This window comes from Bacillus sp. S2(2019), assembly GCF_005144805.1.
GTDB classification, from domain to species: domain Bacteria; phylum Bacillota; class Bacilli; order Bacillales; family Bacillaceae; genus Bacillus; species Bacillus altitudinis.
This window is the reverse complement of the sequence record NZ_SWFL01000002.1, coordinates 920,129-976,729: the sequence shown is the minus strand read 5'-3', so window position 1 is coordinate 976,729 and position 56,601 is coordinate 920,129. Positions and strand designations below refer to the sequence as shown.

55 protein-coding genes and 1 rRNA gene (1 of these 56 running past the window's edge) are annotated in these 56,601 nt (G+C 40.8%); 35 read left to right on the top strand and 21 right to left on the bottom strand.

What is annotated here, in order from left to right; genetic code table 11:
* The 8 genes from FBF75_RS10070 to dnaA form a co-directional block, all read right to left on the bottom strand.
* A 16S ribosomal RNA gene (locus FBF75_RS10070) occupies positions 1–130 on the bottom strand; the annotation flags it as partial.
* Positions 131–494: 364 nt separating this feature from the next.
* On the bottom strand, positions 495–2,990 hold the full coding sequence (gyrA, locus tag FBF75_RS10065; RefSeq protein ID WP_058214360.1) for a DNA gyrase subunit A: 2,496 nt from the start codon (positions 2,988–2,990) through the stop codon (positions 495–497).
* Positions 2,991–3,224: 234 nt separating this feature from the next.
* On the bottom strand, positions 3,225–5,141 hold the full coding sequence (gene gyrB / locus FBF75_RS10060; RefSeq protein ID WP_025206585.1) for a DNA topoisomerase (ATP-hydrolyzing) subunit B: 1,917 nt from the start codon (positions 5,139–5,141) through the stop codon (positions 3,225–3,227).
* A gap of 57 nt (positions 5,142–5,198) precedes the next feature.
* Positions 5,199–5,444 (bottom strand): extracellular matrix regulator RemB, encoded by a 246-nt coding sequence (remB, locus tag FBF75_RS10055; RefSeq protein ID WP_008360920.1) that lies wholly within the window; start codon positions 5,442–5,444, stop codon positions 5,199–5,201.
* Between the two features lie 17 nt (positions 5,445–5,461).
* A complete protein-coding gene (recF, locus tag FBF75_RS10050) occupies positions 5,462–6,574 on the bottom strand; it encodes a DNA replication/repair protein RecF (protein WP_007497487.1) in 1,113 nt (370 codons plus the stop codon).
* A 16-nt stretch (positions 6,575–6,590) separates the two neighbouring features.
* Positions 6,591–6,806, bottom strand: coding sequence for a S4 domain-containing protein YaaA (yaaA, locus tag FBF75_RS10045; RefSeq protein ID WP_008347598.1), 216 nt, complete (start codon positions 6,804–6,806; stop codon positions 6,591–6,593).
* Between the two features lie 150 nt (positions 6,807–6,956).
* The gene (gene dnaN / locus FBF75_RS10040; protein WP_136944700.1) at positions 6,957–8,093 is read right to left on the bottom strand and encodes a DNA polymerase III subunit beta; all 1,137 of its coding nucleotides are present in this window, start codon (positions 8,091–8,093) and stop codon (positions 6,957–6,959) included.
* 196 nt (positions 8,094–8,289) lie between these two features.
* On the bottom strand, positions 8,290–9,630 hold the full coding sequence (gene dnaA / locus FBF75_RS10035) for a chromosomal replication initiator protein DnaA (protein ID WP_008347594.1): 1,341 nt from the start codon (positions 9,628–9,630) through the stop codon (positions 8,290–8,292).
* Between the two features lie 620 nt (positions 9,631–10,250).
* Between dnaA and rpmH the strand changes: the two genes are divergently transcribed.
* From rpmH to FBF75_RS09980, 11 genes are all read left to right on the top strand, one after another.
* Positions 10,251–10,385 carry a 50S ribosomal protein L34 gene (gene rpmH, locus FBF75_RS10030; RefSeq protein WP_008360908.1) on the top strand — a complete coding sequence of 45 codons (135 nt, stop codon included), beginning with the start codon at positions 10,251–10,253 and terminating at the stop codon, positions 10,383–10,385.
* 78 nt (positions 10,386–10,463) lie between these two features.
* Positions 10,464–10,823, top strand: a complete 360-nt coding sequence (gene rnpA, locus FBF75_RS10025) for a ribonuclease P protein component (RefSeq protein WP_008347592.1) — start codon at positions 10,464–10,466, stop codon at positions 10,821–10,823.
* Between the two features lie 158 nt (positions 10,824–10,981).
* Complete coding sequence (gene spoIIIJ, locus FBF75_RS10020; RefSeq protein WP_089374159.1) at positions 10,982–11,764, top strand: YidC family membrane integrase SpoIIIJ; 783 nt, start codon at positions 10,982–10,984, stop codon at positions 11,762–11,764.
* Positions 11,761–12,384, top strand: coding sequence for an RNA-binding cell elongation regulator Jag/EloR (gene jag / locus FBF75_RS10015; protein ID WP_035390148.1), 624 nt, complete (start codon positions 11,761–11,763; stop codon positions 12,382–12,384). The genes spoIIIJ and jag overlap by 4 nt, the downstream gene beginning before the upstream one ends.
* A 402-nt stretch (positions 12,385–12,786) precedes the next feature.
* Positions 12,787–14,166, top strand: coding sequence for a tRNA uridine-5-carboxymethylaminomethyl(34) synthesis GTPase MnmE (gene mnmE, locus FBF75_RS10010; RefSeq protein ID WP_136944699.1), 1,380 nt, complete (start codon positions 12,787–12,789; stop codon positions 14,164–14,166).
* Positions 14,167–14,183: 17 nt separating this feature from the next.
* Entirely contained in the window at positions 14,184–16,070 is a 1,887-nt protein-coding gene (gene mnmG / locus FBF75_RS10005) for a tRNA uridine-5-carboxymethylaminomethyl(34) synthesis enzyme MnmG (protein ID WP_046344926.1), read from the top strand.
* A gap of 13 nt (positions 16,071–16,083) precedes the next feature.
* Positions 16,084–16,803 (top strand): 16S rRNA (guanine(527)-N(7))-methyltransferase RsmG, encoded by a 720-nt coding sequence (rsmG, locus tag FBF75_RS10000; RefSeq protein WP_007497477.1) that lies wholly within the window; start codon positions 16,084–16,086, stop codon positions 16,801–16,803.
* Between the two features lie 105 nt (positions 16,804–16,908).
* Positions 16,909–17,784, top strand: a complete 876-nt coding sequence (noc, locus tag FBF75_RS09995; protein WP_024718432.1) for a nucleoid occlusion protein — start codon at positions 16,909–16,911, stop codon at positions 17,782–17,784.
* A gap of 128 nt (positions 17,785–17,912) precedes the next feature.
* Positions 17,913–18,746: a YiiX/YebB-like N1pC/P60 family cysteine hydrolase gene (locus tag FBF75_RS09990; protein ID WP_136944698.1), complete on the top strand. Its 834-nt coding sequence runs from the start codon at positions 17,913–17,915 to the stop codon at positions 18,744–18,746.
* 235 nt (positions 18,747–18,981) lie between these two features.
* A complete protein-coding gene (soj, locus tag FBF75_RS09985) occupies positions 18,982–19,743 on the top strand; it encodes a sporulation initiation inhibitor protein Soj (RefSeq protein ID WP_008360890.1) in 762 nt (253 codons plus the stop codon).
* Positions 19,736–20,590 (top strand): ParB/RepB/Spo0J family partition protein, encoded by an 855-nt coding sequence (locus FBF75_RS09980; protein WP_035704116.1) that lies wholly within the window; start codon positions 19,736–19,738, stop codon positions 20,588–20,590. Before soj ends, FBF75_RS09980 begins: the two co-directional genes overlap by 8 nt.
* Before the next feature lie 25 nt (positions 20,591–20,615).
* Here FBF75_RS09980 and yyaC read toward each other — a convergent pair whose 3' ends face one another.
* A complete protein-coding gene (gene yyaC, locus FBF75_RS09975) occupies positions 20,616–21,242 on the bottom strand; it encodes a spore protease YyaC (protein ID WP_025208343.1) in 627 nt (208 codons plus the stop codon).
* Positions 21,243–21,314: 72 nt separating this feature from the next.
* On the opposite strand from yyaC, the gene FBF75_RS09970 reads away from it, so the two are divergent.
* The gene (locus FBF75_RS09970) at positions 21,315–22,370 is read left to right on the top strand and encodes a YkvI family membrane protein (protein ID WP_080589171.1); all 1,056 of its coding nucleotides are present in this window, start codon (positions 21,315–21,317) and stop codon (positions 22,368–22,370) included.
* 25 nt (positions 22,371–22,395) lie between these two features.
* Here the strand turns inward: FBF75_RS09970 and FBF75_RS09965 are convergent, their stop codons facing one another.
* Together FBF75_RS09965 and FBF75_RS09960 are read right to left on the bottom strand one after the other, a co-directional pair.
* On the bottom strand, positions 22,396–22,806 hold the full coding sequence (locus tag FBF75_RS09965) for a hypothetical protein (protein ID WP_136944697.1): 411 nt from the start codon (positions 22,804–22,806) through the stop codon (positions 22,396–22,398).
* 15 nt (positions 22,807–22,821) lie between these two features.
* The gene (locus FBF75_RS09960; protein ID WP_046526895.1) at positions 22,822–24,141 is read right to left on the bottom strand and encodes a phage hydrolase; all 1,320 of its coding nucleotides are present in this window, start codon (positions 24,139–24,141) and stop codon (positions 22,822–22,824) included.
* A 294-nt stretch (positions 24,142–24,435) separates the two neighbouring features.
* On the opposite strand from FBF75_RS09960, the gene FBF75_RS09955 reads away from it, so the two are divergent.
* The 10 genes from FBF75_RS09955 to wrbA all read left to right on the top strand — a co-directional run bounded on the left by FBF75_RS09955 (position 24,436) and on the right by wrbA (position 32,342).
* Positions 24,436–24,642, top strand: coding sequence for a DUF951 domain-containing protein (locus FBF75_RS09955; protein ID WP_008347561.1), 207 nt, complete (start codon positions 24,436–24,438; stop codon positions 24,640–24,642).
* 215 nt (positions 24,643–24,857) lie between these two features.
* Positions 24,858–25,958 (top strand): redox-regulated ATPase YchF, encoded by a 1,101-nt coding sequence (gene ychF / locus FBF75_RS09950; RefSeq protein ID WP_007497458.1) that lies wholly within the window; start codon positions 24,858–24,860, stop codon positions 25,956–25,958.
* 108 nt (positions 25,959–26,066) lie between these two features.
* Positions 26,067–26,354, top strand: a complete 288-nt coding sequence (gene rpsF, locus FBF75_RS09945) for a 30S ribosomal protein S6 (protein WP_008347557.1) — start codon at positions 26,067–26,069, stop codon at positions 26,352–26,354.
* Between the two features lie 36 nt (positions 26,355–26,390).
* On the top strand, positions 26,391–26,933 hold the full coding sequence (ssbA, locus tag FBF75_RS09940; protein ID WP_007497456.1) for a single-stranded DNA-binding protein SsbA: 543 nt from the start codon (positions 26,391–26,393) through the stop codon (positions 26,931–26,933).
* A gap of 41 nt (positions 26,934–26,974) precedes the next feature.
* On the top strand, positions 26,975–27,214 hold the full coding sequence (gene rpsR / locus FBF75_RS09935; protein WP_008347556.1) for a 30S ribosomal protein S18: 240 nt from the start codon (positions 26,975–26,977) through the stop codon (positions 27,212–27,214).
* 199 nt (positions 27,215–27,413) lie between these two features.
* Positions 27,414–28,379, top strand: a complete 966-nt coding sequence (locus FBF75_RS09930) for an ABC transporter ATP-binding protein (protein ID WP_136944696.1) — start codon at positions 27,414–27,416, stop codon at positions 28,377–28,379.
* Complete coding sequence (locus FBF75_RS09925) at positions 28,372–29,889, top strand: ABC transporter permease/substrate-binding protein (protein WP_008347552.1); 1,518 nt, start codon at positions 28,372–28,374, stop codon at positions 29,887–29,889. Before FBF75_RS09930 ends, FBF75_RS09925 begins: the two co-directional genes overlap by 8 nt.
* A 190-nt stretch (positions 29,890–30,079) precedes the next feature.
* Entirely contained in the window at positions 30,080–31,051 is a 972-nt protein-coding gene (locus tag FBF75_RS09920) for a ring-cleaving dioxygenase (RefSeq protein WP_169476084.1), read from the top strand.
* Positions 31,048–31,659 (top strand): alpha/beta hydrolase, encoded by a 612-nt coding sequence (locus tag FBF75_RS09915; RefSeq protein WP_058214363.1) that lies wholly within the window; start codon positions 31,048–31,050, stop codon positions 31,657–31,659. Before FBF75_RS09920 ends, FBF75_RS09915 begins: the two co-directional genes overlap by 4 nt.
* Positions 31,660–31,718: 59 nt before the next feature.
* On the top strand, positions 31,719–32,342 hold the full coding sequence (gene wrbA, locus FBF75_RS09910; RefSeq protein WP_045034926.1) for an NAD(P)H:quinone oxidoreductase: 624 nt from the start codon (positions 31,719–31,721) through the stop codon (positions 32,340–32,342).
* A gap of 48 nt (positions 32,343–32,390) precedes the next feature.
* On the opposite strand, the gene katX is transcribed toward wrbA, so the two are convergent.
* Complete coding sequence (katX, locus tag FBF75_RS09905; protein ID WP_230677060.1) at positions 32,391–33,890, bottom strand: catalase KatX; 1,500 nt, start codon at positions 33,888–33,890, stop codon at positions 32,391–32,393.
* Positions 33,891–34,086: 196 nt separating this feature from the next.
* Here katX and FBF75_RS09900 point away from each other — a divergent pair, with 196 nt between their 5' ends.
* The 3 genes from FBF75_RS09900 (at position 34,087) to rsiV (ending at position 36,248) form a co-directional block, all read left to right on the top strand.
* Positions 34,087–34,746, top strand: a complete 660-nt coding sequence (locus FBF75_RS09900; protein ID WP_050826814.1) for a hypothetical protein — start codon at positions 34,087–34,089, stop codon at positions 34,744–34,746.
* Positions 34,747–34,895: 149 nt separating this feature from the next.
* Positions 34,896–35,390, top strand: a complete 495-nt coding sequence (locus FBF75_RS09895) for an RNA polymerase sigma factor (RefSeq protein ID WP_007497431.1) — start codon at positions 34,896–34,898, stop codon at positions 35,388–35,390.
* On the top strand, positions 35,391–36,248 hold the full coding sequence (rsiV, locus tag FBF75_RS09890) for an anti-sigma-V factor RsiV (protein ID WP_035390133.1): 858 nt from the start codon (positions 35,391–35,393) through the stop codon (positions 36,246–36,248).
* A gap of 44 nt (positions 36,249–36,292) precedes the next feature.
* Here rsiV and FBF75_RS09885 read toward each other — a convergent pair whose 3' ends face one another.
* The gene (locus tag FBF75_RS09885; protein WP_024718447.1) at positions 36,293–37,222 is read right to left on the bottom strand and encodes a manganese-dependent inorganic pyrophosphatase; all 930 of its coding nucleotides are present in this window, start codon (positions 37,220–37,222) and stop codon (positions 36,293–36,295) included.
* Between the two features lie 303 nt (positions 37,223–37,525).
* Here FBF75_RS09885 and FBF75_RS09880 point away from each other — a divergent pair, with 303 nt between their 5' ends.
* Genes FBF75_RS09880 through rplI form a run of 3 tightly spaced genes read left to right on the top strand, consistent with a single transcriptional unit; the run spans position 37,526 to position 40,919 of the window.
* The gene (locus FBF75_RS09880; protein WP_136944694.1) at positions 37,526–38,473 is read left to right on the top strand and encodes a YybS family protein; all 948 of its coding nucleotides are present in this window, start codon (positions 37,526–37,528) and stop codon (positions 38,471–38,473) included.
* A 20-nt stretch (positions 38,474–38,493) separates the two neighbouring features.
* Positions 38,494–40,473, top strand: a complete 1,980-nt coding sequence (locus FBF75_RS09875) for a DHH family phosphoesterase (protein ID WP_017359884.1) — start codon at positions 38,494–38,496, stop codon at positions 40,471–40,473.
* The gene (gene rplI, locus FBF75_RS09870) at positions 40,470–40,919 is read left to right on the top strand and encodes a 50S ribosomal protein L9 (RefSeq protein WP_007497423.1); all 450 of its coding nucleotides are present in this window, start codon (positions 40,470–40,472) and stop codon (positions 40,917–40,919) included. The genes FBF75_RS09875 and rplI overlap by 4 nt, the downstream gene beginning before the upstream one ends.
* 201 nt (positions 40,920–41,120) lie before the next feature.
* On the opposite strand, the gene FBF75_RS09865 is transcribed toward rplI, so the two are convergent.
* The 7 genes from FBF75_RS09865 to FBF75_RS09835 form a co-directional block, all read right to left on the bottom strand.
* Positions 41,121–42,335 (bottom strand): CynX/NimT family MFS transporter, encoded by a 1,215-nt coding sequence (locus FBF75_RS09865; RefSeq protein WP_017368453.1) that lies wholly within the window; start codon positions 42,333–42,335, stop codon positions 41,121–41,123.
* A 22-nt stretch (positions 42,336–42,357) separates the two neighbouring features.
* Positions 42,358–42,501, bottom strand: a complete 144-nt coding sequence (locus tag FBF75_RS09860) for a YycC family protein (protein ID WP_074041764.1) — start codon at positions 42,499–42,501, stop codon at positions 42,358–42,360.
* Positions 42,502–42,573: 72 nt separating this feature from the next.
* Positions 42,574–43,308 carry an alpha/beta hydrolase gene (locus FBF75_RS09855; protein ID WP_099496998.1) on the bottom strand — a complete coding sequence of 245 codons (735 nt, stop codon included), beginning with the start codon at positions 43,306–43,308 and terminating at the stop codon, positions 42,574–42,576.
* Between the two features lie 89 nt (positions 43,309–43,397).
* Positions 43,398–44,363 carry an iron-hydroxamate ABC transporter substrate-binding protein gene (locus FBF75_RS09850; RefSeq protein WP_136944693.1) on the bottom strand — a complete coding sequence of 322 codons (966 nt, stop codon included), beginning with the start codon at positions 44,361–44,363 and terminating at the stop codon, positions 43,398–43,400.
* 98 nt (positions 44,364–44,461) lie between these two features.
* On the bottom strand, positions 44,462–46,087 hold the full coding sequence (locus FBF75_RS09845; RefSeq protein WP_136944692.1) for an ABC transporter substrate-binding protein: 1,626 nt from the start codon (positions 46,085–46,087) through the stop codon (positions 44,462–44,464).
* Positions 46,088–46,296: 209 nt separating this feature from the next.
* The gene (locus tag FBF75_RS09840; RefSeq protein ID WP_136944691.1) at positions 46,297–47,178 is read right to left on the bottom strand and encodes an alpha/beta hydrolase; all 882 of its coding nucleotides are present in this window, start codon (positions 47,176–47,178) and stop codon (positions 46,297–46,299) included.
* Between the two features lie 498 nt (positions 47,179–47,676).
* Positions 47,677–48,534 (bottom strand): hypothetical protein, encoded by an 858-nt coding sequence (locus FBF75_RS09835; RefSeq protein ID WP_008347513.1) that lies wholly within the window; start codon positions 48,532–48,534, stop codon positions 47,677–47,679.
* 109 nt (positions 48,535–48,643) lie between these two features.
* On the opposite strand from FBF75_RS09835, the gene FBF75_RS09830 reads away from it, so the two are divergent.
* From FBF75_RS09830 to FBF75_RS09815, 4 genes are all read left to right on the top strand, one after another.
* Positions 48,644–49,591 carry a DUF4885 family protein gene (locus tag FBF75_RS09830; protein WP_136944690.1) on the top strand — a complete coding sequence of 316 codons (948 nt, stop codon included), beginning with the start codon at positions 48,644–48,646 and terminating at the stop codon, positions 49,589–49,591.
* Positions 49,588–50,544, top strand: a complete 957-nt coding sequence (locus FBF75_RS09825) for a DUF4885 family protein (protein ID WP_136944689.1) — start codon at positions 49,588–49,590, stop codon at positions 50,542–50,544. Before FBF75_RS09830 ends, FBF75_RS09825 begins: the two co-directional genes overlap by 4 nt.
* Before the next feature lie 282 nt (positions 50,545–50,826).
* Positions 50,827–52,191 carry a replicative DNA helicase gene (gene dnaB / locus FBF75_RS09820; protein ID WP_003214779.1) on the top strand — a complete coding sequence of 455 codons (1,365 nt, stop codon included), beginning with the start codon at positions 50,827–50,829 and terminating at the stop codon, positions 52,189–52,191.
* A 130-nt stretch (positions 52,192–52,321) separates the two neighbouring features.
* Positions 52,322–52,735 carry a VOC family protein gene (locus FBF75_RS09815; protein WP_017359894.1) on the top strand — a complete coding sequence of 138 codons (414 nt, stop codon included), beginning with the start codon at positions 52,322–52,324 and terminating at the stop codon, positions 52,733–52,735.
* Positions 52,736–52,768: 33 nt separating this feature from the next.
* Here FBF75_RS09815 and FBF75_RS09810 read toward each other — a convergent pair whose 3' ends face one another.
* On the bottom strand, positions 52,769–53,974 hold the full coding sequence (locus tag FBF75_RS09810; protein ID WP_056703851.1) for a cytochrome P450: 1,206 nt from the start codon (positions 53,972–53,974) through the stop codon (positions 52,769–52,771).
* 116 nt (positions 53,975–54,090) lie between these two features.
* Between FBF75_RS09810 and FBF75_RS09805 the strand changes: the two genes are divergently transcribed.
* From FBF75_RS09805 to FBF75_RS09795, 3 genes are all read left to right on the top strand, one after another.
* On the top strand, positions 54,091–54,693 hold the full coding sequence (locus tag FBF75_RS09805) for a TetR/AcrR family transcriptional regulator (protein WP_282706817.1): 603 nt from the start codon (positions 54,091–54,093) through the stop codon (positions 54,691–54,693).
* Between the two features lie 216 nt (positions 54,694–54,909).
* On the top strand, positions 54,910–56,205 hold the full coding sequence (locus FBF75_RS09800; protein ID WP_007497400.1) for an adenylosuccinate synthase: 1,296 nt from the start codon (positions 54,910–54,912) through the stop codon (positions 56,203–56,205).
* A 131-nt stretch (positions 56,206–56,336) separates the two neighbouring features.
* A protein-coding gene (locus FBF75_RS09795; protein ID WP_136944688.1) for a DUF418 domain-containing protein crosses the window boundary here: on the top strand, positions 56,337–56,601 show its beginning. The gene runs 869 nt beyond the window's last position; only the first 265 of its 1,134 coding nucleotides appear in the window; its start codon is at positions 56,337–56,339; the stop codon falls past the right edge of the window.

The following is a 56,601-nucleotide window of genomic DNA, read 5'->3' as shown; positions in this document are numbered from 1 at the left end:
AGGTTACCCACGTGTTACTCACCCGTCCGCCGCTAACATCCGGGAGCAAGCTCCCTTCTGTCCGCTCGACTTGCATGTATTAGGCACGCCGCCAGCGTTCGTCCTGAGCCAGGATCAAACTCTCCGAAAAAGTTCAAAACCGAAGTTTTGTTTTTCGCCAGTTTGACTGACTACCTATGAAATATCATAGGATTTTTTTATAAAAACTCGAATTAACAGGTACGTTTTGTCTTGTTTAGTTTTCAAAGAACTTGTTTGTCACTCTCTCAAAGCGACCACTTAAATATATCATATATCTCTATCAATAGTCAACATTTTTCTTGAAAAACATTTTATTTTTTTAAGAAGTTTTTGTTATGAAAGAGATAAAAAATAGAGCCTCTTTTTGCTCCTTTGAAAGATTAACACATATCTATGAAAAAAGCATTATAAACTTCAAAAAAAATCATGTTTTTTCAAAAAAAAATAAAGCCGGTGAAAAACCGGCTTTATCTTTACTCAGATTGCTCTTGATCTGACTCTACGTTTTCTTCACTATTCTCTTCATCGTCTTCTGGTGATTGTTCTACTAATGCCACTGTAGCGACATGTTCATCATCACCTAGACGGATCAGGCGGACACCTTGAGTGACTCGGCCTGTTGTGGAAATATCTGAAACGGCCATACGGATGATGACACCACTACCTGTAATAATCATCAAGTCTTCTTCAGCTTCAGCGTTAGTCGCCTTCACTGCAACAAGCGGACCGTTGTTGTCAGTGATCTTGCACGTTTTCAGACCTTTACCACCACGGCTTTGGACACGATATTCTTTTTCAGGCGTTAATTTACCATAACCTTTTTCAGTTACGATCAATACGTTTGCATCTGGCTCAAGGATTTCCATTCCAACGACGATGTCATCCTCAGAAAGTGTGATCCCTTTAACTCCAGCTGCTGTACGTCCCATTTCACGAACATCTGTCTCGTCGAAACGAATGAGCATTCCTTTTTTCGTTCCGATGATGATTTGTTTTTCACCATTGGTTAAACGAACAGCCATCAATTCATCTTCATCACGCAGGCTGAGTGCAATCAAACCGTTGTTTCGGATGTTTGCAAATTGAGACAATGACGTTCGTTTCGATACACCGTGTCTTGTTGTAAAGAAGAGATACGAATCTTCATCAAATTCGCTGACTGGAATAATGGCGTTTATCCACTCTCCCTTTTCTACTTCAAGAAGGTTAATAATCGGAATCCCTTTCGCTGTTCGTCCGAATTCAGGGATCTCATAGCCCTTCGCTCGATAAACCTTCCCTTTATTAGAGAAGAAGAGAATCGTATCGTGCGTAGATGTTGAGATCAGCTGTTCAACGAAATCATCTTCGTTGGTTCCCATTCCTTGTACACCTTTACCGCCTCTTTTTTGACTGCGGTATGTTGATGCAGGCAGGCGCTTAATATAACCATTATGAGTCAGTGTGATCACAATATTTTCAACAGGAATCAAATCTTCGTCTTCGATTGTTTCTATACCCGCTGTCACAATTTCTGTGCGGCGCGTATCATTGAAGCGTTCTTTGATTTCTGTTAATTCTTCTCTAATGATTTCTAGAACTTTCTCATTGTCTGCTAGAATGGCTTTCAATTCAGCAATCAATTCAACAAGCCCTTTGTATTCATCTTCTATTTTCTCTCTTTCTAAACCAGTCAAACGCTGGAGTCGCATATCGAGAATGGCCTGTGCTTGTTTTTCAGACAAGCTATAGTTTTCCATCAAACCATTTCTTGCAATTTCAGCAGTTTGAGAGCCTCTAATTAAGGCAATGACCTCATCTAAGTGATCAAGCGCAATTCTTAAGCCTTCTAAAATATGAGCTCTTGCTTCCGCTTTACGCAATTCATACGCCGTTCTTCGACGAATAATCACTTTCTGATGCTCAAGGTAATATTCAAGACATTGTTTGAGAGATAACACTTTCGGCTGTCCATCAACAAGTGCAAGCAAGTTAATACCGAAGGACGTTTGAAGTGTCGTTTGTTTATAAAGATTGTTTAATAGAACATGGACGTTTGCGTCTCTTCGTAGTTCAATGACAATTCTCATTCCATTACGGTCAGATTCATCACGAAGATCTGTAATGCCATCAATCTTTTTATCACGGACAAGATCTGCGATTTTTTCGATCAAACGAGCTTTGTTAACCTGATAAGGAATCTCGTTGATAACAATGCGCTGCTTACCACTAGATGTTTCTTCGATGTTTGACTTTGCACGTAATGTAATAGAGCCGCGTCCTGTTTCATACGCTTTACGAATACCGCTTCGCCCAATGATTTGTCCCGCAGTTGGGAAGTCTGGACCTGGAATGATGTCCATTAGTTCCTGTGTCGTCATTTCAGGATTTTGACTAATTGCCAATACCCCATCAATCACTTCACCTAGTTGGTGAGGCGGGATATTCGTTGCCATCCCTACAGCGATTCCTGTTGCCCCGTTCACTAATAAGTTCGGGAACCTAGCAGGCATAACGACTGGCTCTCTTTCGCTGCCATCGTAGTTATCTTGATAATCAATGGTGTCCTTTGTGATATCACGCAGGATCTCCATCGAAATTTTAGAAAGACGTGCCTCGGTATAACGCATGGCTGCTGCGCCGTCTCCATCGACAGAACCAAAGTTCCCGTGCCCTTCAACCAGCATATTACGATAGTTGAAATCTTGCGCCATCCGAACCATCGCTTCATATACAGCGCTATCACCGTGAGGGTGGTACTTACCGATAACTTCCCCAACGATACGTGCCGATTTCTTAAATGGTTTATCACTTGTCATACCTAGGTCATTCATCGCATACAAAATTCTTCGATGCACGGGCTTCAATCCGTCTCGCACATCTGGTAATGCACGCGAAACAATAACACTCATTGCATAATCTAAAAAGGACGTACGCATTTCATGGCTAATATTCACTTCGCGTACATTTGGTGTATGTTGTTCACTCACTATAAGAACCTCCCTTTACGTATCACATGAAATAAATTATGTGGGAGTAAAATATGTATTTATCTTCACAAGACTATTCTCCATTATATCAATAATCTTGCCTTTATACACATTTATTTACTAGAAAATCGACGAATCGCAGAAAACCAGGACATTCGTTTCACGCCCCTGTTTCTTGAAAAACAACCTTATTCCAAACAAGAAATAAGGTTGCTCTCAAGGGGGGATACCTATCTAAATATCAAGATTTTTTACGTATTGTGCATTTTCTTCGATAAAGTTACGTCTCGGCTCTACTTTATCTCCCATTAGCATTTCAAAAGTCTCATCAGCATCGATTGCATCCTCAAGTGTCACTTGAAGAAGTGTTCTCGCATCAGGATCCATTGTTGTTTCCCAAAGCTGAGTAGCATTCATCTCTCCAAGACCTTTATAACGCTGAAGTCCAGGTTTCGGTGTTTGAGGTAGTGTTTTTAACAGTTCATCTAGCTGTTTATCGTTATACACGTATTCAACACGCTTTCCTTGCTGCACTTTATATAAAGGCGGCTGTGCAATATACACATAACCGTTTTCAATGATTTCACGCATGTAGCGATAGAAGAATGTTAGGAGTAGCGTCCGTATATGCGCTCCATCAACATCAGCATCAGTCATGATCACAATTTTGTGATAACGTGCTTTCTCTAAAGTGAAGTCTTCTCCGATTCCAGTCCCTAGCGCTGTAATCATTGAACGAACCTCGTTGTTAGATAAAATTTTATCTAGTCGGGCTTTTTCAACGTTTAGGATCTTCCCTCTTAACGGTAAGATCGCTTGGAAATGTCGATCACGACCTTGCTTAGCAGATCCGCCCGCAGAATCTCCCTCTACGATATAAAGCTCAGAGATGGAAGGATCTTTAGAAGAACAGTCTGCCAGTTTCCCAGGCAAGCTAGAGACTTCCAGTGCACTTTTACGTCTTGTCAGCTCACGTGCCTTTTTGGCAGCCATTCTTGCACGAGCTGCCATCACACCTTTCTCCACAATTTTCTTTGCAGCATCAGGGTTCTCTAAGAGGAATTTCTCAAGTGCTTCGGAGAAGAGGGAGTCGGTAATGGTTCTTGCTTCTGAGTTACCGAGCTTTGTCTTCGTTTGTCCTTCAAATTGAGGGTCTGGATGTTTGATAGAGATAATGGCTGTTAAGCCTTCTCGTACATCTTCTCCGCTCAAATTCGAGTCACCATCTTTGAATACGCCATTTTTACGAGCATAATCATTGATGACACGCGTCAGACCGGTTTTAAAGCCAGCTTCGTGTGATCCACCTTCATATGTGTTGATGTTATTGGCGAAAGAATAAATATTGCTTGTATAGGAATCGTTGTATTGCAGTGCAACTTCAACGGTGATTCCGTCTTTTTCACCCTCGATGTAAACTGGTTCTTCATGAACGACTTCCTTCGAGCGATTCAAATGTTCTACATAGCTCTTAATACCGCCTTCATAGCAGTATTCGTTTCTTCGTTCTTTGCCTTCACGTAAGTCTTCAATGATGATGTTGACGCCTTTTGTTAAGAAAGCTAACTCACGTACACGGTTAGCAAGTGTGTCGTAATCAAATTCAATGGTTTCAGTGAAAATTTCTGGATCTGGCACAAAATGAGTGGTTGTCCCTGTTACATCTGTTTCACCGATGATCTCTAAATCTCCAACTGGAACACCGCGTTTGAATTGTTGATAATGAATTTTTCCATCACGGTATACAGTCACGTCTAAGGTCGTAGATAACGCATTAACAACAGATGCCCCTACACCATGCAGACCGCCAGATACTTTATAACCGCTGCCGTCAAATTTACCACCAGCGTGAAGAACCGTCATAATGACTTCTACAGCAGGACGTCCCATTTTTTCGTGAATCCCAACAGGAATTCCGCGGCCGTTATCTTTCACTGTGATGCTATTATCTTTTTCAATTTGCACTGTAATGTCTGTACAATAACCAGCTAAAGCCTCATCAATACTGTTGTCGACAATTTCCCATACAAGATGGTGAAGTCCTTTTGCACTGGTTGACCCAATGTACATTCCTGGACGTTTTCTAACCGCTTCTAGTCCTTCGAGCACCTGTATCTGATTTTCATCATAACTATTATGTTGCTGTTCCATTGCCACGTACATTCACCTACACTTTTCTTAAACGATATATTTATATGAATTGAGCTTTTAGACTTCAATTTCAATCACAAATGAAGCACGTTTTTTGAGCGTGCTTGAGGAAAGAGGAGAGTAATACACGGATTCAGTTGTGACGACGATGGATTTGGGTGTCCCTTGTGACAACGAAATGATTTGTTCTTCTTGTTTTTGAAGAAATTCCTCTACAACAGAAGATGACCTCATTTTGTAATCAACAATTGCGACAATCTCTCGTGTAGAAACAACACAATCATCACCTAAATGAATATACAAGACTCACACCTCATTTATCAGTCAATTACTTTTCCACTGGCTACTCTGAAAATTTCCGCTTCTTTCAGGGTGGCGTGATCGATGCCTTCAACACTCGTAGTGGTGACAAAGGTCTGTACACGTCCCTGAATGGTATGGAGCAAATGAGACTGTCTGTAATCATCAAGTTCAGATAAAACATCATCGAGTAGAAGAATTGGGTATTCACCGATTTCTTCATGAATCAGATCAATTTCTGCCAGCTTTAGTGAAAGAGCTGTTGTTCTTTGCTGCCCTTGAGAGCCATATGTCTGAACATCCCGACCATTCACAAAGAAAAGAAGATCATCTCTGTGAGGCCCCCATAGCGTCACCCCTCGGTCTATTTCTCTGTCTCTTAGTTTCTGAAACGATTCTTCATAGCTATTTTTTATTTTCGACAAGTCTGACGCTTCTGATACCTCTATGGCCGTCTGGTATTGGAGCGTGAGCGTTTCCAGCTCTCTTGAAATCCCAAAATGCAGCGGCTGCGCCCATTTTTCGAGCTGTTTCGTAAAAGTCAGTCGTCTTTTGACAACCTTCGCTGCCGCATCAATCAACTGCTCTGTTAAAATCTCCAGCATCGCTTGATCCGTTTGCTTTCTTGTTTGCAATTGTTTCAAGTAATGATTTCGCTGAGTGAGGATTTTTTGATAGAGCGATAAATCATGCAAGTAGACAGCAGACACTTGTCCAATCTCCATGTCGAGGAATCTTCTGCGGATTTGCGGGCTACCTTTCACAAGGCTGAGATCCTCTGGTGCAAACATGATGGTGTTCAAGGCACCAACATAATGACTGAGTTTCTGTTGTTCAATGTGATTGACCTTGCCCTTTTTTCCTTTTTTTGAGATCACGAGCTGCATGGGGAGTGGACCATTTTTTTTGATGACTCTACCTTCTATTTTAGCATAGTCTTCGTCCCATCGGATAAGTTCTTTATCATTTGACGTACGATGAGACTTTGCCATCGACAATACATAGATCGCTTCCATCAGGTTCGTTTTACCTTGGGCGTTCTCACCAATCATCACATTCACCTTATTGTCGAATTGAAGCTCGGTGTGTTCATAGTTTCGGTATGAAGTTAACGCCAGACTTTGAATGTACATGTATTGTCACCCGTTTCTAATTCACAACTTGAAATGTGCCGTGACCTTCTATCTCGACAACATCACCTGGGTATAATTTGCGTCCCCGTCTATTATCTGGCTCTTGATTGATGAACACCTCATGTTCACTTAAAAACCACTTCGCCATTCCACCAGATTGAATGACTTCGGCTAATTTCAAAAACTGCCCTAATGTAATCATTTCTGTTTCAATCGTTATCAGATTAGGCATTGTATCGACCTCTTTCAATATCACTAATATCTAATTGTACTAAAAAACAAGACAAGAAGGAAAGGGGGAAAGCGAACTGGGATGAAAGAAAGCTGAGGAAACGAGGAAAAAAGCTGCTGTGCGCTCACACAGCAGCCATTTTAGACCAAATTAATACGTTCTAACTGGAAGAATCAATTGCAAAATGGAATCATCATTTGGCGTTCGTAATAGGAATGGTCTCATTGCGCCAGTGAAACTGACATGAATCTCTGTTCCCTCTAATACTTTTAAAGCATCAAGCATATATTTCGGACTGAAAGAGATTTTGAGATCCTCCCCTTTAATGTCATCTGCTTGCACCGTTTCAACTACTTTACCGATTTCAGGCGAATTAGAAGAAATTTCAAGGCTTTGCGCAGGATCAGCAGAAAGCTTCACAACGTTGTTACGCCCTTCTCTTGCTAAAAGTGACGCGCGATCAATCGCTTGAAGGAATTCTTTCGTATTCACCACTACATCCGTTTTACTTTCTTGCGGAATGAGGCGAGCTGTATCTGGGTAATTACCATCCAGCAATCTTGAGAAGAACAGCACGTTCTGTGCTTTAAAGAGAACCTGTGTCTCCGTAATGACGATGCTCACAAGATCTTGTCCATCATCAAGAATTTTACTTAGCTCTGTTAAACTCTTTCCAGGAATGACCACATTGTACGAGCTTTCCTCGTTAATATCCAACTTCGCTTTTCTTAAAGCAAGACGATGACTATCCGTTGCTGTGCATATTAATTCACCTTTTTCAACCTTCCAGTTTACACCTGTCAAGATAGGTCGTGTTTCTGAGGTGGACACTGCGAAAACCGTTTGACGGATAAGGTTTTTAAGCAAATCTGTTGGAATTTGAAAAGCATGATGCTCTTCAATTTGTGGCAGATGCGGATATTCTTCAGCATCTAAGCCGTTTAAATTAAATTCTGCTGAACCAGAGCGGATGATGGTCAGATGATTTTGTTCTACCTCAATTTCGACAGTAGACATAGGCAGTTTCTTAACGATTTCGCTAAAGAAGCGGGCTTGCAGCACAATACTTCCTGGTCGATCAAGTGTAATGACTTCTAAATCTCCATCTCTTTGAGGAATAAAAGATTCGATTGAGATATCAGAATCGCTCCCTGTGAGAGAAACCCCTTCGTCAGATGCAACAATTTTAATCCCTGTCAAAATAGGAATCGTTGTTCTAGAGGATACGGCCTTTAATACATCTTGGACACTTTCAACAAGACGATCTTTTTGAATCGTGAATTTCATAGTGGTCCTCCTAATTTTTCTTAATGACATGTATATATATTTATTTAATAAAAATCGTAGAAGTACTAGTAGGGCTTGTGAATATGTGGATAAGTCAGTAGAAAGAAAGGAAAGACAGCCTATCCACATGTGGACAGACTGTGTATGACTATGCTCTAGTTATTCACATTTTCCCGTACTTATCTTATCAGCTTGATTATTTTAGTTGTTCTTTGATCTCTTTGACATGCTGCTGAAGCTGTTCATCTTCAACGATTAATTTTGAAATTTTCTCATGAGCATGAATGACGGTCGTATGATCTCGTCCACCAAATTCTTCTCCGATTTTAGGTAGAGAGGAATCGGTCATTTCTCTAGAGAGATACATCGCAATTTGTCTTGGATAAGCAACTGATTTCGTACGTTTCTTCGCTTTGAAATCTTCTAATCGAATATTAAATTGCTGCCCTACAATTCTTTGAATATCTTTAATTGTAATCACCTTAGGTTTCGATGAAGGAATGATGTCCTTTAGGGCTTCAGCTGCTAGATCAGCATTGATGTCTTTATTGATTAAAGAAGAGTAAGCAACAACACGAATCAAAGCACCTTCCAGTTCCCGAATGTTGCTGTCGATTTGATTGGCAATATAAAGCATGACTTCATTCGGAATGTCTAAACCTTCTGCTTTTGCTTTTTTACGTAAGATCGCAATACGCGTTTCTAGATCTGGCGGGGTAATGTCTGTAATTAAGCCCCATTCGAATCGAGAGCGTAATCTGTCTTCAAGTGTCGGAATTTCCTTTGGCGGACGGTCACTAGAAATGACGATTTGCTTACTTTCTTCGTGAAGTGTGTTGAATGTATGGAAAAACTCTTCTTGTGTTTGTTCTTTTCCTGCTAAAAATTGAATATCATCTATCAAAAGCACATCTACATTCCGATAGCGATTACGGAAATCGACTGCTTTGTTGTCCCGGATTGAGTTGATAAATTCATTTGTAAATTTTTCAGATGATAGATAGACCACTTTGGCTGATGGATTATGGTCGATGACGTAATGACCGATCGCATGCATTAAGTGAGTCTTTCCTAAACCAACGCCCCCATAAATAAAAAGCGGGTTATATGCTTTTGCTGGTGCTTCTGCGACTGCAAGTGAAGCGGCATGAGCAAAACGGTTGCCTGAACCAATAACAAAAGTATCAAATGTATATTTTGGATTCAGCATATTTTGTGGAATTTCAACGGGTTCTTCTTTCGACATTTTTTTGATTGGAGATTTTGGCATGGCTTCCTCTTCGTCCTGATTTTGAGGAATGATAAATTTGATGCTGAGCTCTTCGCCTGTCAGTTCATAGATGGTATCTGCAATTAAGTGAAGGTATCTTGACTCGAGCCAGTCTCTTGCAAATTCATTAGGTGCAGTAATAGTCAGCGTATCTCCTTGAAGAGAATGGGCTTTAGTGGACTTCATCCATGTTTCAAAACTAGGTTTGCTCAATTTTGTCTCTATTTTTTGAAGTGCTTTATTCCACAGATCCAAAATATTTTCCATAAGGCTTCTCCCCCCTCCTTTTCTTTTTAAAATGACCAGTATCAAACTGTTATAGAACACGAAAAAGAGCAAATGGTCATCACCATTCGTGCACATACTTTGTTGAAAACAATTAATATAGTAGAAAAACGTCTTTTCGACAAATTACACAGGTTGTGGATAAACAATTCAACAAGCTGTGTAATAACTTTCCACAGGTTATCCACAAATTGTGGATAAGATAAATAGGCCAGATAAGTAATTAAGAGTTAAAACACAAATATAATATCAAAATAAACAAGATGGTGCAATGGGTGTCACAAACTTATCCACACACTTTACATGCTGTTGAAAAATAATTATCCACATAGGTTATTTGTGTGAAAAAAATGTCGATAATGGATGTGGATAGTCAAAATATGCCGGGAAAATATCCACAACCTTGTTTTGAAGGTTTTTTTGAAGGAAAAAAAGAATAAAATGCTGGAAACTAAAAAAGAAGGTTTCTTCACTTGATAACTTGTGTTATGCTTATAAGGTTGATAATAAGAGTTTTATCATTGATATTGACAATCGATGGGTTACACAAATATAATGAGTTAGACTGTCTTAAACAGCTATTCCTCAGGGAGGTGTCATAAATGAAAAGAACGTTTCAACCAAATAACCGTAAGCGTAGTAAAGTTCATGGCTTCCGCAGCCGTATGAGTTCTAAAAACGGACGTCTAGTTTTAAAGCGACGCCGCAGCAAAGGTAGAAAAAAATTATCAGCTTAGGCCACTGAATAATGTCAGTGGTCTTTTTTACATAAAATCGTAAATGAACTGTCAGTTTTTATCGGAGTGGAAGAAAACATGAAGAAGCGAAACAGGCTAAAAAAAAATGAAGAGTTTCAAACAGTGTTCAAAAAAGGTCAATCAATGGCTAATCGCCAATTCGTCATTTATCAGCTGGACCAACCAAATCAAGAAGAACTGCGTTTAGGATTGTCTGTCAGTAAGAAGATAGGTAATGCAGTGATAAGAAACCGGATTAAACGACTAATCCGTCAGGTGTTCTTAGAGGAAGGTCATAAGCTAAAGCAAGAAAAAGACTACATTGTTATCGCACGAAAGCCAGCAAGCGAATTGACCTTTGAAGAAACAAAGAAGTCTCTCCAGCATTTATTTAGAAAATCCGCTGTTTATCAACAACAACCGAAAAAGTCTTCGTAATAGAAACTTTCGTTGAATCAATTTTTAAAAGCGCTTCCTTCATCTAGTGAATTAAAATGAAACCACCACTTTGTAATGAAAAAATGTTACCATACTGATTAGGTGAGTCACTTTCGTAATCAATTCCAACTTAAATAAAGTTTGAAGTAATGGGAGGAATCTTGTTGAAAAGGCGATTATTACTAATATTTAGCTTGATTGGCGTGTTGGTTCTATTGGCAGGATGTACACAAATCAATGAACCAATCACATCAGATAGTAAGGGATTCTGGAATTCTTACATTGTATACCCGCTATCTCAATTAATCACTTACATGGCAAACTTAACTGGTGAAAACTATGGTGTAGCGATTATTATTGTAACTCTTTTGATTCGTTTGCTCATTTTACCATTAATGATTAAACAATTAAGAAGTACAAAAGCAATGCAAGCACTTCAGCCAGAATTAAAGAAGCTTCGTGAAAAATATAGTTCAAAAGATCAAAAAACACAGCAGCAGCTTCAACAGGAAACAATGGCTCTTTTCCAAAAGAATGGTGTAAATCCATTAGCAGGGTGTTTCCCAATCTTAATTCAAATGCCAATCTTAATTGGTTTTTATCATGCGATCATGAGAACAGCTGAAATCAAAAAACATACTTTCTTATGGTTTGACTTAGGCAGTCCAGATCCATTATTCCTGTTACCGATTATTGCAGGTGTAGCTACTTTTATTCAGCAGAAGCTAATGATGGCTGGAAATCCTTCGGACAACCCTCAAATGGCGATTATGCTTTGGGTGATGCCGATTATGATCATTGTATTTGCAATCAGTTTCCCAGCGGCACTTTCACTGTACTGGGTTGTAGGTAACATTTTCATGATCATTCAAACGTTGGTCATTAAAACACCTCAAGTAAAAGTTGATACAAAAGAAAAAGCTGGCGGGAACAAAAAATGAAGGAAATAACTGCTGTCGGTCGCACAGTCGAAGAAGCAGTAGATTCCGGACTGAAACAAATTCAACTACTACAAGAAGAAGTGGATATCACAATAGTAGATGAAGGAAACAAAGGATTTTTAGGATTATTTGGTAAAAGACAAGCTGTTGTCAAGTTAGTAGAAAAGCGAGATGCGCTCAAATTAGCAACACAGTATTTAGATAAAATTGTTAAATCAATTGATCCTAAAGCAAACATTGTTTCGAAAAAAGAAACGAAAAAGATCTCTTTTCACATTGATGGAGACAAAACTTCATTAATGATTGGAAAAAGAGGACAAACACTGTACTCTTTAGAAACCTTGGTGCAGTTAGTGTTTAATCGTTATTCTGATCAGTATCATCATATTACAATTGATATTGGAGATTATAGGAAGAAACGACAAGAAGCACTTGAACAATACGCAATCAAAACGGCAAATCGTGTTTTAAAAACGAAGAGAAAGGTTCATTTAGAACCGATGCCTTCGAATGAACGAAAAGTCGTTCATGATACGATTGCAGCATTTTCTAAAGAACTTGCCACGGCATCCGAAGATACAGGCAGCAAGCGTCATGTTGTGGTGATGTATAAAAAATAGCAGAAAGGCTAAGATTCAGCAAAGCTGGATTTTAGTCTTTTTTTATTGAAAAATTACCTTTTAATAGTAGATTCCTCCTTTATTTCTAAAAAGTTAGTGTGTTATTTAGATCGAAAACGTCATTTTCCCTTAGTTGCAAAGGGAGAAGGGCGTTTTAATTTATTGGATTTAGGTGTAAGATGTGAAGACAAGTTTAGAACGTCGTTATTCACATGTGGATAAGTTAAGTGTTAAAATAGACAGGGTGCAAAACTGTGGATAATTAAATGTGGGCTACTTTCGCTTCGCATGCATTTATGGTATCTTTAAATTTTGGATTAAGCGTTTTTGATATAGAGATGGACAACGTCCATTTAATAGATATAAGACTGTCTATTGAATAGAGAAAGAGGTGAATGAGCGGTGGATACAATTGCAGCAATTTCTACACCAATGGGTGAAGGGGCAATTGCCATTATACGTTTAAGCGGGCCTGATGCAGTTCAGATTGCTGATCGCATGTATAAGGGGCCTAAGGAGAAAAAACTTGTATCAGTGGATTCTCATACAATTCATTATGGTCATATTGTAGATTCAAGTACCGAGCAAGTGATAGAAGAGGTCATGGTGTCTGTATTAAGAGCGCCAAAAACATTTACGAGAGAAGACGTTATTGAGATCAACTGCCATGGCGGAATTGTCACGGTCAATAAAGTCTTGCAGCTTGCTTTAAAAGAAGGAGCGAGATTAGCGGAGCCAGGTGAGTTTACAAAACGTGCTTTCCTAAATGGAAGAATCGACTTGTCACAAGCAGAAGCCGTAATGGACTTGATTCGTGCAAAAACTGACCGTGCGATGAATGTCGCAATTACTCAAATGGAGGGACGTCTCTCCGGTTTGATTAAACGTCTTCGTGGTGAGATATTGGAGACACTTGCCCATGTAGAAGTGAATATTGATTATCCAGAGTATGACGATGTGGAAGAAATGACACATCGAGTCTTAGTTGAAAAGGCGACATCTGTGAAAAAGGAAATTGAATCGCTTCTAACGACTTCACAGCAGGGGAAAATCCTACGTGAGGGCTTATCTACTGTTATTATTGGAAGGCCAAATGTTGGGAAGTCTTCCTTATTAAATAGTCTTGTTCAGGAAACAAAGGCGATTGTGACCGATATTCCTGGAACAACCAGAGATGTCATCGAGGAATATGTGAATGTAAGAGGAGTACCGCTCCGTTTAGTAGATACTGCGGGTATACGTGAGACTGAAGACATTGTTGAGCGTATTGGGGTCGAGCGATCAAGACAGGTCTTAAAAGAAGCTGACCTGATTTTACTTGTGCTCAATTATAGTGAAGAGTTATCTGAGGAAGATATTAAGCTATTTGAGGCTGTCTCAGGTATGGATATTATTGTGATTGTCAATAAGACAGATCTTGAGCCTAAACTTGATGTAGAAAAGGTAAAAGAGTTAGCGAAGGATCGTCCGGTTGTTACAACATCTTTATTACAAGAAAAAGGGATTGATGAGCTTGAAATGGCCATTCAATCTTTATTCTTCACAGGCTCAATTGAAAGTGGAGATTTAACGTATGTGAGCAATACTAGGCATATTGCGCTCCTTCAAGAAGCAAAACAATCGATTGAAGATGCTCTAGAAGGAATTGAAATGAATGTACCGATCGACATTGTTCAAATAGATTTAACACGCTGCTGGGAGCAGCTAGGTGAAATTATTGGGGATGCTGTTCATGAAAGCTTAATCGATCAGTTATTCTCTCAATTCTGTTTAGGAAAGTAAAGGGAGGAACAAAAGAAATGGGTTATGAAGCTGGCCAATATGATGTAATCGTCGTCGGTGCCGGTCATGCTGGTGTTGAGGCTGCTCTTGCTTCTGCAAGACAGGGCGCCAAAACACTTGTATTGACCATCAATCTCGATATGGTTGCTTTTATGCCATGTAATCCGTCCGTAGGAGGTCCCGCTAAAGGGATTGTCGTCAGAGAAATTGATGCGCTAGGCGGGGAAATGGCACGAAATATAGATAAGACGCACATTCAAATGCGTATGCTGAATACTGGGAAAGGACCTGCTGTCCGTGCGTTAAGAGCGCAAGCAGATAAGTTTCAATATCAGCACGAAATGAAAAAAACAATGGAAAATGAACCAAACCTAACAATGCTGCAAGGGATGGTAGACCATTTAATTGTAGAAGATGATGAATGTAAAGGTGTTGTGACTCAAACAGGTGCAAATTATCGCGCGAAGTCTGTTGTTCTAACGACTGGTACTTTCTTAAAAGGCCGCATTATTTTAGGGGATCTTTCTTATTCAAGCGGTCCTAATAATCAGCAGCCTTCCATTAAATTATCGGATCATCTAGCAGAATTAGGATTCGATTTGGTTCGCTTTAAAACTGGGACACCACCTCGAGTAAACAGCCACTCGATTGATTATAGTAAGACGGAAATTCAACCAGGTGACGATGTACCACGTGCGTTTTCTTATGAAACTGTGGAATATATTACAAATCAATTACCATGCTGGTTAACATACACGAGTTTAGAGACTCATCAAATTATTGATGAGAATCTTCACCGTTCTCCTATGTATTCAGGTATGATTAAAGGAACAGGTCCTAGATACTGTCCGTCTATTGAGGATAAGGTGGTTCGTTTTAATGATAAACCGAGACATCAAATTTTCTTAGAGCCAGAAGGCCGTAATACGCAAGAAGTGTATGTTCAAGGTTTATCTACAAGTCTGCCAGAGGATGTACAGCAGCGAATGCTGTCAACCATTCCAGGGCTTGAAAATGTACAAATGATGCGAGCGGGTTATGCCATTGAGTATGATGCGATTGTGCCTACACAATTGTGGCCGACACTTGAGACGAAGAAAATTTCTGGATTATATACAGCTGGCCAAATCAATGGTACCTCTGGTTATGAGGAAGCTGCAGGTCAAGGAATTATGGCAGGTATCAATGCAGGAAGAAAAGCATTGGGTAAAGAAGAAGTCATTTTAAGCCGATCTGATGCATATATCGGTGTTCTCATTGATGATCTTGTCACGAAGGGTACAAATGAACCTTACCGTCTTTTAACTTCTCGTGCAGAGTACCGCTTACTTCTGCGTCATGACAATGCTGATTTAAGATTAACGGAACTTGGATATAACATTGGTTTAATTTCTGAAGAGAGATTCCAAGCATTCACACAGAAAAAAGAGGCTATTGAAGCAGAGAAAAAACGTTTATATTCTGTCATTATTAAACCTACAGCAGAGACACAGGAATATATCCGTTCTCTTGGTGGAAGTGAATTGAAGGACGGTATTCGAGCAAGTGATCTGATGAAGCGTCCAGAGATGAACTATGAATCTGTTGTGAAACTAGCTCCTGCTGACACACCGCTTCCTGCTGATGTGTGTGAACAGGTAGAGATTCAAATTAAATATGAAGGTTATATTGAAAAGTCGCTCCAACAAGTTGAAAAGCTGAAAAAGATGGAAAACAAAAAGATTCCGGATCGAATCGATTATGATGCCATCAAAGGGATTGCAACTGAAGCGAAGCAAAAGCTAAAAGAAGTCCGACCGCTTTCTGTTGCACAGGCTTCTCGTATTTCAGGCGTTAACCCTGCTGATATTTCTATCCTTTTAGTGTATTTGGAGCAGGGACGTATTGCGAAGATAGCAGAGTAGAAAGGATGTCGGCATGAACATTGAACAATTTACAGCAGCACTAGAGGAGAAAGGGATCACTCTTTCTCCAGTGCAGCTTGAACAATTTGAAACTTACTTCCATATGCTTGTAGAATGGAACGAGAAGATGAATTTAACGTCCATTACAGAAAAGGAAGAAGTATATTTAAAGCATTTTTATGACTCGATATCAGCAGCATTTTTTATTGATTTTCACAATGTGACAACAATTTGTGATATTGGAGCTGGTGCTGGTTTTCCAAGCATTCCTCTTAAAATTTGTTTCCCTCATCTACATGTGACCATTGTTGATTCTCTCCAGAAACGCATTACGTTTCTCAATGAGTTAGCAAAAGGGTTAAACTTACAAGATACTACTTTTTATCATGATCGTGCGGAGACCTTTGGGCAACGTAAAGATCAACGTGAAAGCTATGACCTTGTCACCGCTAGAGCAGTTGCGCGCTTATCTGTCTTGAGCGAACTATGCCTGCCTCTTGTGAAAAAGGAAGGATTGTTTGTTGCATTAAAAGCATCTGCTGCAGATGAAGAGATGCAAGCAGGAAAAAAAGCCGTCACTGTCCTCGGAGGAGAGGTTGTTGAAAAGCATTCCTTTGTTCTTCCTTTAGAAGAAAGCGAACGGAACATCATTGTCATTGAAAAGAAAAAACAAACACCAAAAAAATATCCTAGAAAACCAGGAACACCTAATAAATCACCAATAGAGGGTTGATCATGTAAAAGGTCGGTTTTTCTTCAATATTTATGATTTTACAGAAGGAAAAAACATGAGAAAATAGAATTATAAAAAGGTAGTTTTTAAAGGTGGTGTAGGTTCATGAAGCATTCACTCTCACGCTTCTTCGGGCTTGGTGACAAAGAACATCCTGAGCGTGATACCGAAATAGAGGCAGAGATTGCTGAGCATGAAACATTAAAGGAAGAGATACAGGAGCTCCCGGTCGACACAATTATGCCTAACCGTTTTCAGCCACGCACCATTTTTTCAGAAGAAAAGATACAAGAGCTGGCCACAACCATTCATACCCATGGCATTATTCAACCGATTGTTGTTAGACCAACAGAAGAAGAAGGAAAATATGAACTGATCGCCGGCGAAAGACGTTGGAGAGCGGTACAAACTCTTCAATGGGAGAAGATCCCCGCTATTATAAAAGATTTTACTGATACGGAAACGGCATCTGTGGCATTGATTGAAAATTTGCAAAGAGAAGAGCTGTCTGCAATTGAAGAGGCTCATGCTTATGCACGTCTTTTAGAGCTTCATGATTTAACGCAAGAAGCGCTTGCTCAGCGTTTAGGTAAGGGACAATCGACTGTTGCAAACAAACTAAGACTTTTAAAGTTGCCTGAAGAGGTACAGCAAGCCATTTTGGAGAAAAAAATCTCTGAGAGGCATGCCCGTTCACTTGTACCTCTAAAGCTGCCAGAATTACAGATCACGCTGTTGCAGGAAATCATCGAAAAGCAGCTGAATGTGAAACAGACTGAAGAGCGTGTAGTGAAGATGCTTGAACAAAAAACAGATCGCAAACCGAAGCCGAAACGTAAGGCGTTTAGCCGAGATACGCGAATTGCGATGAATACCATTCGTCAGTCTCTCCACATGGTAGAAGACAGCGGACTTAAAATAAATACCGAGGAAGAAGAATTTGAGGAATATATCCAATTAACGATTCGAATTCCTAAATAGAAAGAAGCTGATGAGCATTACTCGTCAGCTTTTTTGTCTTTCTCTCCCTTCAATTCATGATATTTACTTATTATTAATTAATTGGTAAAATATGATTTTCATAGTAGAAGGGAGGTGACATATAACCGATGAAAATGAAAAAGACTATTTTTGCTATTATCTGTTATTTACTAATCTCTTTTTCTCTTTTTTCAAATGAAACGACTGTGTTTGCTGTGAGCACATCAACGAATCATGATACTCATTCAGCGGAAGAAACGATTACGAAAGAAGAACTGAGTACTCTGAAGAAACAAGGTGTGGTTTCGACAGATATAACGGTTCAACAATTAAATCAAGAGCAAGCGTCTCAGGACGATGCGATCGATGTAATCACAGCTGATGATGATTTGGAGAACTATGGTTTAAGGCAAAACAAACAGGATGAAATGGTAACGGATGAAAGGCCGAATACCATTCGCCATCTTTTTGGTAAACCGTATCCTGGAACCGATATTATGCCTCAAAAAGGGGATATATTGGTGACGAGCACTGGTGCTTTGAATGGTTTAATTGGTCATGCAGGCATCGTCATTAATGAGAAAAGCTATGCATCCATTCCTGGGTTCCGGCAGCATCCAAATATAGATTCGATTCAAAGCTGGTTTCGCTATAGTGCCAATACAAAGGTGATTCGGATTAATCATCAGGAAAAGGCAGATTTAGCAGGGGATTGGGCGCATGATTACGTGAAAGACCATCCGAAGGCTCGATATTCGATCACTATGTCTATTCAATCCTTGGACCCTACTTATTGTTCAAAGATTGTATGGCAGGCTTATGCGAAAACCGGGGACGCTGTTGGACATGCCACATTTACCATTAAAGCACCCTATGGGTTTTTGAAAAAGAAGAACTATAAAACAGTGACACCTAAAGTCATTGTAAGTGAAGGCCGAAAAATTGGCGGGCTAAACTTTTGATTGTATCTCCCTCACTTTTATGAAAGTGGGGGTTTTTTGTCTCGTTATTTTCTTCAAAAGATATATTAATATATCTTTAAAGCGTATTTTTATGCATCTATTCATGTACGGAAACACAGATTCATTCACGAATTTATAATGGGGGAACAAAAAAAGCAAACGTTTCATACTTTTTTTGATAGAATAGGAAGTATGAATGAATGAGAAACTTGTTAAGTTGAAAGTGGGTGACATCGTGGGGAAAATCATAGCGATTACCAACCAGAAGGGCGGCGTTGGGAAGACGACAACTTCTGTTAATTTGGGTGCGTGTTTAGCATACATAGGAAAACGAGTGTTGTTAGTTGATATTGATCCGCAGGGAAATGCCACGAGTGGTATTGGGATTGAGAAGGCCGACGTAGAGAAGTGCGTGTACGATATTTTAGTAGACGATGCAGATGTACTTGATGTGATTAAGACGACAGAGGTCGAAAATCTTGATGTCATTCCTGCGACGATACAGCTTGCAGGGGCGGAAATTGAGCTTGTGCCTACGATCTCACGTGAAGTGAGGCTGAAAAGAGCACTTGAATCTGTGAAGCAAAATTATGATTATATGATTATTGACTGCCCGCCATCGCTTGGATTACTGACGATTAATGCGTTAACTGCATCCGATTCTGTTTTAATACCGGTTCAGTGTGAATATTATGCGCTTGAAGGATTGAGTCAATTGTTGAATACGGTTCGTCTTGTGCAGAAACATCTAAATACCGACCTTGCCATTGAAGGTGTCTTACTGACAATGCTGGATGCAAGAACAAATCTTGGAATCCAAGTCATCGAAGAAGTAAAAAAATACTTTAGAGATAAAGTCTATCAGACCGTGATTCCGAGAAATGTGAGACTAAGTGAAGCGCCTAGTCATGGGAAACCTATTATCTTGTATGATCCACGTTCAAGAGGTGCAGATGTCTATTTAGACTTAGCAAAGGAAGTGGATGCGAATGGCTAAAGGTCTTGGAAAGGGTATTAATGCGCTATTTAACAATGTGGATTCCAATGAAGAAACTGTCGAAGAAATTAAGTTGAAGGATTTGCGCCCGAACCCTTATCAGCCAAGGAAAACGTTTGATGATGATGCATTGTCTGATCTCAAAGAATCGATTCAGCAGCATGGTGTTTTACAGCCGATTATTGTTCGTAAGTCCATTAAGGGATATGACATTGTCGCGGGAGAACGCCGTTTCCGTGCAGCACAACAAGCTGGTTTGACAACGATTCCTGCGATCGTCAGGGAATTTTCAGAAACACTGATGAGGGAGATCGCTCTTTTAGAAAACTTACAGCGCGAGGATTTATCTCCATTAGAGGAAGCGGAAGCCTATGCCTCCTTACTAGATCACTTAAGTGTGACTCAGGAGGAATTAGCCAAGCGATTAGGCAAAAGCAGACCGCATATTGCGAACCACCTTCGTTTATTAACATTACCGGATGAAGTACAGAAGCTGATTGCGGATGGAACATTATCCATGGGACATGGACGCACGCTGCTTAGTTTGAAAAACAAAAAGAAGCTGGCGCCATTGGTAAAGAAGGTCGTGGACGAAGGATTAAATGTCCGTCAGGTTGAGAAACTTGTTCAGCAATTAAATGAAAATGTTCCACGTGAAACAAAGAAAAAAGAAGCACCAAAGGATCGCGTGTTGAAAGAAAGAGAATCTTTCTTACAAAATTACTTTGGTACTTCAGTGACGATCAAGAAACAGAAGAAAAAAGGGAAAATTGAGATTGAATTTCTCTCAAATGAAGATTTAGAAAGAATCCTTGAATTGCTTTCTACGAGAGAATCATCGGAATGACCATCTTGATATGAGATGGTCTTTTTTATATTCTTCCCGTGATATTTTGAATAGGGGTGAAAAGAGAACGGCTTTTTTCTCTCGTCCAATCCATTTGATCAATGTGGGATAGACTTTCAGAAAGTGTATTGGCCATAGACATTACAAGATGAAGACGTGTGTTTTGGAGAACGAAGTATTCCATAAAACCGCTCACGTTGACGATTCCATTAATATGAATATTGCCTACTTCTGGCAGCTCTTTTTGCACACCTGCACCGGGCTTTAACGGTCCTTCTCCAATTTGAAACGATCCTACACTTTTCACTCTACCTAAACAGGCATCAACGGCTACGATAAATGGATGTTTATGAGCTTGTTCAATTTCAGCGAGCTTTTCCTTTAAATTGACCGCATGCACTGGGTCAGAGAGAGTGCCGTATACATGCAGCTTTTTTAAATCAAGACTTGAAAGCTTTGTTCCTACAAGTGGACCTAGAGAGTCACCGGTTGAGCGGTCTGTTCCTATGCAGACGATGGCAACGGGTCTTTTTCCTGCTTTCTGAAGATGCGAGAATAAAATACTTTTAAGCTGCTGAATGGCATTTGTATCCGTATGGGACACGTATTCTTTCACCCTATTTCTTAAAAAAAGACCGTTCTTGCTATTCATAGGTCTCACTTCCTTGTCATAGTAGTTAGTATCAGTATACGGAAACAAGCTTAATTCTATACCTATGAGGTGATGATTGTGTGGAAGGCTGGTTCAAGGTGGACGCTTTTAATTTTAGGAAGCTTGATAGGAGCGGGATATGCCTCAGGTCAAGAAATTTGGCAGTTTTTTGGCCTTGATAGCGGACTAGCCATTCTACTGTTTACGCTCATGTTTATGCTGTCGACCTATGTGGTGTTAAAAATCAGTTATGAGGTTCGTGCCGATCATTTTGTGCCGGTGTTAGAGCGTCTTGTAGGTCCTTGGCTGGCCAAGGTGTATGATATTTTAATTGTTCTTTATCTATTCACGACAACAACAGTCATGATTGCCGGTGGCGGGGTGACACTTGAGATGTATCATGTGCCATTTTGGGTTGGAATCGGTGCATTTTGTTTATTTTCATTTATGATTTTTTTCTGGGATGTGAAAGGTCTCTTATCTGTGAATGCTTTCATTATACCAATTTTGGTGGTGGGGCTCATCTATGCGTTTGTTTTTTATTATATGAATCATGATCATATATGGAGAATTGATTTTGGCCAGCAATACAATTGGCCTGCCAGTATCGTCTTTGCTTCTTTGAATATATTATCTGTTGTGGCGGTGCTTTCTTCAGTGGGGAAAGAAATGAAGGGGCTTGGAGAGGCCAAGGTTGCGAGTATATTAAGCGGCTTGATTTTTGGTGTCATTTCTTATGTGTATAACGAAATACTAGTTGATATTTCTGGGAGTCTTTCAGCAGAGGGGATTCCTTTGTTTACAGTATTAGAGGGGGCACCAACATCATTGTTTGTGTTTATGACCATTGTTCTTTGTTTAGCGATTTATACAACAACCGCTGCGGGATTATTTGGTTTATCCAGCCGCATGCTCTCTTTTGTACGAATGCCCCGCTGGTTCATTGTATTCATCATGCTTCTTTTGATGGCACCTTTAACCTCTCTTGGATTTGCTGATTTGATTGCTTTCTTGTATCCGATTTACAGCTTGCTCAATCTTTATTTGCTTGTCTGTTTAATGCTGTATCCGATTTTAAGTAAAAAGATATTTTTCCGTTCTAAAAATTATACTGATAAAATAAAATAAACACCTCTCTTTCAAAGAGAAGTGCTTATTTTATCCGAATGGAATCAATCGCTTCCTTGATATCGTCATATACAGGCATGTGCTGGAGACGCTGCATGCGTTCCTCTATTTCTGAGATGGCTTGTCCCTCTAAATGCTGGGATACATGCTGTTTGACAATGGTTGTCTGGTTCATCATGTCTTCTGTTTTGGACAATTGGTACTCCAAGTGCATGCGTGTGTTTGCCAATTCATCGTGAAGCCGCATTTTCAGCAATCGCTTTAAATCTTTTCGTTGTCCTTCTCTGCGCATGGCCTGAATAGCGGCAATTTCTTCAGGTGATTGCGATTGTGTTTGTGGTGCAGATTGACTTTCGAATACAGACATGGAGCGGCGGGCACTCACATTTTGCAAGAAACGCTGGGCGTCACTAGGAGGTTTATTTTGATTGATCATATGGCGACTCCTTTCTTAACGAATACCCATTTGCATCGCAAGGCGTCTATCTGCCTTGGCATAGTCATCACCCATTGTGTACATATGTCTTGAAAGGGTGGAAAGTTCTTGTTCGTAGTCTCTCAAGGTGTACAAGGCATTCAGTTGTTTTTCATGAGAATAAAAGGATGATTGCGGCTGCTCCATCCTTACTTCCTCTAACAGTGCTTCTACATCGCTATGGGTTAATAAATCATAGTGACCGAAGCCGACAAGTCCTTTCAGTTCTTGTTTTACATGATGGACGGCATCTTTTACACTATCATCAATTCCATCTATTTTCTCAAATACAGTGTGTACTTCATGTTCAATAATACTTTGTAGATCATATGATGAATTTTTTAGTAAATGGGATTTTATGATAATTTCAAGCCCGCTTTGTGCATATGCACGGCCTGAATGGATGTCTTGTAAAAGCATCGCTGTAAAACTTGTATTGTGATCAAGCTGTTCATCTAAAATACGAGCGGTTCCATTCGAATGGAATGAATACCCATTTACTTTAAATTCTCCTGAAACGAGAGCTAAAAATGCATTTGTATCAAACGATTCGTTCCACTCTATATTCATTGATGCAAAAGCTGATCTTAAAAAGGTGTCAATTTCTCTTGGTTTATATTTTATGGATTCTTGGACCGATCCCTGCTCCCGGGGCGGTACGGTGTACTTGACTTGTCCAACTCCATGATCATGGCGATTGAGTAAACCTACATAATGATTGGGTTGAATATATTCCGTGAGAACATGGGTATATTTTCCTTCTACTGCTTTTTGCTGAATGGAAGGTGCCAGGCTGCTCCATATATTTGGGCTATCGAATGTGATGGCTTTTTTGACAGCTGGCTGTTCTGTCGCAATGTAAGCACAAACAGCACCGGCAAGCGCTTGTCCAGTGAGATAGATGGTTGCATTCGGGTGCTTCTGACAGACGTCCTCGATGTATTCCTTCCCTTTAAAAAAGACATGATCTTGTTTTCCGGCTAAGGATTTTCTTTCAATGGGGTAGGCATAATCCGTTTTTAACAATGATTGGGTAGCCGTTTGAACATCTTGTGTCGATGTCACCGTCATTTGTTTTGGCAGAGGACAGTGAAACGCGACAATGAACTCATCTGACTGTTCCTGCTGCATCGTTAAACCATATAATTGATGATCTATTTTTAGAAAATCGTTGACAGTGAGCGTATGCTGACCTACTTCTATCGTATGGTTCTGCTGGTAATTCTCTGCGTTTCCAGCGTGATCGGATATGATTTTATAATCTTTGTCGGTTAATCTATCCTTTCGATTGACCATCGTACCTGCTCCCTCACATAACATTTATGCAGATATCATAAATCAAAAAATATGGAAAAACCACAGCGTTCTACCAATAAAAACCTTTTGACCTACAGTGTTTGTGACAATATTGAAAAAAAGCGGAGTTTAAGTAACTATTGGTCACAAATAAAATGATCTAAAAGAAGGGTTTTTTCTATAAAAAAGAACGGGATTGATACATGACTGCGGCTCTTTATTTTGTGCATTGCTCTCTATCGTCGTTTTTTTGTACAATAGATTTAATGAAGTGAGCAAGAGAGGTGAATGCTGATGGCAGACAAAGCATTTGGGTTACATGACGTCGTTGAAATGAAAAAACCCCATCCATGTGGCGCCAATCGGTGGAAAGTCATTCGTTTGGGCATGGATATTCGTATTAAATGCGAAGGGTGTGGGCACAGCGTGATGATCCCAAGAAGAGATTTTGAACGAAAAATGAAGAAAATTCTCGTCAAGCATGAGGAGCCAACTGCTTAAGTAGGCCTCATGCTTTTTTGATGAAATTTGTCTTTTGTTCAGAGAAACAGATGCAATTTCTCATTTTAAAGCTCCGATTTAGTCTTTTTGGTAATGTTTCTTCTATTGAAAATGCATGATGGTTAGCTTGTCTTTTCATGTAAACCTACTTATAATTGCTCTAGGTTCATATTACGCAGTATAACGAGCACGTTTCATATAGAGGAGATGAAAGAATGGCTTTAACAGCTGGTATTGTTGGCTTACCTAACGTCGGGAAGTCAACGCTATTTAATGCAATTACACAGGCTGGAGCGGAGTCTGCTAACTATCCGTTCTGTACCATTGATCCAAACGTCGGAATTGTAGAAGTTCCAGACGAGCGTTTGCAAAAACTGACAGAATTAGTGCAGCCAAAAAAGACAGTTCCGACTGCTTTCGAATTCACTGATATTGCTGGTATTGTGAAAGGTGCATCTAAAGGAGAAGGTTTAGGAAATAAATTCCTTTCTCACATTCGTCAAGTAGATGCGATCTGTCACGTGGTGAGAGCTTTTGCTGATGATAACATTACACATGTGTCAGGTAAGGTTGACCCAGTGTCAGATATTGAAACGATTAATTTAGAATTGATTTTGGCTGATCTAGAAACGGTTGAAAAGCGTTTAACTCGTGTGAGTAAGCTTGCGAAACAAAAAGATAAGGAAGCGGTAGCTGAATTTGATATTTTGGAAAAGCTGAAGGACGCATTTGAAGCTGGAAAATCTGCAAGATCGGTTGAATTTACAGATGAGCAGCAGAAGCTTGTGAAGCAGCTTCATTTACTCACGTCAAAACCTATTCTGTATGTAGCAAATGTGAGTGAGGACGAAGTAGCAGATCAGGACGGAAACGAATATGTACAGCAAATTCGTGAGTTTGCATCTGGCGAAAACGCTGAAGTCATCGTCGTTTGTGCGAAGATTGAGTCTGAAATTGCAGAGCTTGAAGGAGAAGAAAAGCAAATGTTCCTTGAAGAGCTTGGCATTAAAGAATCAGGTCTAGATCAGCTGATTAAAGCGTCTTATTCACTTCTAGGTTTAGCTACGTATTTCACAGCAGGTGAGCAAGAAGTGCGCGCTTGGACATTTAAAAAAGGAATGAAGGCACCAGAATGTGCTGGAATCATTCATACGGACTTCGAGCGTGGATTTATTCGTGCTGAAACGGTTGCTTATGAAGATTTACTAGCTGGCGGAAGTATGTCTGCTGCAAAAGAAGCAGGAAAAGTTCGTTTAGAAGGTAAAGAATATATAGTGAAAGATGGAGACGTCATTCATTTCCGTTTTAACGTATAGGTTCTTGTCATAGGCCAAGTAATTTGTTATAATATACAATTGTGAGTAATATAATTTATTGCTCCTTGCCCGTATAGGGCCGCTTAGACCAAAAGGAGGTGCAATCAGATGAGAAAGTACGAAGTTATGTACATCATCCGCCCAACAGTTGACGATGAGGCTAAAAAAGCAGTTATCGACCGTTTTAATAACGTGTTAACTTCTAACGGTGCGGAGATCACTGGAACAAAGGATTGGGGTAAACGTCGTCTTGCATACGAAATCAACGATTTCCGTGAAGGCTTCTACCAAATCGTAAACGTTCAATCTGACGCTGCAGCAGTTCAAGAATTTGACCGCTTAGCTAAGATCAGTGACGATATCATTCGCCACATTGTTGTTAAAGAAGAAGAATAAATCATTGAAATATATATTTAAAGGTGGTCTTTCAATATGCTAAACCGTGTTGTATTGGTCGGAAGACTAACAAAAGACCCTGAGCTTCGCTACACGCCTAATGGTGCGGCTGTAGCCACGTTTACTCTAGCTGTGAATCGTACGTTTACGAATCAATCTGGAGAGCGTGAAGCCGATTTCATTAACTGTGTTACTTGGAGAAGACAAGCCGAGAACGTGGCTAATTTCTTGAAAAAAGGAAGTCTTGCCGGTGTAGACGGTCGCTTGCAGACAAGAAACTATGAAAACCAGCAAGGACAGCGTGTCTTCGTGACAGAAGTTCAAGCTGAAAGTGTTCAATTTCTTGAGCCTAAAAGCGGCGGTGCTGGTTCAGGTGGATACAGCGGCGGTGGCAATAGCGGAGGCCAGTATTATGGCGGTAGCCAAAATGATCAGAATCCATTTGGAAATGAACCAAGTCAAAATCCATATGGCAATCAAAACAACCAAAATCGTAATCAGGGAAATAGCTTCAATGATGACCCATTTGCGAATGATGGTAAACCGATTGACATCTCCGATGATGATTTGCCATTCTAATTGATCTGAAAAAAATGACCAAAGGAAAGGTGTGAAAACAAATGGCAGGTGGACGCAGAGGCGGTCGTGCGAAACGTCGTAAAGTATGTTTCTTTACTTCTAACGGAATCACGCACATCGATTACAAAGATGTTGATCTTCTTAGAAAGTTTGTTTCTGAGCGTGGTAAAATTTTACCTCGTCGTGTAACAGGAACTAGCGCTAAGTATCAACGTAAATTGACATTAGCGATTAAAAAATCACGTCAAATGGCATTACTTCCATACGTTACTGGTGAGTAAGTCGTTGACTTAAAAGCGAAGGGCCTTGAGCTCTTCGCTTTTTTTATTTGTCTCACTTTTATGAGAAAGTCGTTTCTGGCAGTCTAACTAGGGGAAGTATGTAAAAAGAGAGTTAACGTGACAGTTTGTTCTATACAAATACTAGGTTAATCTGTCATATTGGTATTTTAAAATATACTTGCAGTCAGGGCGTGGGAAGATGATTGAATTTAAGAATGTATCGATGCAATTTTCTGATGACCGCTATGCCGTTCAATCTGTTGATTTGGAGATTCAGAAAGGTGAATTTTTTGTATTGATTGGACCTAGTGGAAGCGGGAAAACGACGACTTTGAAAATGATCAATCGTCTCATCTCTTCTACAGAAGGTGAGATTTACATAAAGGGTCGAACCATCAGCGATTATGATATTTATGAGCTGCGCTGGGATATTGGTTATGTGCTTCAGCAAATAGCGTTGTTCCCTCATATGACCATAGAAGAGAATATTGCTGTAGTGCCAGAGCTGAAACAATGGAAGCGGACTGAGACGAATCAGCGTGTTGATGAGTTGATGTTCATGGTGGGGCTTGAGCCTTCTACCTATCGACATCGAAAGCCAGCAGAGCTTTCAGGAGGACAGCAGCAGCGAGTCGGCGTAGCACGGGCACTTGCTGCTGATCCTGAGATTGTCCTGATGGATGAACCTTTTAGTGCGTTAGATCCACTGACGAGAGAGAAATTACAAGATGATCTGCTTGAGTTACAGCGCCGTATTCAAAAGACCATCGTTTTTGTGACACATGATTTGCAGGAAGCCATGAAGCTTGGAGATCGGATATGTGTGATGAATGAAGGAAAAGTGGTGCAGGTTGGACGCCCAGAGGAATTGATTCAGCATCCAGTTAATCCATTTGTGCGGGAGTTTGTTTCAGGAGCTGCCCGTCATGTAGACCATCAAGCATTTGAGCTGACAACTATTTATCAGCCCATGCCTCAAGATGATCTGTTAGGCGATGAGGCGGTCTCCATCCATGCGACGCTGGAAGAGGTTCTATCTCGACTGGCAGAGCATGAAGAGCTTGTTGTTGAGAAGGATGGGGAACGGATCGGGCTCATCACTCGTCAAGCGGTGATTCAGTATTTAGCCGGTACTTCTGCAGAGAGGGGCGAGACACATGAATGAATGGACCAGTGTGCTATGGGCTCGAAAAGATCAGCTCGGACACGCCTTACTTGAGCATATTCAAATTTCCTTCATTGCGTTATTTCTAGCGATTTTGATTGCCATTCCATTAGGGATTTATTTAACGAGAGTCCCTAAGATAGCAGAGTGGATCATTGGGGTGACGGCTGTCTTGCAGACAATTCCGTCTTTGGCGCTGCTTGGACTGCTGATTCCTCTCGTTGGGATTGGTCAAGTGCCCGCAATTATCGCTCTTGTCGTCTATGCTCTTCTTCCTATTTTAAGAAACACATATACAGGCATTCGTGAGGTCGATCCGTCGCTCCGAGAAGCGGCGCTCGCTATGGGGATGAATCACCGCAAACGCTTATTAAAAGTAGAACTCCCTCTTGCTATGCCGGTGATCATGGCAGGTATCCGAACGGGGATGGTTCTCATTGTAGGGACAGCCACTCTTGCAGCTCTTATTGGGGCAGGTGGATTAGGGAGTCTGATTCTGCTTGGAATTGATCGAAATGATATGTCTTTGATCATCATTGGTGCTATTCCAGCTGCATTACTTGCGCTCTTATTTGATGTGGTTTTGCGGACACTTGAGAAAATCTCCTTTAAAAAAACCGTGATCTCTGTGACGGTCTTTGCTGTAATAGCAGGAGCAGTTGTCGCTGCCCCATTGCTGTTTCAACAAGAAAAGAAAGAGATCACCATTGGAGGGAAGCTGGGGTCAGAGCCTGAAATTTTGATCTCCATGTATAAGCTTTTAATTGAGCAGGATACAGATATCCAAGTCAATCTTAAGCCTGGTCTTGGTAAGACGTCCTTTGTTTTTCAAGCACTGCGGTCTGGTGATATTGACATCTATCCTGAATTTACAGGGACAGCGATTTCTGAATTTCTGAAAGAAACAGCGAAAAGCACGGATAAGGAAAAAGTGTATGAGCAAGCGCGCCAAGGTTTGGCGTCATCCTTTCAGCTTCAGCTTCTTCAGCCGATGGCTTATAACAATACATATGCTTTAGCCGTGCCTCAATCACTAGCGGATCAATATGATTTATCAAAGATTTCAGATCTGGGTCAAATCAAGAATCGTATACGTGCTGGCTTTACTTTAGAGTTTTCTGATCGTCAGGATGGATATTTAGGCATTCAAAAAGCTTATCAGTTTTCTTTTGACGATGTGGTCACGATGGAACCGAAACTTCGATATCGAGCCATTCAAAAAGGGAATATTCAGTTGGTCGATGCGTATTCGACAGACAGTGAATTGAGACAATACAAATTGAAGGTGCTGGATGATGACAAGCATGTTTTCCCGCCCTATCAAGGAGCGCCTTTGCTAAGACAGGAGACATTAAAAGAGTATCCTGAGATTGAGGCCTCTCTCAACAAACTCGCTGGTCAAATCACAGATGATGAGATGAGAGAAATGAATTACGAAGTCAATGTGAAGGGGAAAGATGCATTCCAAGTAGCCGAAGCCTATTTAAAAAAGAAAAAATTGCTTCAATAATCAAGGGAAAGCAGGTCTGCTATAACAAAGCGGCCTGCTTTTGAAAAGAAAAAAAACAAAAATCATTGACATCTATTTCAAAAAAGAATATCCTTAATTCGAGATAAATATATTTTTTGATCATATATCTCGAATTCGAGATAATATAAAAGCATCAGTCAAGACATAATGAGTAGGGACATGTTACGTCATGAAGAGGAGGTCATTAGAAGTGAAGAAAACAGAAGGAATTCACCATATCACAGCAATTGTTGGTCATCCTCAGGAGAACGTTGATTTTTATGCAGGTGTTTTAGGTCTTCGTCTCGTGAAAAAGACTGTCAATTTTGATGATCCAGGCACATACCATTTATATTTTGGAAATGAAGGAGGTTCACCAGGTACCATTATTACGTTTTTCCCTTGGCCAGGTGCACAAAAGGGACAAATTGGAGCAGGTCAAGTAGGCGTGACAACATATGTCGTACCGACCGGTGCCTTCTCTTTTTGGAAGGAACGCCTTGAGCAATTTAACGTTTCTTATGAAATGATTGAACGCTTTGGTGAGGCCTTTCTCTCATTTGAAGATCCGCACGGTTTATTGATAGAACTTGTAGAGCGTGAAGAAGGAAAACAGAATGACTGGACATTTAATGGGGTAACACCAGAAGTAGCGATTAAAGGGTTTGGTGGAGCTGTTTTATTAACTTCACAGCCTGAGCAAACGATGCAGCTGCTAGAGCAAACGATGGGACTTGAAAAAGTCGGCACGGAAGGAGATTATGTGAGATTCCGTTCGTTTGGAGAAATCGGCAATGTCATTGATGTGAACAAGACACCTGTTGCACGAGGACGTATGGGCGTGGGTGTTGTACATCATATTGCGTGGAGAGCAACGGATGATCAGGATCAATTAGATTGGCAAAGACATGTGGCGCAAAGCGGATATCAAGTGACGCCTGTGCAAGATCGAAATTATTTCAATGCGATTTATTTTAGAGAGCTTGGCGGCATATTATTTGAGATTGCGACCGATCCTCCAGGGTTTGCACACGATGAATCTTTGGAAACGATGGGTGAAGCGTTGAAACTGCCACCGCAATATGAGGCGCAGCGCAGTCAGATTGAACAAATCGTGCTGCCGATTGAGGTAAGAGAAATCAAAGGGAAAGGAGATTCATGATGAAGCATCTTTTTCAAAAAGGAAAGAATGAACAAAAACCTGTCCTTCTCATGCTGCATGGAACTGGTGGGACAGAGCATGACTTATTGCCGCTTGCAGAAGTGGTAGACCCTGAAGCATCTGTTCTTAGTGTGAGAGGGAATGTATCAGAAAACGGCATGCCGCGTTTTTTCAGACGTTTGGCAGAGGGTGTTTTTGATGAGCAAGATTTAATTGAACGTACAGAGGAATTATATACATTTATCGGGGAAGCAGCAGATAAGTATGGATTTGATCGTCACAATGTGGTAGCCATCGGCTATTCAAACGGGGCGAACATTGCTGGAAGTCTGTTATTCCATTATGGAGATGCGCTGAAAGGAGCGATCCTGCATCATCCAATGGTCCCAAGACGAGGGGTTTCATTACCTTCATTAGCGGGGAAACAAGTCTTTATAGCAGCTGGTGAAAATGACCCAATGTGTCGTCCTGAGGAATCTCAGGAACTGGAGCAACTGCTTCAGGAGGCGGGAGCATCCGTAACGCTTCATTGGGAAAATCGTGGACATCAGCTAACGAGAGAAGAAGTCGATGCTGCGGCATTGTGGTATCGTCGTCAATTTAAATAAGGTGGGGAATACAGGTGGGATTTTTACAGAAGCTTTTTGGGCAAACCAAACAAAAGGAGATGGAACAAGTGGAAAACGTAAAACTAGCGATTATTTATTATAGTTCAACAGGTACAAACTATCAGATGGCGAAATGGGCGGAGGCTGGAGCGAAAGAAGCTGGTGCTGAAGTCAAAATTTTAAAGGTTCCTGAATTGGCACCAGAAGCAGTTGTTGCATCAAATCCAGCATGGAAAGCACATTTAGATGAAACAAAAGATGTCCCTGAGGTTCAGTTAAGTGACTTAGAGTGGGCAGATGCCATTATTTTCAGCATGCCGACACGTTTCGGTAACTTACCGGCTCAAATGAAACAATTCTTAGACACAACAGGCGGTTTATGGTTCCAAGGGAAACTAGCAAACAAAGCAGTGAGTGCGATGACATCTGCACAAAACCCAAATGGCGGACAGGAGCAGACGGTTCTGAGCCTGTATACAACGATGTTCCACTGGGGAGCCATTATTGCCGCTCCTGGCTACACGGATGATTCCCTATACGGCGCAGGGGGTAACCCTTATGGTGTGAGTGTGACTGTTGACCAAAATGGAAAGATCCAAGAGGATGCAGAAGCAGCCGCAAAACATCAGGCGAAACGTACAGTGAATGTAGCAGAATGGATCAAAAAAGGTCAAAACGCTTAATAGATGTATACAAAAAGAATGCAGCCACTCCGCTGCATTCTTTTTTCATTAATAAGGATCTGAAGGGGTGCTGTTGTTGATCGCATCATTGACAGCCTGTGCCGCGCCTGTTGATCCAATGGGTCCGCTTGGCTCCTCTTGTTTGAAGGCTTTTAAGCCATCGGCCACACGTTTTCCGTAGTCAGGATCAGCTTTTGTAAAGTTTTCGATCATTTGGTCTTGGATGTCTTTTTGGCAGGTAGCTAAGGTGTTGACTAAGTTTTTAATCAGTTCCTCACGTTCCCAATCATTGAAGCGGCGATAGGTTTCTCCCGCTTGTCCGAAATTGTTCGGGCGGTCAATGGCTTCTCGTTTGACTTCACCCTCTACAAAAGGCGTATGATCCTTTCCATCTTGCTGCGCTTCTTTTAATCCCCCGAGAATGGACGGTTCATAATTCACATGGGGGTTTTGTCCTTTTCCTTGATCCACATGATATTCCATTTGCCCATCTCGCTGATTGGTGGCAACATGCTTTTTCGGGGCATTGATCGGCAGCTGTAAATAATTTGGCCCGACACGATATCGCTGCGTATCAGAGTATGAGAAGGTACGTCCTTGCAGCAATTTATCATCTGAGAAATCTAATCCGTCTACAAGAACCCCCGTCCCAAAGGCAACCTGTTCCACTTCTGCAAAATAATTTTCTGGATTTTTGTTTAGCACCATTCGTCCGATCGGTTTCCATGGATAGTCATCCTTGTACCAGAGCTTTGTCGGATCGAGTGGATCAAAGTCTAGATGGGGGTGGGTGTCATCTTCCATGATTTGAGCGTATACTTCCCATTCAGGATGATCCCCTTGTTCAATGGCTTCATATAAATCCTGTGTGGCATGATTAAAGTTTTCCCCTTGAATGGCTTGGGCTTGTTCTTGTGTCAGGTTGCGAATCCCTTGCTTCGGTTCAAAGTGATATTTGACCAGTACTGCTTTTCCTTCATGATTCACCCATTTATAGGCATGGACGCCAGAGCCTTGCATGTGCCGGTATGTGGCGGGAATGCCCCATGGTGAGAAGAGAAATGTCACCATATGTGTTGCTTCAGGTGATTGTGAAACGAAATCAAAAATGCGCTCGCCATCCTGACGATTGGTGACAGGGTCAGGCTTAAAGGCATGAACCAAATCAGGGAATTTCAAAGCATCTCGAATAAAGAAAATTTTGAGGTTGTTCCCAACAAGATCCCAGTTGCCGTCTTCTGTATAAAATTTGATCGCAAATCCCCGTGGATCGCGTAAAGTTTCTGGTGAATGTCCGCCGTGAATAACAGAAGAGAATCGAACGAAGACAGGGGTCTTTTTTCCTTTCTCCTGAAATAATTTGGCTCTTGTATAAGTGGAAATGGGTTCGTCACCGAATGTACCGTAGGCTTCAAAGTATCCGTGTGCGCCGGCACCTCGTGCGTGAACGACACGTTCAGGGATGCGTTCACGATCAAAATGACTGATTTTCTCTAGGAAATCGTAGTTTTCAAGCGTAGTCGGTCCTCGATTCCCAACGGTTCTCATGTTTTGATTATCTGTTACCGGGTGACCTTGTCGATTCGTCAAGGTTTCTTCTGACTCTGAAGATGATGTAGGCTGTTGATCTTCTTTCAAGGTAGAATCCCTCCTTCAATATCTCCCTAACAATATGGTCATGTTGCTCCCTATTTCATACAAGGATTGATATAATGAGTGAAAACTTTTATGAGGAGCGGACCTAATGATTCGATTACACTGCCTTCACGCACATCCATCTAATATTTCTTACATTGACGACGCTTTCTATGACACAGGATTTGATCTGCATCACATCGTCGATTCATCATTTATGGAACGAGCCAAACAAGATCCCGCATTTGATCTTGAGCAGCAGCAAACCTATGCCATCAACAGACTCATGCAAGAAGGAGAGGCTGATCTTGTTTTATTAACGTGTACACAATACATTGCGGCTTTGGGGGAGCAGCAGCACCTGTTCAAACAACCAATTGTTTCGATAGATGAGCCGTTATTTGAGCAGATTTGTGAGCGAGAGGGTCCGCTTCAGCTGGTGTTTTCAAACCCAGATACAGTAGAAGGAACGATGAAGCGACTGTCTTCATATGTAAAAGAGCGGGGAAAGCAGTTGAAGGCAGAAGTGGTTGTGCTAGAGGATGTCTTTCATCTTTGCTTGAACGGTGATATACAAGCCTATCATGAGCGAATCATGGAACAGTTAAGGCAATCTGTGAAGCAGCAGCATGGAGATATTTGTGTGATGCAGCTCTCGATGGTTCACGCTGCAAAGCAGGTGGAGCAGGAAACAGGAGTGTCCATCATTCATCCGCTATCACCACTTAAACCATTTGTTTATCAAAAAATAACGGCTTTAAAAGAGTGAACCCGTCAGGTTCGCTCTTTTTGTATAGAAACGTAAATGGGATGACATGTTAAAAAAATAATGGAGCGCAAACTATTTTTAACAGGTGCGCGTCTATCCAATGTAAGAAATAACAGATGCGCATTTAAGATAAAGGAGCTCTTTGTAAAATGAAGAAACGAAAGATTGATGATCAATTTGCGGATTACGTAATGGAGCATAAACACAGTTTTTATCGATTGTCCTATAGCTATGTCAAAAACCCAGAAGATGCGATGGATGTCGTTCAAGAGGCGATTCATAAAGCACTCAAATCTGTTCACCGATTAGAGGATGCGACCAAGATGCATAGCTGGTTTTATAAAATCGTCGTAAACGCTGCCCTCGACTTTTTACGAAAGAAGAAGCGTGTGCAAGTGACAGACGATGACACGCTGGAATTTTTATCACAGGGTGAATCGGATGTCTATGAGGATCAAGATGTCAGACGGGCGATAGAAGATTTGCCGGAGATGTATCGGGTCATCATTATATTAAGATTCTTTGAGGATTTAAAGCTAGAGGACATTGCTCATATTCTTGGAGAAAATGAAAACACCATTAAAACAAGATTATATAAGGCGTTGCGGCTTTTAAAAGTAGAATTATCGCAGGAGGAAATATAAATGGATAAGCATTTGGAACAGTTAAAAGAAGAATATCTAGAAATCCCTATTCCCCCGGAATACGATGCTATGGTTGAACGGACATTAAAACGAAAAAACAAGCAACCTCATTTTCAGAAATGGACGATCGGACTTGTTGCTGCGGCTGCTTTATTTGTCACCACTGTAAATGTCAGTCCGCAGGCAGCAAGAGCGATTTCAGAAGTACCCGTCATTGGAGAGCTTGTGAAAGTCGTGACGTTCACAGAATTTAAAAAGAGCGATCAGGGAACAAATATTGATCTCAAAACACCACACGTTTCAGGGCTTGGGGACGGAAAATTACAAGACAACCTGAATCAAAAATATTTAGCTGAAAACAAAAAGCTGTATCAAGATTTTGAAAAGGAAACAAAGGGTTATAAAAATGGTCATTTGAGTGTAGAGAGCGGATATGAAGTAAGAACAAATAATGATCAAATTCTTTCACTAGGTCGATACAAGGTGACGACTCAGGCTTCTGCGGCAGAGGAAATGACATATGATACGGTGGATAAGAAAAACCATGTACTCATTACATTACCAAGTCTGTTTAAAGATGACCGTTATATTGATGTGATTAGTGAAAATATTAAAGAACAAATGAAGAAACAGATGAAAGAGGATTCAAATAAGATTTACTGGATGACGAAGCAAGATACGGTTGATCCGTTTAAGAAGATTCAGCCAGATCAAAGTTTCTATATCAATTCAAAAGGCAAACTGGTGATTTCCTTCAACGAATATGATGTGGCGCCTGGTTACATGGGTGTAGTTGAATTCACGATTCCAACAAGCGTGCTAAAGGATATTCTTGTCAGCGATATGTACATTCACTAAAAGAAGAAAAAAGACTGCTGAAGATGTCAGCAGTCTTTTTGAGTTTATGAAGAAAGTGCGTCTGTTAGTGCAGGCACGACTTGTTTCTTTCTTGATACGACACCTTTGAGTAAAGCAGTGTTGTTTTCAAGTGTGACATTAAATGCTTTTTCTACTTTTGCTGCTTCAGCACCAAGTGCAAGCGTAAGAGAGTCATTTTCTAGAATGTCTGTGATCACTAAAACAAATAGATCAAGACCTTTCGCTGCGATAACTTCATTGATTTTTGCTTCGATGTCAGCTTGTCTTGCTGTTACTTCAGCAATATCAACTGTATTAACTTGTGCAATTTCGACTTTGCTGTTACCTAGTGCAAATTCTTTTGCATCCAGTGTGATTAATTCTTGAACTGTTTTTTGGCTTAGGTCAGCTCCTGCTTTCAGCATATCTAAACCATATACTTCAGGGTCTACTCCTGCGATTTTTGCCAGCTCATGCGCAGCATCAACATCCTGCTGTGTGCATGTTGGGGATTTAAATAGCAAGGAATCAGAAATGATCGCAGACAAAAGCAAACCAGCGATTTCTTTTTCAATTGTGACTTGGTGCTCTTTGTACATTTTGTTTAAGATCGTTGCTGTGCAGCCAACTGGCTCAGCACGATAGTAAAGAGGTTCACTTGTTTCAAAGTTGGCAATACGGTGATGGTCAATGACCTCTGTCACTTGTACTTGATCAATATCGCTTACACTTTGTTGGAATTCGTTATGATCGACAAGAATGACTTGTTTTGTTTCGTTTGCAGCCGTTTCAATGAAACGAGGTGCTTCTTGTTTAAAGAAATCTAATGCGTATTGTGTTTCTCCATTGATTTCTCCAAGTCTGACAGCTTCTGCTTGAACGCCAATTTTGTTTTTCAGATCAGCGTAAGCGATAGCAGAGCAAATCGTGTCTGTGTCAGGGTTTTTGTGTCCGAATACGAGTGTTTTTCCCATGTGAATTCTCCTTCTTACTTTTATTGATGATGTTTCTATTCTAACAGCTTTTGACCTTGAATTCAGGGTTTATAGCTAAGAATAATCTAAAAAATTGTAACATGCTGTCTGAAAAGTTGCATGTACAAGACGATCTAAGTTGTTCCACGTGAAACGCTCTAGGGATAGCCTGCATTTTACTTGCGATTTACGGCTATGGTAAAATAAAGGTTGGGTCAAGATATGGCGGAGCGTACATCGTACGTATACATAGAAGTACACATTGAGCAAGATATAGAAAAATGATTGGATTGAGGTGAAGGTGTGAAACAAACAAAAGCGTTAGTAGAAGGCGCTATCATGATCAGTATTTTTGCGGTAATGACGCTGTTTTATTTGTATGTGCCACTTTTATCCATTATTTTCTTCATGGCTGCTCCGATTCCGATCATTCTCTATACAATCAGGCATGGCTTGAAAAAAGGAATTGCGGCTGGCGCTATTGGCATAGTGATCAGCTTTTTAATTGGGTCTATTAATGGGCTGTTAAGTGCGCCAATGCTGATTGCTGTTGGAGTAGGTATGGGTGTTTTCTACAGCAGGAGGCAGCCAGGTCAGGCGATTATTACGGGTGCGCTGATCTACTTATTCAGTTTTCTCATTTACTTTGTTGTCAGTGTCCAGCTGTTTCAAGTAGATATACTGGGTGTTGCAAAGGAATCAATTGACCAAATCATGCCGATGGTAGAGAGTACCTTAAAACAATCTGGCGCTTCTGATCAGGACATAGCAAAACAACTCAAGCAGTTTAGAGAATTGCAGGATACGGCATTAAATTCTTTACCTGTAGCGCTTTTGATTTTTGTCACGCTGATGTCTTTCGTCAATCATTGGTTTGTGCGGCCGTTGATCAAATGGTTTGTTCCAGACATGCCAGCTCTTAAGAAATTTAAGGATATGCGACTGCCAAAAAGCATGGTATGGTATTATTTACTCACACTGCTTTTGATGCTGATTCAGCCGGAGAAAGGCAGCTTTTTATCGCTCGTGCAAACGAGTGCTTTTCAAATTTTATTTATACTGGTGCTTATTCAGGGCTTTTCTTTTATCTTCTATTATTGCCACGAAAAAAACATCTCAAAAGTGGTACCCATTTTTGCCGTCGTATTGACGATTCTCTTTCCGCCAATCGGTGTGATTGTGCGTATTATAGGGATTGCTGACATAGGCTTTGATTTAAGAGAAAAAGTAAAAACAAATAATTCACTCTGAATGTTGAGGAGTTGATATCAGTGCCAAGCTTCTATCGAAAACCTGTCATCAAGTATCCGATCTTCGCGTTAATTGTTCTTGCGGTGATCACAGTCCTCCTCAACCTTTATTTTAATTGGATCATAGGAGCGGTTGGTCTTTTAGTCCTTGCGGGTGTGCTCTACTTTTTAAAGTGGGCAGATACGCAGGTGCAAAAAGAGATTGATTCATATATTTCAACATTATCCTATCGAGTCAAAAAGGTTGGAGAAGAAGCATTAATGGAGATGCCAATTGGTATTATGCTGTTTAATGACCAGTATTATATCGAATGGACCAATCCATTTCTCGCTTCGTGCTTCCATGAAAGCACACTTGTCGGCAGATCCTTGTATGATACATTTGAATCCATTGTGCCTCTTATTAAACAAGAGGTTGAGACAGAAAATGTGACGCTGAATGACCGGAAATTCAAAGTCATTATTAAACGGTCAGAGCGCCTTTTATATTTCTTTGATGTCACGGAACAAGTGCAGATTGAAAGACAGTATGAAAATGAACGAACGGTGTTATCTTATATCTTTTTAGACAATTATGATGATGTCACACAAGGTCTCGATGATCAGGTGCGTAGCGCGATAAATAGTGAAGTCACATCGCTGTTAAACAATTGGGCGCAAGAATATGGCATTTTCCTAAAAAGAATTTCATCTGAACGATTTATGGCGGTATTAAACGAGAGCATCTTAGCAGAGCTAGAAGCGTCGAAGTTTTCCATTTTAGACGAGGTTCGTGAGAAAACAGGGGCACATAGCGCCACGCTTACCCTTAGTATTGGAATCGGTGCGTCTGTTCCTTCTTTAAAAGAACTTGGCGCACTTGCGCAGTCGAGTCTTGACCTTGCCCTCGGACGAGGCGGGGATCAGGTAGCGATTAAACAGCCGAATGGGAAAGTGAAATTCTACGGCGGAAAAACCAATCCAATGGAAAAACGGACACGAGTACGCGCACGGGTCATTTCACATGCTTTAAAAGAAATTGTATCTGAAAGCGGTAATGTCATGATCATGGGGCATAAGTTCCCCGACATGGATTCTATCGGTGCCTCGATCGGGATTTTAAAGGTTGCTCAGGCGAATGGAAAAGAAGGTTACATCGTCATTGATGCCAACCAGATTGGGGATAGCGTTCAACGCTTAATTAGTGAAATTAAAAATTATGAAGAACTTTGGTCCCGTTTTATCACGCCTGAGGAAGCGATGGAGCTTGCAAAGGATGACACATTGCTTGTGGTCGTAGATACACATAAACCGTCCCTTGTGATGGAAGAACGACTGCTAAATAAGATCGAAAACGTCGTTGTCATTGACCACCATAGACGTGGTGAGGAATTTATCCGTGATCCTTTACTTGTCTATATGGAGCCGTATGCTTCATCTACAGCAGAACTTGTGACAGAGCTGTTAGAGTATCAGCCGAAGAAATTGCGGATTAACATGATTGAAGCCACAGCACTTCTTGCTGGGATCATCGTGGATACGAAGAGTTTCTCCCTCAGAACGGGGTCAAGAACGTTCGATGCAGCATCCTACCTTCGTGCAAAAGGGGCAGATCCTGTCCTTGTGCAAAAGTTTTTGAAAGAGACAGTCGATCATTACATCAAACGGGCAAAGCTCATTCAGCATACAGAGCTGTATCAAAATCAGGTAGCGATTGCTTCCTTGCCGTCTGACAGGTCTGAGTATTATGATCAAATTACGATCGCACAAACGGCTGATTCTCTCTTGTCGATGAGTGAGGTTGAAGCATCATTTGCTGTCGCAAGGCGAGATGACGATACGGTTTGTATTAGTGCAAGATCGTTAGGGGATATCAACGTTCAAATTATTATGGAAGCATTAGATGGTGGCGGTCATTTAACTAACGCTGCGACCCAGATTTATGGTATAACCATTGAAGAAGCGGTAGAGAAGTTAAAAGCTGCCATAGACGAATATTTCGAAGGAGGGGTTCAAAGATGAAAGTCATCTTTCTAAAAGACGTAAAAGGCAAAGGGAAAAAAGGCGAAGTCAAAAATGTAGCTGACGGATACGCTCACAACTTTCTCATCAAACAAGGGTTAGCTGTTGAAGCAACTCCAACGAACCTAAGCGCATTGGAAGGGCAGAAAAACAAAGAGAAAAAGAATGCCATCCAAGAGCTTGAGCAAGCGAAACAATTAAAAGAAACACTTGAGGCGCTGACAGTGGAACTCACTGCTAAATCAGGTGAAGGCGGTCGTCTATTTGGTTCGATTACAAGCAAACAGATCGCTGATAAATTGCAAAAAGAACATCAAATCAAACTCGATAAGCGTAAAATCGAGTTGAATGATGCCATTCGTGCGTTAGGATACACAAATGTACCGGTGAAGCTTCACCCAGAAGTACAAGCAACATTAAAAGTGCACGTCACAGAACAAGCATAAACAGAAAAGAACCCGTCTCCTCGTGAGACGGGTTCTTAGCGTGTAGACAAACCCTAGCATTCGGTGTCAGTCCTGCGCGCTGGTGCTCACGAATGTCAAATTCGCTCCGCGCCAGTACTCGCCCTTCCTAGACTGCAAAGGTTTTCTATCACGCTGAAAAGAAGACAAAGGGCTAAAATAAAGTTCATTTTACCCCTTTGTTTATGACGGATCTGAAATATAGACGCTTCGTCCAGCACGCATACCGGATATAAACATGAAAAATAGGACGATGATAAAGATGATAATGGCTGGTGTCCATGTATGTGTCACATCAAAAAGGATACCGATCATGAATGGACCAACAGCGGCTAATAAATAACCGAGTGACTGCGCCATTCCAGAGAGGGCAGCTGCTTGTTCCATATTGGTTGTTCTTAATCCGATAAATGTGAGGGCAAGACTGATACTGGCCCCTTGTCCGACGCCGATGAATAGCACAGAGATGACAAGAATAGGCGTCGACCCTCCGAGAAGGAGTCCAATCATGCCGAGTAAATACACAAGGACAAGGCCGACGACAAGCGGTCTTTGCGTTTTTAATTTTTCTGCAAAGACGGGCGTTAAGAAGGTGGATGGCAGACCAGTGAACTGCATAATAGAGAGCATCCATCCCGCTGTCGCCAGGTTCATGCCATGTGATGTCAAAATATCAGGAAACCATGCGATACTGCTGTAGAAAAGGAATGATTGCAAGCCCATAAAAAAGGTCACCTGCCATGCGACACGTGAACGCCATATTGGCTGCTCTTTGAGCGAAATGCTTTTGACAGCCGCTGTGTTCTGATGAAGAAGCTGCGGCGCCCACACCATCATCGCAAGAAGGGCAAGTCCGGCCCAGACAAGGAATGATGTATTCCAGCCCCCAGGCATCGCATGACTGAGCGGAACGCTGACACCAGATGCAAGTGCAGCAAAAACGGACATCGATGTCGTATACACGCTTGTCATTAATCCAGCATGTGCAGGGAATTTATGTTTCACAAGTCCAGGTAAAAGCACATTACAAATCGCAATCCCGACGCCAACTAGCGCCGTTCCCATCATTAAAAAGGTGATGCTGCCAAATGAACGAATGACAATCCCAAAGAGCAGGACAGCAAGCCCAAGCCAAAGTGTTCGTTCATTCCCAAGACGTTTTCCGATTTTAGGTGCAATGGGAGATAGCAATGCGAATGAGAGCAGTGGTAATGTCGTGAGGAAACCAGCAAGTCCATTTGATAGCTGTAAATCAGAACGAATGGCACCGATCACAGGACCAACAGACGTAATGGCTGGCCTCAGGTTAAAGGCAATGAGTAAAATCCCAGCAATCAGCAAAATGGTTTGACCTGTACTGCGAGGATGAAATGTTGATTTTTCTAGTTGTTGTTCCATGAATGTAAACTCCTTTATTTCTTTAAGAACGATCTTTCTTCTGTTCAAGCTCCGCTAATTTAGCTAATAAGATGTGCTGCGGCATATGCATGATTTGCTCTAACGGTACATTGAGTGATGTAGCAAGCTTTTGTGCGGTATCGGCTGAGATTTGTAAAGGTCTCATGCGCAAATCCCTCCTCTTTCAATCTATACGTTCCAATATACCATATCGACTTTGTGACTTGCTGATAAAAAATTAAGGTTTTCTTTTATAAAACCACTTGATGGCCGATAAGAAATTTTTTTGAAATTGTTTCAGATGGTGGCCCTCTCCTTGTTCAATGTGAAAGTGAAGCTTTCGTTCCTGCATCCCTTTCTGTAATAAAAGATCATGGAGTTGTTTGTTGAATAAAGGCATGTGCTGTTGGGCAGATGTTTTGCCTTTCCCTTCTTCACTGCCTACAGACAAATAGACAAGGTGGTCCACAGACTGAATGCTTTGTTGTTTAGCAAACGATAGAAAATCTTGATACCAAAATGACCCGGAGAGGGACGCGATGTTTTTAAAAAGGTCAGGGTACATGAATAAGGTATAAATAGCAAAGAGTCCACCTAATGAAGCACCTACGTGGCTATGTTCATGACCGGTCTGTTTAACTGGGTATTCTCTTTTGATATATGGAAGCAAGTCATTTGCTAAAAATGACACATATGTCTGTGCCTCACCTTTAAAGTCAGGGAATCCAGAATGCAGTGATGATGCTTTCCATGGTGTATATTCGTCAAGTCGATTGAAGGGGTGTATACCGACGATGATGATTGGCGAGATGGTTTTGGCTTCAATCATGCTTTCGATCTCTAGCAGGTGGGTTCTAAACAAAGAAGAGCCATCTTGTACAAAGACAGCTGGAACATCAATAGAGGTGTCTGGTGGAAGGTAAATATCAAGCTGACGCCCGTTCAATTCGTCATATAGAAACGTTCCGTTCATGTGTATTCTCTCCTTCAAGTTTTCAAGCTCCGCTGAAAAGAAGAACAAAGGACTAAAATGTTTAGCCCTTTGTCAAGATGCGCATCTTTTTAGTTGGTTTGATCTAGCCATTTGACAGCCTGATCAAGGAAGGTGGTTTTGCTTAGTGCTGTTCCTCCCTGAAGCATAGGATCAACGACATTTTCATTGATGTGTCCATTTTTCACAGCTTTTAGGCTGTTCCAAATTTTATTTCCCTCTAAGTCCTTCAATGCATTTGGATTCGATGAGTTTTCCTCTTGGGAGAATTGAACAAAGATATAATCAGGATTGAGTTCACCTAGGCGTTCCAATGAAATCATTGCTTGTGCTTTGGCTTTTTTGATATCACTTGGTGCTGTAAATCCTAAGTCCCCATATAAAGTAGAGTTGAAGTATACGTCTTCAGGGTACACGTACAGGTCGCCCTGTCTAATGCGTAAAATGACAGCTGTTTTGTTGTTGCTTTTGTCTTTCAGGGTTTCTTTCGCTTGTTTGAGATCTTTCTGATAATCAGAAATGATGCTTTTCGCTTCTTCACTTTTTCCAGTCAGTTCACCGAGTAATAAAAGGTTGCTTTCCCAGTCGGAAGAGACATGTGATACTGGGATCGTCGTTTGAACTTTATCTAGTTTTTTAATTATTGCAGGCGGGAACTTGGTTGATCCGAGTATCACGTCTGGTTTTAGTTTTAAGATTTTTTCTAGGTTCGGTTCTGTTTTTTCCCCAATGCCTTCTGTTTTTGCTGTAATGTCTTTAAATAATTCAGGGAAAGTGCCGCCGACAGTAGAAGCACCAATAGGCTCGATACCAAGTAGTTTTGCATCTTCCATCGATTCTAGGCTTCCAGCAATGACGACTCTTTTCACTGGTGTTTTGAGTTTGTACGTTTGATCTAAATATTTGATGTTTGTTTCTGCTGCTTCAGCTGACTTGCTTTTGGTTGTGTTGGAAGCCGGTTTATTTTCTGCAGCACCACAGGCTGCTGCGGTGATCGTCATGATACAAAGGATAAGCAATGCGAACCATTTTTTCATTTATTTTCTCCTTTAACTGATAATTGTTCTCAATTAAAGATTGTAGTAGTCATTCGTCCTTTTATCCATAGACAATGATCTGTCTAGTGATGGACTTTTTACGGAAAAAAAGATAAAAGGTCCTGAATGACTCGTTGATGACTAGCTGCTGTGTATTCACGCCAAGGGTCAGAAGCGAGTGGATAGACAGCTTGTTGCGTCACAGCCTTGAGATTTTGCCAAGCCTCCTGTTGCTTTAATTTTTGATAAAAAGCAATGGTTTTTGGTTCTTTATGCAACAAGAGGAAGATGGCATCGGGGTCTAACTGCTGTATAGAGTGAATGCTGATTTTTTTTTCGATGAGCTGGCCATCATTCTGAAAAGCTGGCGGAAGGCCAATGTCATGAAAAATTACTTCTGACATGGTGCGATTGACAGATAAGTAGAGCTGATCTTGAAAGATACGAAGAGGCAGGACGGTTCTTGGTGGATGATCAATAAGGCATGCCTTTTTCGCTTGAATGACGAGTTCCTCGTAATGAAGGAGCCATTCTTCTGCTTCCCTCGTTTCGTTTAAGAACATAGCTGTTTGTCTGAATTGAGCGCGCCAATCCAATTGTGTGAATGGAACAAAGTGAACAGGACAGATGGTTTTCAACACTTGTTTTTCTTCCTCTGTCACATGATCATTGGCAATGATCAGCTCAGGTTGTGCTTCCTTCAATTGCTGTAAATTGGCTTCAGCGTGTTCGTTGATACGATGTGCACTCAGATGAATCGGAATTTCTTCTGCATAATGCTCAAAATCATGTGCTGTCCATTTAGGGTGAAGAGGGGCAGCATATGGGATGATATGAATGGGTGTGAGCTGACCGAGTATGGAATGGCCATAGGCAGCCATTTTCCGTTGACGGCTTTTCATATAAGCAGAAGGAGTGATACCCGTTTTTTTCTTAAAGATACGGCTAAAGTAATAGGGGTCTTGATAGCCGATGTCCTGTGCAATGTCTTTGAGCTTTGCATGACCTTTTGCCATGAACTGTTTGGCTCTAGCCAGTCTTTTCTTGGTGATATAATCAGTGACACTCACATCAAAATGCTTTTTAAATAGCTCGCTGTAATGATTGGCGCTGATACCAGCCATATGAGATAGACTTGTAAGGCTGAGAGGTTCTTCGGAATGTTGATCGATATATTGTTTTGTTTTAAAAAGGGCGTGTGTTGTGTCACAAATGTCTTCTTTATGCAGTGTGAAAAGCTGCATCATGAGCTGTTGAAAAAGGGTTTGGCTTCTAAAAAAGCTAATGGATTCAGGTTTTTGCCATTCTGCTGTCATGTCGGACAGTAAAGAATGAATGTGTTCAATCGAGCTAATATCGATAAATTGCCATACATTCAGTAAAGAGCGGGCATGTTCAGTTGATACTTCTTCTATGTTTTGACCTTGCGGCGTGTACATCTGAAAGCGAAACAGATAGAGCTCGTGTTTTTGATAAGGCTCTGTTTTCAACATAAATGTTTCCCCAGGCATCATCGTATAGAGTGTCAGATGTTTCAATCGCCATCTTTGATCGTTCAATGTAAGTAAACCGCTGCCGCTTATGCTAAAAAGGAGGCAGAAAGTATCTGACAACTGCTGCTCCGTATGTGGAAGATCTGCATTATTTATTTTTTCAGTATATGTTAATCGATAAATGCATTGTTCAGCATTTACCCTTGTGCATAATTGAGGATTGTTTCCCATAAAACCACCTGATCTCTTATTAATTGATAAATATTCTCAATTGAATTGTATCAGAAAGAGCTGGAAAATGGTGTGTTTATTCTGTCAAAAAAGCACCCTGATGGAGATCAGGGTGCGTAGGGTATAGAGAAATACTTGCATTCGTTGTCCGTCCTGCGCCTGTGATAAGGGCAATCTTTTGAGATAGATCACTATATTTCGTGTGTTCACTAGCTTTTTTTCATGTCTGTGGTTGTTAAAGGAACATCATGATAGAGTGCAAAACGAAAAGCATAATTCATCAGCACCGGCAAAACGGACGTATGTCCTTCTTCAGGGAACTCGTGATAGGCAGTATGCAAGCCGTATGACGATAAAGGCAACATACGATTTGCTAGTGAATTGGCATGATCATTCATTTGACATGGATGATGTTTTTCTAACTCACCTACACCTACAAGCAGCCTGACATCCATAGGCACCTGACGTATATAGTTGGTGAATTGGTGTTCTTTTTCTAGAAATAATTTTTTGTTCCAGTGGATAGAAGGGCTCCCTGCAATATATGTCTGATAAGCATCAGGGTGCTCAAATAGTGTGTGTAATACAAAAAGACCGCCAAGAGAATGCCCAAACAGTGTTTGACGACTTTGGTTAATCGGAAAGCGTTGTTCGATATAGGGCTTTACCGTCATTTCTAAAAAAGAAAAAAAAGTAGAAGCGCCGCCATATGTATGGTTGGAGAAGTCCTTTCTTTTCCTCCCAATGGAAGCATCAGGGTCGGTAAGAGTGAGATCATAATGCCTAAGCGGATGATAGGATTCTTCTGTTTGATAGCCAATTCCAACAATGATTGCAGGTATGATTCCTGTTTTTTCAGGTCTTCTTGACTGTAAACGAATGGCTTCGACCATTGTGCCAAAAAGCGAATTTCCATCAAGTACGTACATGACTGGAAAACCAGCCGCTGGAGGAGTAGCATTCGGTTTAAATATAAAAAGTCTGTATGGGTGTGCTGTGATATCCAGTTGCTCCGTCCCAGGTATAAAAAAGGGGCGGCTTTCTCCGAAAAGTGAATTCTCAGTACCCATTCCTTCAGGGTGTTTCAACATATATAAAAATTCCCTTCCTCAAAATGATCCTCATATGGTGATAAAAGCAGACTTGTGAATATTGGTTGGATGAGAGTATTACTTGAAAACTTCAAATGAAAATGATTCTCAATTATCATGTGAGCAAACCAAATAATAATAGTTATTAATTATAAAGTCAAATGTTCATAAAGTTATGTAAATGTTAATTTCGCCCAATTCATTGATGCGGCCTGCTCTGCTTCTATATTTTGCGTCGGCAGCCGGTCATCGAGAAGTTCCGCCATACCAAGCACCGTCCTTTCATACAAAAATACACTACTCTTCTTTTTAACATTTTCATTCATAACAAAATGAAATGGTCAGTCGGGGTTCTGCTAGAGAGCGTGTTGAAAGAGGAGGGGCTGTTTTAAAAGTGGCGAAATAACATATAACATCAAAAATGAGGCAATAAAAAAAGTAAGGGATGTGCCCTTACTTTTTGATCAATTGGTGTACATATCTGTTAACATCATTCACTTAAAATCCATCTGTGACATCATATTCGTAACGGATATCGGCTTTGACATTGCTCATAGTAGATCTCGCCGTAGCTTTTGCGTTGTACTTAAAGCTCCATTTTTGAGCGACTCTTAATTGATCATCCAGAGATATACGATAAGAACCACTTGTTGCAGAGGAGAAAAGTGATTGATACCAAATGTTACTATCACTAGCCATCAGTTTGTGTGTGACATTCCCTTGGTTGGGCGTTTGAGTGCTAGTTGTCGTAATCGATTTGACAATTGCACTTTTAGGAATAGAAGAATTGTTCGTTAAATCCATTGTAATGACAGAAGAATCAACCCCTAAAAAATTTAAAGAAGAATTCCCCAAGTTTGTAGCTGTCCCCGTAAAATTGAATGTCCCATTTCCAGATTTGATACGATCTTGAATGGAAACAGAAAAATACATGTCTCCGGTATATGTACCACGGGTTACTTTCACAAAATAAGTTTCTGAAGTTGAAGTCACGTCACCAGTATTTGCAAAAATAAAGGGTGTTACTGAATCAGGATTAATTACTTCTGTTTTCGCATCAGAATATTTTGAGTTATAAACCTCGATTTTCATCCCAGTATATTGCTTATTATACGAACTTCTGACATAAACTCTTTCACCTTTATTGATCGTAAACTGATAATACGCTTCATTTTCACCTTCAGGTAAGATTGTCGTGTCTGAACGACTATTTTTCCAATATCCCATTGAACTTGCAGTGTTAGGACTGTTATTCCCGGTAATTGCTGCTTCCGCTGACTTAGGTGCAAAAAAACTAGTAACAAGCGCCAATAATAATGCTGGTAATAATAAACGTTTAAAGATAGTATTTGTCATATATTAACCCTCCTTGTAATAATTACTATATCGACATTAAACTAACAAATTTTAACTGAATTGCCGATATATTTAATAATCACTATTTTCTTAAAAAAGGAGAATCAAAATGAATATTAATACGTCATATACAGCCAGTTCTTCGAACAATCTGAACCAAATAGATTCTAAAGGTCAATCAGCTATTAAAAGTACAAATGAAGTGATGACCGAATCTGATAGACGGATGAAAATATTAGATGAAAAATACGAAAAAATAAATGAACAAAACAAACGATTCAAAGATCCTCATGGTCATATATTTGATAAGTATCGAAATCCATACTCTCCTTATTTCAGAAGTGACCTAACCAAACCAGAAAGAGATGCTGCTTACTCTATGGAAATTGGTTGGGCTAACCATGGGAGAGGAGGGTATTATAATTTTAATGATGCCGCCTTCCGTAATGAAAATCGGTACGACCCTACCCAAGAAAGTGTCGAAAAGAAACTATTAAATCGTCAAAAGGTGAACGAACAACTGCAAGCTTTGTTTTCTACCAATGGTTTGAATATTCCTAAAAACGCCAATTTAACTTTTACCATTGATCCAAATCATTTCAAATTAGTGGTGAGCGGATCAACTGATGAATCATTGATCAAACAAATAGAAGACATATTAAATACAAGCAACAATACAAGAGAACTATTTTTCCATATTATGAAAAGTAGAAATGATGATTCGACTCAATTCACGCCGGATTCACTTGCAAAGTTCCACCTTGTCAATCAAATCAAAACGGTGACAGGCTTCGACTTAAAAGATTTAAGCATTGTAAACGGTCAATTTGTAACGGATACCGGAGCGAACATTTTTGATATCTACAAAGAAGAACTTCTGAAAAACCCATACACAGCAGAAAATGCCCGCATTGCTGCATCACATTATGGTGCACAGCTCTTTGATTTAGCGAAGAACGGGTATGATTCTATTCCCGATTTGGTGTTATCTATTGGGTATGAAAACGGGTCTTTATATGACATTGGACAAAAGGTGAATTACGGAGTATCAAAGTGAAGATCAATACATCAAATGCAGCAACTGCTCTAAACAATCAGAACTTTACCGACTTCAATAGCCAATCAGCTATTAAAAGTACAAACGAAGTGATGACCGAATCTGATAGACGAATGAAAATATTAGATGAAAAATACGAAAAAATAAATGAACAAAATAAACGATTCAAAGATCCCCAGAGCCATATATATGATAAGTATCGAAATCCATACTCTTCTTATTTCAGAAGTGATCTAACTAAAGTGGAGAGAGAAGCTGCTTATACGATGGAAATGAGTTGGGCAAGGAATAATAAAGGTGGACAATATGACTTCAATGATGCTATTTTCCGTAATGAAAAACGGTACGATCCTACCCAGGAAAGTGTAGAAAAGAAACTATTAAATCGCCAAAAGGTGAACGAACAACTGCAAGCTTTGTTTTCTACCAATGGTTTGAACATTCCTAAAAACGCCAATTTAACTTTTACCATTGATCCAAATCATTTCAAATTAGTGGTGAGTGGATCAACAGACGAAACCCTAGCCAAACAAATAGAAGATATACTGAATACAAGTAACAATACAAGAGAACTATTTTTTCATATTATGAAAAGTAGAAATGATGATTCGACTCAATTCACGCCGGATTCACTTGCAAAGTTCCACCTTGTCAATCAAATCAAAACGGTGACAGGCTTCGACTTAAAAGATTTAAGCATTGTAAACGGTCAATTTGTAACGGATACCGGAGCGAACATTTTTGATATCTACAAAGAAGAACTTCTGAAAAACCCATACACAGCAGAAAATGCCCGCATTGCTGCATCACATTATGGTGCACAGCTCTTTGACTTAGCCAAAAACGGATTTGATTCTATTCCCGATTTGGTGTTATCTATTAGTTATCAAAATGGCTCCTTACAAGACATTGGGCAACAGGTGAATTATGGAGTTAAGAAAACGATAGATTAAAAAACGCACCTGATATTTGCAAGGTTTGATCATGTGCGTGTTCATGCCATGTTGGAGTATCGATCACATGTGTGAACAACAGCTACAAATTCCATTAGCGATATAAAGGACTCTATAACAATTTATGTTACAGAGTCTTTTCTATTTGAAGTGTGTTGTTTCGCTGTTCAACAAAACATCGACATGGTAATTTTGACTATAGTTGATGTTTTTCACTTTTTTATTGATGAAAATGTTAAAATGATGAGTAGCGTATTTTTTTATGAAAGGACGGTGCTTGGCATGACGGAACTTCTCGATGACCGGCTGCCGCCGCAAAATATAGAAGCCGAGCAGGCCGTATTAGGTGCTGTTTTTTTAGAACCATCTGCGCTAACGCTCGCTTCTGAAGTATTAATTCCAGAGGATTTCTATAGAATGTCGCATCAAAAGATTTACAATGCGATGCTTGTACTTGGTGATAGAGGGGAACCGGTTGACCTTGTCACGGTGACATCAGAACTTGCCAATACAGACTTACTAGAAGAGGTAGGCGGGATTTCGTATTTAACAGATATTGCGAACTCTGTCCCAACTGCCGCAAACATTGAATATTATGCAAAAATTGTGGAAGAAAAATCTATTTTAAGACGTCTGATCCGTACAGCGACAACCATTGCACAGGATGGATATACGCGTGAGGATGAAGTAGAAGATCTATTGAGTGATGCTGAAAAAACCATTATGGAAGTGGCTCAGCGTAAAAACTCAGGAGCTTTCCAAAACATTAAAGACGTTCTTGTTCAGACATATGATAATATTGAACAGCTTCATAATCGAAAAGGTGATATCACTGGGATTCCAACGGGTTTCTCAGAGCTTGACCGGATGACAGCTGGCTTCCAGCGAAATGACTTGATTATTGTAGCGGCTCGTCCGTCCGTAGGGAAAACAGCCTTCGCGTTAAATATTGCACAAAACGTTGCGACCAAGACAGATGAAAGTGTCGCCATCTTTAGTTTAGAGATGGGCGCTGAGCAGCTGGTCATGCGTATGCTTTGTGCCGAGGGAAATATCAATGCACAAAACCTAAGAACCGGTAATCTCACAGAAGAGGACTGGGGTAAGCTGACAATGGCGATGGGTTCGCTATCAAACAGTGGGATTTTCATTGATGATACACCTGGTATTAGAGTAAGTGAGATTCGCTCGAAATGCCGCCGTTTGAAGCAAGAAAACGGGCTTGGTATGATCCTGATTGACTACTTACAGCTCATCCAAGGGAGTGGACGATCAAGCGATAACCGTCAGCAAGAGGTATCTGAAATTTCTAGGGCTTTAAAGTCACTAGCAAGAGAACTTGAAGTGCCGGTCATTGCCTTATCACAGCTTTCTCGTGGGGTAGAGCAGCGTCAGGACAAACGTCCGATGATGTCTGATATTCGTGAATCAGGAAGTATTGAGCAGGATGCCGATATTGTGGCGTTCCTTTATCGTGATGATTACTATGACAAAGAATCAGAGAATAAGAACATTATTGAAATTATTATTGCGAAACAGCGTAACGGTCCAGTTGGAACGGTATCACTGGCTTTCGTGAAAGAATATAACAAATTCGTCAACTTAGAGAGAAGATTTGACGATGCGGGTGTTCCGCCCGGTGCTTAAAGCCCAGCTCAAGAAGCTGGGCTTTTTTGATCCATCTACATCGAAAGAATGACTGAAAAACAGTCGAAATGAGGAGGAGTGGGAGAAAAAGAGAGCGTATACTAAAGGGAGAGAAAAGGAGTGATGACTGATGAAGTTTCAACAATTCGAAGCCGCTCAATTACGCATCGCACGTCCGACCGTCAACATGAAAGAGGTTGTTTCTTTTTATGAAGAAGGTTTAGGGCTGAAACGAATAGGCTCATTTGATCAGCATGAAGGGTATGATGGGGTCATGCTTGGGCTTCCTCACCAGCATGTTCATCTGGAAATCACCAAACATGAAGAAGACGAAAGCTTGCCTGTTCCCCACCCAGAGCAGCTGCTTGTATTCTATATTCCGGATGAAGAAGAATTTCAGCAGATGAAAAAGAGACTGATCGCATTTGGCGGACGGCATGTCACCTCTACGAACCCGTACTGGGATCGAGGAGGCGTGACGATTGAAGATCCAGATGGATATCGAGTGGTGCTCATGAATACAGAAGGAATTACACCTGATTAAGAAAGACTCCCATCTTGTGAGAGTCTCAGATTGTTAGGAACGAGGCGTGACACGGAGCTTCAGTTCTTTTAGTCCATACATACCGCTGCTTGTCATTGGGACGTACGAGAGAAGCTCTAGTGATTCATATCGTGACTGTATGGCTTTGATGGCAGTGTATGCTTCCAGGCGAGCAAGTGGTGCGCCTAGGCAGAAATGAATGCCGTGGCCAAAGCCAATATGGGGATTAGGGTGCCGGTGTATATCGTACTCATGTGCGTTTGGAAATTGACGCTCATCCCGGTTCGCAGAAGCAAGAAAGACAATCACACTGTCTCCCTTTTTCAAGACTTTTCCTCCAAGTTCGGTGTCTTCTGTGACATACCGGACGATGGTAGGCGCAGGGGCACGAAAACGGACAGCCTCCTCCACAGCTCGAGGAATGAGGTCAGGTGATTGAGCGAGCGCTTCATACGACCCCGGATTTTCTAACAAACTAAAGATCATATTGGAGATCAGGTTGGTGGTCGTTTCGTTGCCTGCTAACAGGAGAAGATTGCAGAAAGGAATTAATTCGTCTGCGGACAGCTTATCTCCATCTTCCTCCGCTTGGATTAAAAGCGAAATCAAATCCTCACTAAGGTTCTGCCGCTTCTCTTCAATGATGTCAGCAAAAAACGCCATCATGTCCGCTTCGCTTTGATCCCGTGTTTTTTGCCATTCAACGACATCTTTTTCATGTTCACTTTTAGGCATGCTGACGAGAATATCGGACCATTCTTTAAAGGATTGTTTATGTTCTGTTGGCACACCTAAAAGCTCTGCAATGACTATGACAGGAAGCGGATAGGAGATGTCTTGAACAAGATCAATCTCTTCCTTACCTTCTATTTGTGCAATGAGATCATCCATTAACTCTTGAATGCGTGGTTCCCACAATTTCATCACCCGGGGTGTAAAGGCTTTGCTCACAATGGAACGGATTCGTGTATGTTTTGGCGGGTCCATCATGACCATTGTTTTCATCAGTGAATGTTTCCGGTGGTCTTGAGGAGGTTGACTAGAAAAGGTATCTTTATCGATGGTGACGCGCTTTGCTTCTTCATAGGTGAAGACACTCCATGTTTGGCTGTGTTCATCAAAATGAACAGGGGATTCTTGACGCATTTTGGCGTACCAATCAAATGGGTGATACGGGTCCTGCTTATTTTTCCCTCTTAATAACGCTTTCTGAACGGCACTAGGTGTTGTTGTTTCCATGATCATCACTCCTTATGGGTTGTCAGATGATTCCTTTTTTTCACTGTGTTAGATTTAAAGGTAATTCATCAGGAGAAAGGATTCAACCAACAGAAAAGAGAAATCTGTTGAAGAAAATGGGAAGGGGAGAGCGGCTTGTGGCGGACTGCTACAGAGGGGATAAGCGCACAACTGAATCAAAGCAACAATTAAGAAAAGCATTATTTCAGTTATTAAAGGAGAAGGAATGGGGGAAGATTTCTGTACAAGATTTGACGAACAAGGCAGGAATCCATCGCACCACCTTTTATCAGCATTATGAGGATAAGTTTGACCTAGCACAGCAGGTCATGGATGAGATGTTTGATGTCATGAAAACCGCTATTTTTGCTCCTGTACATGAAAGTGAGTGGAAGAGCGATCATGCAGCATATGTGTATATTTACCGCTTTTATCAGCATTTGCAGGAACATGAAGAGGAGTATCAGATTCTCTTGAAAAGGGGAAGAGAGCTTAATATTCATCAGACGGCCAGTGCTTTTTTTGAAGAAAGCTTTACTTTGGGGCTAGAAGAAGTCACAGGTTCAACACCTGATCCACAACACGTTCCTCTCGAGATGCAGAAGCAATTTGTCATTTCTGCTTATGTTGGGACAGCTGAGTGGTGGCTGAGAAAAGGCAGACCATACTCACCCGACTTTATGGCAAGTTCGATGATTCAATTGATTGAAAATCACTGAACAAACGGAAATGAGAAAAACAGTAATTTTGATCGAAATCTTCTTGTTTAAGCGTAGAATGAGCAATTAAAGCGCTTTTCCTCACATGTAAAACGAACAAAATTCGATTTCGATATATTAATGTTCGGATTTCACGTTGACTTTTTCATTGTGCATTGATAAAATAAATGTGTTTGAAAGAGATAACGTTTTGAAAGGTTAACGGAGGTGCACGATATGTCTTCAGTAGTCGTAGTAGGTACGCAGTGGGGTGACGAAGGGAAAGGGAAAATTACCGATTTCCTTTCAGAAAATGCAGAGGTGATTGCCCGTTATCAAGGGGGAAACAATGCAGGTCACACAATCAAATTTGATGGAGTGACTTACAAGCTACACCTCATTCCGTCCGGTATTTTTTACAAAGAGAAAACTTGTGTCATCGGTAATGGAATGGTGGTTGATCCTAAAGCGTTGGTCACTGAGCTTGCGTATCTTCACGAACGGAATGTGAGTACAGATAACCTCAGAATCAGCAATAGAGCCCATGTCATTCTGCCTTATCACTTAAAATTGGACGAGGTAGAAGAAGAGCGGAAAGGGGCTAACAAGATCGGTACGACGAAAAAAGGAATCGGACCAGCTTATATGGACAAAGCTGCCCGCGTCGGAATCCGTATCGCAGATTTATTAGATCGTGAAGTATTTGAAGAGAAGCTTGCCCGTAATCTAGAAGAGAAAAATCGTCTTTTAGAGAAAATGTACGACACAGAAGGCTTCAAAATTGAAGATATTTTAGATGAGTATTATGAATATGGTCAGCAAGTGAAAAAATATGTCGTGGACACATCTGTTGTATTGAACGATGCTCTAGATGAAGGCCGCCGTGTTCTTTTTGAAGGGGCACAAGGCGTTATGCTTGATATCGATCAAGGGACATATCCGTTCGTGACGTCATCTAACCCAGTGGCTGGAGGCGTGACGATTGGTTCTGGTGTAGGTCCTACGAAAATTCAACATGTGGTCGGCGTATCAAAAGCTTACACAACTCGTGTAGGTGATGGCCCATTCCCGACAGAACTCCATGATGAAATTGGCGATCAAATCCGTGAAGTTGGCCGTGAATACGGTACGACAACTGGCCGCCCGCGCCGTGTTGGCTGGTTTGACAGTGTTGTTGTCCGTCATGCGCGCCGTGTGAGCGGAATTACAGATTTATCTCTTAACTCCATTGATGTACTGACAGGGATTGAGAAATTGAAAATCTGTGTTGCTTATAAATTGAACGGAGAAATCACTGAAGAATTCCCAGCAAGTCTAAATGAATTAGCGAAATGTGAACCTGTCTACGAAGAAATGCCAGGATGGACAGAGGATATTACAGGCGTGAAGAATTTAAGTGAACTGCCTGCAAATGCCCGTCATTACTTAGAGCGCATTTCACAATTAACAGGTATTCCACTTTCTATTTTCTCAGTCGGACCAGACCGTTCCCAAACGAACGTTGTCCGCAGCGTGTACCGTCCATCATTATAGACTGATCAGACACCAGTAAAATCACACATTTTACTGGTGTTTTTTTGTTTAAATATTCCTTAATTTCTACGGAACGCTCTTCCTGTCATTACCAAAATGTGATAACTGTATAAAAGGGAAGGAGCGTTCTAGTGAAAGAAAGAATACGATTATTAGATATTTTACGAGGTTTTGCGATATTAGGAACATTGGGTACAAACGTCTGGTTTTTTGCATACGCAGGGGATACCTTTGCGACAGATCAGATTGCGGATGAATATGAAAATGGTAGTTTTCTTGAAAGTCTTGTCTCTATGTTCGTTTATGGCAAAATGCTATCGCTGCTCACAATCATGTTTGGCGTAGGGCTAGAGCTGAAATACCAGCAGGCGAAAAGAAAAAATACGACTTGGCCGG

Coding starts and splice junctions, on each gene's coding strand:
- FBF75_RS09855 (WP_099496998.1), bottom strand. CDS start 43,308: ATGAACGGAACGTTTCTATATGACGAATTGAACGGGCGTCAGCTTGAT.
- FBF75_RS09930 (WP_136944696.1), top strand. CDS start 27,414: ATGATTGAATTTAAGAATGTATCGATGCAATTTTCTGATGACCGCTAT.
- rnpA (WP_008347592.1), top strand. CDS start 10,464: ATGAAGAAGCGAAACAGGCTAAAAAAAAATGAAGAGTTTCAAACAGTG.
- yyaC (WP_025208343.1), bottom strand. CDS start 21,242: ATGAATAGCAAGAACGGTCTTTTTTTAAGAAATAGGGTGAAAGAATAC.
- FBF75_RS09915 (WP_058214363.1), top strand. CDS start 31,048: ATGATGAAGCATCTTTTTCAAAAAGGAAAGAATGAACAAAAACCTGTC.
- FBF75_RS09810 (WP_056703851.1), bottom strand. CDS start 53,974: ATGGAAACAACAACACCTAGTGCCGTTCAGAAAGCGTTATTAAGAGGG.
- FBF75_RS09885 (WP_024718447.1), bottom strand. CDS start 37,222: ATGGGAAAAACACTCGTATTCGGACACAAAAACCCTGACACAGACACG.
- FBF75_RS09830 (WP_136944690.1), top strand. CDS start 48,644: ATGAATATTAATACGTCATATACAGCCAGTTCTTCGAACAATCTGAAC.
- rsiV (WP_035390133.1), top strand. CDS start 35,391: ATGGATAAGCATTTGGAACAGTTAAAAGAAGAATATCTAGAAATCCCT.
- gyrB (WP_025206585.1), bottom strand. CDS start 5,141: ATGGAACAGCAACATAATAGTTATGATGAAAATCAGATACAGGTGCTC.
- FBF75_RS09920 (WP_169476084.1), top strand. CDS start 30,080: ATGAAGAGGAGGTCATTAGAAGTGAAGAAAACAGAAGGAATTCACCAT.
- ssbA (WP_007497456.1), top strand. CDS start 26,391: ATGCTAAACCGTGTTGTATTGGTCGGAAGACTAACAAAAGACCCTGAG.
- FBF75_RS09815 (WP_017359894.1), top strand. CDS start 52,322: ATGAAGTTTCAACAATTCGAAGCCGCTCAATTACGCATCGCACGTCCG.
- FBF75_RS09895 (WP_007497431.1), top strand. CDS start 34,896: ATGAAGAAACGAAAGATTGATGATCAATTTGCGGATTACGTAATGGAG.
- ychF (WP_007497458.1), top strand. CDS start 24,858: ATGGCTTTAACAGCTGGTATTGTTGGCTTACCTAACGTCGGGAAGTCA.
- FBF75_RS09925 (WP_008347552.1), top strand. CDS start 28,372: ATGAATGAATGGACCAGTGTGCTATGGGCTCGAAAAGATCAGCTCGGA.
- FBF75_RS09980 (WP_035704116.1), top strand. CDS start 19,736: ATGGCTAAAGGTCTTGGAAAGGGTATTAATGCGCTATTTAACAATGTG.
- dnaB (WP_003214779.1), top strand. CDS start 50,827: ATGACGGAACTTCTCGATGACCGGCTGCCGCCGCAAAATATAGAAGCC.
- FBF75_RS09965 (WP_136944697.1), bottom strand. CDS start 22,806: ATGATCAATCAAAATAAACCTCCTAGTGACGCCCAGCGTTTCTTGCAA.
- recF (WP_007497487.1), bottom strand. CDS start 6,574: ATGTACATTCAAAGTCTGGCGTTAACTTCATACCGAAACTATGAACAC.
- wrbA (WP_045034926.1), top strand. CDS start 31,719: ATGGAACAAGTGGAAAACGTAAAACTAGCGATTATTTATTATAGTTCA.
- jag (WP_035390148.1), top strand. CDS start 11,761: ATGAAGGAAATAACTGCTGTCGGTCGCACAGTCGAAGAAGCAGTAGAT.
- rsmG (WP_007497477.1), top strand. CDS start 16,084: ATGAACATTGAACAATTTACAGCAGCACTAGAGGAGAAAGGGATCACT.
- FBF75_RS09900 (WP_050826814.1), top strand. CDS start 34,087: ATGATTCGATTACACTGCCTTCACGCACATCCATCTAATATTTCTTAC.
- FBF75_RS09845 (WP_136944692.1), bottom strand. CDS start 46,087: ATGGGAAACAATCCTCAATTATGCACAAGGGTAAATGCTGAACAATGC.
- FBF75_RS09840 (WP_136944691.1), bottom strand. CDS start 47,178: ATGTTGAAACACCCTGAAGGAATGGGTACTGAGAATTCACTTTTCGGA.
- rpsF (WP_008347557.1), top strand. CDS start 26,067: ATGAGAAAGTACGAAGTTATGTACATCATCCGCCCAACAGTTGACGAT.
- mnmG (WP_046344926.1), top strand. CDS start 14,184: ATGGGTTATGAAGCTGGCCAATATGATGTAATCGTCGTCGGTGCCGGT.
- FBF75_RS09960 (WP_046526895.1), bottom strand. CDS start 24,141: ATGGTCAATCGAAAGGATAGATTAACCGACAAAGATTATAAAATCATA.
- FBF75_RS09835 (WP_008347513.1), bottom strand. CDS start 48,534: ATGACAAATACTATCTTTAAACGTTTATTATTACCAGCATTATTATTG.
- rpsR (WP_008347556.1), top strand. CDS start 26,975: ATGGCAGGTGGACGCAGAGGCGGTCGTGCGAAACGTCGTAAAGTATGT.
- rpmH (WP_008360908.1), top strand. CDS start 10,251: ATGAAAAGAACGTTTCAACCAAATAACCGTAAGCGTAGTAAAGTTCAT.
- FBF75_RS09865 (WP_017368453.1), bottom strand. CDS start 42,335: ATGGAACAACAACTAGAAAAATCAACATTTCATCCTCGCAGTACAGGT.
- FBF75_RS09970 (WP_080589171.1), top strand. CDS start 21,315: ATGATTGTGTGGAAGGCTGGTTCAAGGTGGACGCTTTTAATTTTAGGA.
- yaaA (WP_008347598.1), bottom strand. CDS start 6,806: ATGCCTAATCTGATAACGATTGAAACAGAAATGATTACATTAGGGCAG.
- FBF75_RS09955 (WP_008347561.1), top strand. CDS start 24,436: ATGGCAGACAAAGCATTTGGGTTACATGACGTCGTTGAAATGAAAAAA.
- dnaA (WP_008347594.1), bottom strand. CDS start 9,630: ATGGAAAATATTTTGGATCTGTGGAATAAAGCACTTCAAAAAATAGAG.
- FBF75_RS09800 (WP_007497400.1), top strand. CDS start 54,910: ATGTCTTCAGTAGTCGTAGTAGGTACGCAGTGGGGTGACGAAGGGAAA.
- FBF75_RS09990 (WP_136944698.1), top strand. CDS start 17,913: ATGAAAATGAAAAAGACTATTTTTGCTATTATCTGTTATTTACTAATC.
- dnaN (WP_136944700.1), bottom strand. CDS start 8,093: ATGAAATTCACGATTCAAAAAGATCGTCTTGTTGAAAGTGTCCAAGAT.
- rplI (WP_007497423.1), top strand. CDS start 40,470: ATGAAAGTCATCTTTCTAAAAGACGTAAAAGGCAAAGGGAAAAAAGGC.
- noc (WP_024718432.1), top strand. CDS start 16,909: ATGAAGCATTCACTCTCACGCTTCTTCGGGCTTGGTGACAAAGAACAT.
- FBF75_RS09850 (WP_136944693.1), bottom strand. CDS start 44,363: ATGAAAAAATGGTTCGCATTGCTTATCCTTTGTATCATGACGATCACC.
- FBF75_RS09860 (WP_074041764.1), bottom strand. CDS start 42,501: ATGAGACCTTTACAAATCTCAGCCGATACCGCACAAAAGCTTGCTACA.
- katX (WP_230677060.1), bottom strand. CDS start 33,890: ATGAGAACCGTTGGGAATCGAGGACCGACTACGCTTGAAAACTACGAT.
- FBF75_RS09805 (WP_282706817.1), top strand. CDS start 54,091: ATGGGAAGGGGAGAGCGGCTTGTGGCGGACTGCTACAGAGGGGATAAG.